Origin of the sequence: Rhizobium sp. B230/85, assembly GCF_019355735.1 — a bacterium.
Classification (GTDB): domain Bacteria; phylum Pseudomonadota; class Alphaproteobacteria; order Rhizobiales; family Rhizobiaceae; genus Rhizobium; species Rhizobium rhododendri.
On record NZ_CP072156.1, the window covers coordinates 346,029 to 403,699 of the forward strand.

General features: G+C 60.6%; 51 protein-coding genes (1 of these 51 only partly in view). 27 read left to right on the top strand and 24 right to left on the bottom strand.

Annotation, left to right across the window (positions count from 1 at the left end; all coding sequences use genetic code 11):
* Nucleotides 1-12: 12 nt before the first annotated feature.
* The 3 genes from J5289_RS01665 to J5289_RS01675 all read left to right on the top strand — a co-directional run bounded on the left by J5289_RS01665 (nt 13) and on the right by J5289_RS01675 (nt 3,098).
* Nucleotides 13-228: a CsbD family protein gene (locus J5289_RS01665; protein ID WP_209187656.1), complete on the top strand. Its 216-nt coding sequence runs from the start codon at nt 13-15 to the stop codon at nt 226-228.
* Nucleotides 229-1,060: 832 nt separating this feature from the next.
* Complete coding sequence (locus J5289_RS01670; RefSeq protein WP_111222096.1) at nt 1,061-2,095, top strand: aspartate-semialdehyde dehydrogenase; 1,035 nt, start codon at nt 1,061-1,063, stop codon at nt 2,093-2,095.
* 184 nt (nt 2,096-2,279) lie between these two features.
* Nucleotides 2,280-3,098, top strand: coding sequence for a lytic transglycosylase domain-containing protein (locus J5289_RS01675; RefSeq protein WP_142824507.1), 819 nt, complete (start codon nt 2,280-2,282; stop codon nt 3,096-3,098).
* Between the two features lie 129 nt (nt 3,099-3,227).
* Here the strand turns inward: J5289_RS01675 and J5289_RS01680 are convergent, their stop codons facing one another.
* From J5289_RS01680 to J5289_RS01695, 4 genes are all read right to left on the bottom strand, one after another.
* Nucleotides 3,228-4,808, bottom strand: coding sequence for a diguanylate cyclase (locus tag J5289_RS01680; RefSeq protein WP_209187657.1), 1,581 nt, complete (start codon nt 4,806-4,808; stop codon nt 3,228-3,230).
* Between the two features lie 100 nt (nt 4,809-4,908).
* The gene (locus J5289_RS01685; RefSeq protein WP_142824505.1) at nt 4,909-5,550 is read right to left on the bottom strand and encodes a carbonic anhydrase; all 642 of its coding nucleotides are present in this window, start codon (nt 5,548-5,550) and stop codon (nt 4,909-4,911) included.
* A 68-nt stretch (nt 5,551-5,618) separates the two neighbouring features.
* On the bottom strand, nt 5,619-6,494 hold the full coding sequence (gene pdxY / locus J5289_RS01690) for a pyridoxal kinase PdxY (RefSeq protein ID WP_209185414.1): 876 nt from the start codon (nt 6,492-6,494) through the stop codon (nt 5,619-5,621).
* 156 nt (nt 6,495-6,650) lie between these two features.
* Nucleotides 6,651-6,971, bottom strand: coding sequence for a low molecular weight protein tyrosine phosphatase family protein (locus J5289_RS01695; RefSeq protein WP_209185415.1), 321 nt, complete (start codon nt 6,969-6,971; stop codon nt 6,651-6,653).
* A 155-nt stretch (nt 6,972-7,126) separates the two neighbouring features.
* Between J5289_RS01695 and J5289_RS01700 the strand changes: the two genes are divergently transcribed.
* On the top strand, nt 7,127-11,905 hold the full coding sequence (locus J5289_RS01700) for an NAD-glutamate dehydrogenase (protein ID WP_209185480.1): 4,779 nt from the start codon (nt 7,127-7,129) through the stop codon (nt 11,903-11,905).
* Nucleotides 11,906-12,143: 238 nt separating this feature from the next.
* On the top strand, nt 12,144-13,532 hold the full coding sequence (locus J5289_RS01705; RefSeq protein WP_257623383.1) for an MFS transporter: 1,389 nt from the start codon (nt 12,144-12,146) through the stop codon (nt 13,530-13,532).
* A 75-nt stretch (nt 13,533-13,607) separates the two neighbouring features.
* Here the strand turns inward: J5289_RS01705 and purH are convergent, their stop codons facing one another.
* The 4 genes from purH to htpX form a co-directional block, all read right to left on the bottom strand.
* Nucleotides 13,608-15,224, bottom strand: coding sequence for a bifunctional phosphoribosylaminoimidazolecarboxamide formyltransferase/IMP cyclohydrolase (gene purH / locus J5289_RS01710; RefSeq protein ID WP_209207481.1), 1,617 nt, complete (start codon nt 15,222-15,224; stop codon nt 13,608-13,610).
* 101 nt (nt 15,225-15,325) lie between these two features.
* Entirely contained in the window at nt 15,326-16,984 is a 1,659-nt protein-coding gene (locus J5289_RS01715) for a heparinase II/III family protein (protein WP_247749260.1), read from the bottom strand.
* Nucleotides 16,985-17,125: 141 nt separating this feature from the next.
* Entirely contained in the window at nt 17,126-18,547 is a 1,422-nt protein-coding gene (locus J5289_RS01720) for an RsmB/NOP family class I SAM-dependent RNA methyltransferase (protein ID WP_209185417.1), read from the bottom strand.
* On the bottom strand, nt 18,544-19,527 hold the full coding sequence (gene htpX, locus J5289_RS01725; protein WP_142824500.1) for a zinc metalloprotease HtpX: 984 nt from the start codon (nt 19,525-19,527) through the stop codon (nt 18,544-18,546). Before htpX ends, J5289_RS01720 begins: the two co-directional genes overlap by 4 nt.
* Nucleotides 19,528-19,630: 103 nt before the next feature.
* Here htpX and J5289_RS01730 point away from each other — a divergent pair, with 103 nt between their 5' ends.
* From J5289_RS01730 to J5289_RS01745, 4 genes are all read left to right on the top strand, one after another.
* On the top strand, nt 19,631-19,858 hold the full coding sequence (locus tag J5289_RS01730) for a DUF1674 domain-containing protein (protein ID WP_209185419.1): 228 nt from the start codon (nt 19,631-19,633) through the stop codon (nt 19,856-19,858).
* A 125-nt stretch (nt 19,859-19,983) separates the two neighbouring features.
* Nucleotides 19,984-20,367 (top strand): thermonuclease family protein, encoded by a 384-nt coding sequence (locus J5289_RS01735; RefSeq protein ID WP_257623382.1) that lies wholly within the window; start codon nt 19,984-19,986, stop codon nt 20,365-20,367.
* 877 nt (nt 20,368-21,244) lie between these two features.
* Entirely contained in the window at nt 21,245-21,685 is a 441-nt protein-coding gene (locus tag J5289_RS01740; RefSeq protein WP_209185421.1) for a hypothetical protein, read from the top strand.
* Between the two features lie 154 nt (nt 21,686-21,839).
* Nucleotides 21,840-23,726 (top strand): MFS transporter, encoded by a 1,887-nt coding sequence (locus J5289_RS01745; RefSeq protein ID WP_209185422.1) that lies wholly within the window; start codon nt 21,840-21,842, stop codon nt 23,724-23,726.
* A 39-nt stretch (nt 23,727-23,765) separates the two neighbouring features.
* Here the strand turns inward: J5289_RS01745 and J5289_RS01750 are convergent, their stop codons facing one another.
* The 5 genes from J5289_RS01750 to J5289_RS01770 form a co-directional block, all read right to left on the bottom strand.
* Complete coding sequence (locus tag J5289_RS01750; protein ID WP_209185423.1) at nt 23,766-24,572, bottom strand: phosphatase PAP2 family protein; 807 nt, start codon at nt 24,570-24,572, stop codon at nt 23,766-23,768.
* Between the two features lie 87 nt (nt 24,573-24,659).
* Complete coding sequence (leuB, locus tag J5289_RS01755) at nt 24,660-25,772, bottom strand: 3-isopropylmalate dehydrogenase (RefSeq protein ID WP_209185424.1); 1,113 nt, start codon at nt 25,770-25,772, stop codon at nt 24,660-24,662.
* 177 nt (nt 25,773-25,949) lie between these two features.
* Complete coding sequence (locus tag J5289_RS01760) at nt 25,950-26,765, bottom strand: sugar phosphate isomerase/epimerase (protein ID WP_209185425.1); 816 nt, start codon at nt 26,763-26,765, stop codon at nt 25,950-25,952.
* A gap of 153 nt (nt 26,766-26,918) precedes the next feature.
* A complete protein-coding gene (locus J5289_RS01765; protein WP_111222112.1) occupies nt 26,919-27,734 on the bottom strand; it encodes a sugar phosphate isomerase/epimerase in 816 nt (271 codons plus the stop codon).
* A 174-nt stretch (nt 27,735-27,908) separates the two neighbouring features.
* Nucleotides 27,909-28,568, bottom strand: coding sequence for a YggS family pyridoxal phosphate-dependent enzyme (locus tag J5289_RS01770; RefSeq protein ID WP_142828737.1), 660 nt, complete (start codon nt 28,566-28,568; stop codon nt 27,909-27,911).
* A 195-nt stretch (nt 28,569-28,763) separates the two neighbouring features.
* Between J5289_RS01770 and leuS the strand changes: the two genes are divergently transcribed.
* From leuS to holA, 3 genes are read left to right on the top strand one after another with little or no spacing between them, the layout of a single operon-like run.
* The gene (leuS, locus tag J5289_RS01775; protein WP_209187659.1) at nt 28,764-31,394 is read left to right on the top strand and encodes a leucine--tRNA ligase; all 2,631 of its coding nucleotides are present in this window, start codon (nt 28,764-28,766) and stop codon (nt 31,392-31,394) included.
* Nucleotides 31,384-31,923, top strand: a complete 540-nt coding sequence (locus J5289_RS01780) for an LPS assembly lipoprotein LptE (RefSeq protein WP_142828733.1) — start codon at nt 31,384-31,386, stop codon at nt 31,921-31,923. The genes leuS and J5289_RS01780 overlap by 11 nt, the downstream gene beginning before the upstream one ends.
* Nucleotides 31,924-31,944: 21 nt before the next feature.
* Nucleotides 31,945-32,982 carry a DNA polymerase III subunit delta gene (holA, locus tag J5289_RS01785; RefSeq protein WP_209185428.1) on the top strand — a complete coding sequence of 346 codons (1,038 nt, stop codon included), beginning with the start codon at nt 31,945-31,947 and terminating at the stop codon, nt 32,980-32,982.
* Between the two features lies 1 nt (nt 32,983).
* Here the strand turns inward: holA and J5289_RS01790 are convergent, their stop codons facing one another.
* From J5289_RS01790 to hemE, 8 genes are all read right to left on the bottom strand, one after another.
* Nucleotides 32,984-33,868 (bottom strand): ParB/RepB/Spo0J family partition protein, encoded by an 885-nt coding sequence (locus J5289_RS01790; RefSeq protein ID WP_142828729.1) that lies wholly within the window; start codon nt 33,866-33,868, stop codon nt 32,984-32,986.
* A 36-nt stretch (nt 33,869-33,904) separates the two neighbouring features.
* Nucleotides 33,905-34,702: a ParA family protein gene (locus tag J5289_RS01795; protein WP_111222118.1), complete on the bottom strand. Its 798-nt coding sequence runs from the start codon at nt 34,700-34,702 to the stop codon at nt 33,905-33,907.
* Between the two features lie 18 nt (nt 34,703-34,720).
* Nucleotides 34,721-35,338: a 16S rRNA (guanine(527)-N(7))-methyltransferase RsmG gene (rsmG, locus tag J5289_RS01800; protein WP_209185429.1), complete on the bottom strand. Its 618-nt coding sequence runs from the start codon at nt 35,336-35,338 to the stop codon at nt 34,721-34,723.
* Between the two features lie 25 nt (nt 35,339-35,363).
* On the bottom strand, nt 35,364-37,241 hold the full coding sequence (mnmG, locus tag J5289_RS01805; protein ID WP_209207480.1) for a tRNA uridine-5-carboxymethylaminomethyl(34) synthesis enzyme MnmG: 1,878 nt from the start codon (nt 37,239-37,241) through the stop codon (nt 35,364-35,366).
* 101 nt (nt 37,242-37,342) lie between these two features.
* Nucleotides 37,343-38,662, bottom strand: a complete 1,320-nt coding sequence (gene mnmE / locus J5289_RS01810; protein WP_209185483.1) for a tRNA uridine-5-carboxymethylaminomethyl(34) synthesis GTPase MnmE — start codon at nt 38,660-38,662, stop codon at nt 37,343-37,345.
* An 82-nt stretch (nt 38,663-38,744) separates the two neighbouring features.
* Nucleotides 38,745-40,010: a transcription termination factor Rho gene (rho, locus tag J5289_RS01815; RefSeq protein WP_111222121.1), complete on the bottom strand. Its 1,266-nt coding sequence runs from the start codon at nt 40,008-40,010 to the stop codon at nt 38,745-38,747.
* A gap of 185 nt (nt 40,011-40,195) precedes the next feature.
* Nucleotides 40,196-40,741 carry a protoporphyrinogen oxidase HemJ gene (hemJ, locus tag J5289_RS01820; protein ID WP_247750754.1) on the bottom strand — a complete coding sequence of 182 codons (546 nt, stop codon included), beginning with the start codon at nt 40,739-40,741 and terminating at the stop codon, nt 40,196-40,198.
* Nucleotides 40,738-41,748 (bottom strand): uroporphyrinogen decarboxylase, encoded by a 1,011-nt coding sequence (gene hemE / locus J5289_RS01825; protein ID WP_374108249.1) that lies wholly within the window; start codon nt 41,746-41,748, stop codon nt 40,738-40,740. Before hemE ends, hemJ begins: the two co-directional genes overlap by 4 nt.
* Nucleotides 41,749-42,173: 425 nt before the next feature.
* On the opposite strand from hemE, the gene J5289_RS01830 reads away from it, so the two are divergent.
* Genes J5289_RS01830 through dnaQ form a run of 5 tightly spaced genes read left to right on the top strand, consistent with a single transcriptional unit; the run spans nt 42,174 to nt 45,798 of the window.
* Complete coding sequence (locus J5289_RS01830; RefSeq protein ID WP_142828717.1) at nt 42,174-42,995, top strand: pyruvate, water dikinase regulatory protein; 822 nt, start codon at nt 42,174-42,176, stop codon at nt 42,993-42,995.
* A 33-nt stretch (nt 42,996-43,028) separates the two neighbouring features.
* Entirely contained in the window at nt 43,029-43,628 is a 600-nt protein-coding gene (locus tag J5289_RS01835) for a Maf-like protein (RefSeq protein WP_209185432.1), read from the top strand.
* Nucleotides 43,621-44,484: a shikimate dehydrogenase gene (locus J5289_RS01840; RefSeq protein ID WP_209207479.1), complete on the top strand. Its 864-nt coding sequence runs from the start codon at nt 43,621-43,623 to the stop codon at nt 44,482-44,484. The genes J5289_RS01835 and J5289_RS01840 overlap by 8 nt, the downstream gene beginning before the upstream one ends.
* Nucleotides 44,481-45,083: a dephospho-CoA kinase gene (gene coaE, locus J5289_RS01845; protein ID WP_209185434.1), complete on the top strand. Its 603-nt coding sequence runs from the start codon at nt 44,481-44,483 to the stop codon at nt 45,081-45,083. Before J5289_RS01840 ends, coaE begins: the two co-directional genes overlap by 4 nt.
* A 1-nt stretch (nt 45,084) precedes the next feature.
* Nucleotides 45,085-45,798 carry a DNA polymerase III subunit epsilon gene (dnaQ, locus tag J5289_RS01850; RefSeq protein WP_209185435.1) on the top strand — a complete coding sequence of 238 codons (714 nt, stop codon included), beginning with the start codon at nt 45,085-45,087 and terminating at the stop codon, nt 45,796-45,798.
* A 57-nt stretch (nt 45,799-45,855) separates the two neighbouring features.
* Here dnaQ and secB read toward each other — a convergent pair whose 3' ends face one another.
* Nucleotides 45,856-46,332, bottom strand: coding sequence for a protein-export chaperone SecB (secB, locus tag J5289_RS01855; RefSeq protein WP_111222128.1), 477 nt, complete (start codon nt 46,330-46,332; stop codon nt 45,856-45,858).
* Nucleotides 46,333-46,423: 91 nt separating this feature from the next.
* Complete coding sequence (locus tag J5289_RS01860; RefSeq protein WP_142828708.1) at nt 46,424-46,930, bottom strand: FxsA family protein; 507 nt, start codon at nt 46,928-46,930, stop codon at nt 46,424-46,426.
* Between the two features lie 140 nt (nt 46,931-47,070).
* Here J5289_RS01860 and J5289_RS01865 point away from each other — a divergent pair, with 140 nt between their 5' ends.
* The 5 genes from J5289_RS01865 (at nt 47,071) to gyrB (ending at nt 52,404) form a co-directional block, all read left to right on the top strand.
* Nucleotides 47,071-47,772, top strand: a complete 702-nt coding sequence (locus J5289_RS01865) for a Tim44/TimA family putative adaptor protein (RefSeq protein WP_209185436.1) — start codon at nt 47,071-47,073, stop codon at nt 47,770-47,772.
* Nucleotides 47,769-48,887: a murein transglycosylase A gene (locus J5289_RS01870; RefSeq protein ID WP_209207478.1), complete on the top strand. Its 1,119-nt coding sequence runs from the start codon at nt 47,769-47,771 to the stop codon at nt 48,885-48,887. The genes J5289_RS01865 and J5289_RS01870 overlap by 4 nt, the downstream gene beginning before the upstream one ends.
* Entirely contained in the window at nt 48,887-49,462 is a 576-nt protein-coding gene (locus tag J5289_RS01875; protein WP_142828703.1) for a Smr/MutS family protein, read from the top strand. Before J5289_RS01870 ends, J5289_RS01875 begins: the two co-directional genes overlap by 1 nt.
* Nucleotides 49,459-49,824, top strand: coding sequence for a helix-turn-helix domain-containing protein (locus J5289_RS01880; protein WP_142828701.1), 366 nt, complete (start codon nt 49,459-49,461; stop codon nt 49,822-49,824). The genes J5289_RS01875 and J5289_RS01880 overlap by 4 nt, the downstream gene beginning before the upstream one ends.
* Before the next feature lie 144 nt (nt 49,825-49,968).
* Nucleotides 49,969-52,404 carry a DNA topoisomerase (ATP-hydrolyzing) subunit B gene (gene gyrB, locus J5289_RS01885; RefSeq protein ID WP_142828699.1) on the top strand — a complete coding sequence of 812 codons (2,436 nt, stop codon included), beginning with the start codon at nt 49,969-49,971 and terminating at the stop codon, nt 52,402-52,404.
* 75 nt (nt 52,405-52,479) lie between these two features.
* Here the strand turns inward: gyrB and J5289_RS01890 are convergent, their stop codons facing one another.
* Entirely contained in the window at nt 52,480-53,079 is a 600-nt protein-coding gene (locus J5289_RS01890; RefSeq protein WP_142828697.1) for a nitroreductase family protein, read from the bottom strand.
* Nucleotides 53,080-53,287: 208 nt separating this feature from the next.
* On the opposite strand from J5289_RS01890, the gene J5289_RS01895 reads away from it, so the two are divergent.
* From J5289_RS01895 to J5289_RS01915, 5 genes are all read left to right on the top strand, one after another.
* On the top strand, nt 53,288-54,241 hold the full coding sequence (locus J5289_RS01895; protein WP_209185438.1) for a glutathione S-transferase family protein: 954 nt from the start codon (nt 53,288-53,290) through the stop codon (nt 54,239-54,241).
* Nucleotides 54,242-54,426: 185 nt separating this feature from the next.
* A complete protein-coding gene (locus J5289_RS01900) occupies nt 54,427-55,269 on the top strand; it encodes a fumarylacetoacetate hydrolase family protein (RefSeq protein ID WP_209185439.1) in 843 nt (280 codons plus the stop codon).
* A 176-nt stretch (nt 55,270-55,445) separates the two neighbouring features.
* Entirely contained in the window at nt 55,446-56,717 is a 1,272-nt protein-coding gene (locus J5289_RS01905) for a polyhydroxyalkanoate depolymerase (protein ID WP_209185485.1), read from the top strand.
* A 142-nt stretch (nt 56,718-56,859) separates the two neighbouring features.
* Complete coding sequence (locus J5289_RS01910; RefSeq protein WP_142828691.1) at nt 56,860-57,294, top strand: DUF2852 domain-containing protein; 435 nt, start codon at nt 56,860-56,862, stop codon at nt 57,292-57,294.
* Between the two features lie 76 nt (nt 57,295-57,370).
* On the top strand, nt 57,371-57,671 hold the 5' end (the start) of the coding sequence (locus J5289_RS01915; protein ID WP_209185440.1) for a M48 family metallopeptidase. Its footprint extends 461 nt past the window's final position; 301 of the gene's 762 nt are visible here — the first part of the coding sequence; the start codon lies at nt 57,371-57,373; its stop codon lies beyond the right edge, outside the window.

Below are 57,671 nucleotides of genomic sequence, written 5' to 3' on the forward strand. Positions count from 1 at the left end.
AGGAGAAGTCACATGGGTAGCACATCAGACAAGGCCTCGGGTCTCGCCAATGAAGCCGTCGGCAACGTCAAGCAGGGCGTTGGCAAGCTTGTCGGCAACGAAAAGCTTCAGGCTGAAGGTAAGCTTCAGGAAATCAAGGGCGAAGGCCAGCAGGCACTTGGCGACGCCAAGAACACCGTCAAGGACGGCGCTGCGGCAGCTTCGGACTACGCCAACAAGAAGCTCTGATCTTTTCCGAGACACCGCATTTGAAAGGACGGGGATCGCATCTCCGTCCTTTTTGCATTCGGGGCGGAAGTGGCATGACCGCCGATGCATGAACGAAGCAGGCTTCCTTTTACAAACCTGCATATATGTCAACCTTTGATGCAACCTTTTTTGCACTGGCGCATTGTATAGGCAGGAAAACAAGGAAGATCACAATGACCGATTATGATGTAAACCAGCTCAAGTCCTCTTGCTTCACAGCCATCGTATTCATGAGCGTTGCTGCTGTTGCTCTCGGCCTGATGTTCCACCTCGTCAACGCCTGATTACGGAAGTCGCTATACTCGGCGGCTGACAACGTTTACTTCGCCACCAATACTGGCGATTAGCATTCCATAGGTCGGCGCGGCTCACCGCTGCGATTTGACGATAGAAATGCAAGAAGACACACAATTACATTATTTATGCGACCCGCCGCGATAACGAGTGTGCAACTATTGCACTTCGATGCAGGAAATCCGTTGCGTCAGCATCTCATGCGGCTTGGTGGGCATTGACCCTGGTTCACGGCTGAACTCTTGACTCTTTCGCAAAACATTTTATTACCTGCGACGGAATAGGAAGACGGTCCATGGTTCGTTCAGAACAGATCCGCGACTGCGACCGCCTGGCAGCCCCTGCCGGGTCGCATAGCCGTTTTCCGACATATTCCAACACCAAGGCCAAAACCACGACGAAAACCGTCTGACGTTTCCTGGCCTGCCGCTCTCTCCCCGGCTCGGCTGGGGACAGGGAACCGCGGATCGCGGCTCCCCCTCACCGGATAGCGGAGAGATGAGAAAGAGAGCATAAAATGGGTTTCAAAGTCGCAATCGCAGGCGCTACCGGCAATGTCGGTCGTGAAATGCTCAACATCCTCTCCGAACGCGGCTTTCCCGCCGACGAAGTCGTGGCGCTGGCCTCGGCCCGCAGCCAGGGAACGGAAGTGTCGTTCGGCGACCGGACGCTGAAGGTCCAGAACCTCGAAAACTACAATTTTGCCGATACCGACATCTGCCTGATGTCGGCCGGCGGCGAAATCTCCAAGAAGTGGTCGCCGAAGATCGGTGCGCAGGGCTGCGTCGTCATCGATAACTCGTCGGCCTGGCGCTACGACCAGGACGTGCCGCTGATCGTGCCGGAAGTGAATGCCGACGCTATCGACATGTTCACCCGCCGCAACATCATTGCCAATCCGAATTGCTCGACGGCACAACTGGTCGTCGCCCTGAAGCCGCTGCATGATTTTGCCAAGATCAAGCGCATCGTCGTATCGACCTACCAGTCGGTATCGGGCGCCGGCAAGGATGGCATGGACGAACTGTTCAACCAGACACGCGCTGTCTTCGTTGCCGATCCGATGGCCAACAAGAAGTTTCCCAAGCGCATCGCCTTCAACGTCATCCCGCACATCGATGTGTTCATGGAAGACGGTTATACAAAGGAAGAGTGGAAGGTGCTGGCCGAAACCAAGAAGATCCTCGATCCGAAGATAAGGGTGACCTGCACAGCCGTGCGCGTTCCCGTATTCATCGGCCACTCGGAATCGGTCAATATCGAGTTCGAGAACGAGATCAGTGCCGACCAGGCCCGCGACATCCTGCGCGAAGCGCCCGGCTGCATCGTCATCGACAAGCACGAGGACGGCGGCTACATGACGCCATACGAATCGGCCGGCGAGGACGCGACCTATATCTCGCGCATCCGCGAGGACGCGACAGTCGAGAATGGCCTCAACATCTGGGTTGTCTCCGACAACCTTCGCAAGGGTGCCGCCCTGAACGCTATCCAGATCGCCGAGCTGCTGATCAATCGCGGGCTCATCAAGCCTCGCAAGCAGGCCGCCTGAGAGGACTACTTTTTATAAAGGTCTAGCCTATATAACCCTGCGGTTCGCATGCGAACGGCGGGGTTTTTCACGGATACCGGAGGTCGGGCGGCAGCGTCCACGCCCGAGGGATGGTTTTGGACGGATCAAAAGGACATCGGACGTTGGCGGGGCCGACGCGGATGTCGAAACACAGGGACGAGGAATGCGCATGAAGAAGTCTGGTTGGGCGGCGCTCGCAGCCGTGCTCATGATAACGGCGCCGGTGGCAGCCGAGGCTGCGCAGTGCGGCAACACGGCAGCCGGATTTCCGGCCTGGGTCGGTGAGTTCAAGCAGGAAGCGGCAGCCAAGGGCATCAGCCCCCAGGTTCTCGACCGCGCCTTTGCCGATGTCCACTACAACCAGCCGACGATCCGTGCCGACCGTGGCCAGAAGAGCTTCAAGCTGTCGTTCGAAGAGTTCATGAAGAAGCGCGGCGGCCAGACGGTCATCAATCGTGGCCGCGGCATGAAGCAGGCGAACGCCGCATTGTTTGCCAACATCGAGCGCAAATACGGGGTGCCGGCCGGCCCCCTGATCGCAATCTGGGGCATGGAAACTGGCTTTGGCAGCTATATGGGCAATGAGCACACGATGTCCGCCGTCTCGACGCTGTCCTACGATTGCCGCCGCAGCGACTATTTCACCGATCAGCTTTATGCAGCGCTGAAACTGGTTGGCGAAGGCTATCTCAGCCCGTCGGCACGTGGCGCAGCCCATGGCGAAATCGGCCAGACGCAATTCCTGCCACGCAATGTCGTCAATTTCGGCGTTGACGGCGACGGCAACGGCCGGATCGACATGGTCGGCTCGAAAGCCGATGCACTCGCATCGACTGCCAACTTCCTGCGCGGCCACGGCTGGCGTCCAGGCGAAGGCTACCAGCCAGGCGAACCGAATTTCAATGCCATTGCCGGCTGGAATGCTGCCGTCGTCTATCAGCAGTCGATCGCCTATATCGGCAAGCAGATCGACGGAAAGTAAGTTTCACATTTCGTGTGAATGGTGGGCTCCGGGAAACCGGGGCCCTTTTTCGTTTCGTTTCCGCGCTTTACGGAAATGCAGGGTGTTCCGTCGCTTTGACGGAGTTCGACAAACATGCGCGCGACGGCGTTAGGCCGGGCTGCTGCGGCGTCTCTCGACGATGCCTGAGGTGGCGACGTAGTTCCGGCCGCTGGCCTTGGCTGCGTAGAGCGCCATGTCGGCTTTCTTGATCAGGTCCTCGAAATGATCGCCGTGCGCCGAATAGGTCCGGGCAGCGCAGCCAAAGCTGGCGGTGACATCGACGACGCCGCCGTCGGGCAGCGGGATGCGGGCGTCCTGCACCGCGCGCCGCACCCGCTCGGCAACCGATGCAGCTTCATCCTTGCTGGTGTCGGGCAGCAGGGCTAGAAACTCTTCGCCGCCGTGGCGCACCAGCAGGTCGACGCCGCGAAAATTACGCTTGGCGATGGCCGCTACCTGCCGCAGCACATCGTCTCCCACATCGTGGCCATGCTGGTCGTTGATCTTCTTGAAATGATCGAGATCGAAAAGCACGACAGCAACCGGTCGGGCGCGATCCTTGCCAAGCAAGGCCTCTGCAGCAGCCTCGAAACCACGGCGATTGTAGAGACCTGTCAGCAGGTCCGTCTGCGAGGCGCTGCGCAGTTCGGTCACCAGTTCCTCACGCTCGCGGGTCAGCCGGTCGAGGAGGCGCATCCCCTTGACCGCGAGACCCCCGACGATGGCCGCCAACAGCGACAGGATGATCGCCAGACCTACCACTGCCAGCAGATGATAGTGGGCCCGCCGCGATAGTTCGTCGCCGGTATCCTGGAGATTTTGCGTCACGGAGAGGATGTTCTGCCGCAGGAACGCCAGCCGTCCCTCCTCGGCCACCGTCCAGAGGTTGCGCAGCTCCGGCGTCGGTCGCAGGACGCCGGAGAGGATCGCCTGCGAATAAACATCGGCGCGCTTTTCGCCCGGCTGGTTGAGGAAGTCGATGATGCCGCGAATGACCGGCGAAGAGGTGTGAAAGCGCAACCGGTCCGTACCCAGGCGCCGTGTTACGTCGCCTTGCAGCAGCTGCTCGCGCGACATGGCGGAAAAACCGATCTGCTCGAGGTAATGGCTGCCGATATTGTTGACCACGAGCTCGCCGTGATAGGTCAGAAGGATGCTCATCAGCTCATTCGACTTGCGCAGCAGCAACGGATCGTGAATCAGGGCCGAGAGGCTGTCGCCAAGGCCCAGCTGGCGAAGTGCTGCCTGCCGGTAGATATAGCCGACATTGGCCTGGCGGCCGTAGCGCCCGTCGTCGATAGCCGACCGGAGGCCGACGATCCGGCTGTAACCGAAGCGCAGCCGTGACAGCTGGCCATTGATGCCGCCGGAAAATTTGTCCGCTGACGGCAGTCGCGCAAAGAAGTGCCTGCGAGCGCTATCGACGGCGTCCCTGGTGCTTCGCATTGCTGCAGCGGTATCGGGGTTACGATCGAGCAGGTAGGCCTGCGTTGCCACCATTTCGGCCGGAATTTCCGTCGAGGCAATGGCGCCGCCGTGCGCCAGCATTTCGGCTATCAGCCGGTCTGCCTCCAGCGTCCGGTACTGCTCGAAGGACGACGCGATCAGCAGAAGTCCGGCCGCCATCATGAACGCAAACGGCAGTAGGATCGCAGCAAGGACTGTTTTCTTGATGGTCTGGAATTGCATGGATGCGCCTTTACGGGTCCATCCATTTCCTGCCAGCGGATGCACTCATAGCGATATTAACAGATATCGCTTGAAAAGTGACCACGTAAATAGGGGGGTATCAAGCGCCGGGACGGATGAAGTCGCCGGTTTCGCCGTCCATGACCCACAATTCACCCGTCGAGATGTCGAACCATGCGCCGTGAAGCTGCAACTGGCCCTCTTTTTCGAGTTCGCGGATATCCGGGAAGCTGCGCAGATTAGCGATCGAATTGCGAATGGAAACGCGCTCGAGTGCCGTCTGGCGCTCGCCCTGGGTCATCATGTCGTTGTTCTGGATCTGCTCGGCCGCAGTGGAAACCAGCGACATCCAGCGACCGATGAAGTCGCCGGGAGACAGCGGCTCGGAGCTCGGGTCGAGGGCAGCGCGGATACCGCCGCAGCGACCGTGGCCCATGACGACGATGTTCTTGATCTTCAGCGCCTGTACGGCAAACTCGAGTGCTGCCGATGTCGCATGGAAATTGCCATCCGGCTCATAGGGCGGCACGATGTTGGCGACGTTGCGGATGACGAACATCTCGCCGGGACCGGCATCGAAAATTGTTTCCGGGGCTGCCCGCGAATCGGAACAGGCAATCACCATTGTCGAGGGGCTTTGGCCCTGCTCCGCAAGGCTGCGATAGCGCTCGCGCTCGTCAACGTAGCGCCCGCCCATGAAGCTGTTGTAGCCGTCGATCAGGAAAGAAGGAAAAGTGTGCATGCATCCCGATTAGCGCGGCGAGACGCCGAGATCAACAGTCGAGATGTTAAAAATTTGTGTCGCCGCCGCTAGCGCTTGCGACGGTGGGCCGGATGCATGAGGTGGCGCATCTGCACCATGGCCATCGGTGTCGACAGGCTGGCCGCGTCGGCCGCCAGCGTCAGTTCGTCACTGCCGCGCTTCACGGCACGCGCGAGCACCTCGTAGACGCTGGCTGTTGCCAGCTGGAGCGCCCGCTCCTCGTCCATGCCAGACATCAGACGCGACAGGAACAGCGCCGCCAGCAGGTCTCCAAGACCGTTCGGGGCGTTGTCGATTGCCCGGTGTTCGGCCAGCAGCGCGTTGCGGCCGCTCAGATAGAGATTACCGGTGCCGCCGGCCATCATCGGCACCGCCGAAGTCACCAGCATGCGCGACGGCCCAAGCGCCAGGGCCGCTTCCATCACGGCATTGTTGTCGTCAAGCGGCGCGCCGGAAAGCCAGGCAAGCTCGTAGCGGTTCGGCGTTGCCAGCGAGGCGAGGGGCAAGAGATGGTCTCGGATGGCTTCCGCCGTCGGCTGCGGCACATAGAGCCCGCCGAGATCGCCGATGACGGGATCGCAGGCATAGAACAGGTCCGGCATCTTTTCGCGCATTGCCGCAATCAGCCGGGCGACCGAATGTGCCTGGGCGGCATTGGCGAAGTAGCCGGACAGCACGGCCTTGATCTCCGGAAGCCAGGGTGCCGCCAGCAGGTCGTCGATAGCGAGGTCGAAATCAGCTTCGGGAAATGTCAGCCGCGTCGATCTGCCGTGGCCGGGATGCCAGGGCAAAACAATGGTCGGCAGCGCCCAGACGGGATGCCCCAGCGTCTCCAGCGCAAAGACGGCAGCACGATTACCCACCGAGCCCCGCACCACGTGGCTGGAAATGACAAGGACCGCGCCCTCTGCTGTGTCCGACATGGTGATGACTTTCAGTGATGCTGGCCGTGTTTACGGAATGTTTGATGAGGCGTTCGCGGTTGCCTGTCAACGAAGATCGACGTTGCCTGGCAGACCGCACCAAAATCACGGTCGCGCCGGCCACTTGGGAGGTCCGGGCCTGCGCCGCCTGGAACGTTACAAGTAGCGCGGCACCCTGGCCTCCAAAAGTGCGATGAGCCTTTGGTCCATGAAGGTGTAGTCGTCCGGAATGTCGAGGCAGATGATCCGCTTGCCTTTCAGCACCGATCGGTATCGGCGCTGTATCTTGGATCGATGGATTTTCTCCATCGCGAAGATGATGTCTGCCCATTCGACCAACTCCGTCGACAGAGGATTTTCGGCATCGTTGTTTGTGCCAGCCGACATAACCTCGATGTCACGCCTGGCGGCAAACACCTGCTCGGCCGTCGGACTGCGAAGCTTGTTTTGACTGCAGACGAAGAGGATGTTTCGCATGTCGAGATCTCTGTGCAATTAAATCGAACGCGGTGACCGAAGCGCCGGTGAAGTCAAAACGCGGTTCGATCTTACTACCCCGTCATAATCTTTTGCGGTTGCATCTCTATCGCTTCTGAAGTCTGCTTGGGAGCAGGATGCGTCGGGAGAGTGCAATCATGGCCAGAATGAACCCCAAGCGGGAAAAGCTGATCGAGGCGGCGGTCAAGGCGGCCGAAGCGTCGGGCAAGACCTACCTCGATCCGAAAATCCTGTTCGGGCAGGCCAGCAATGACGACATGGCCCGCTACAGCGCCGAAATGCTGGCACTGACCGCCATTCACACCGCAGACGAACTCGGCCGCTGGTCCGGCGAGGCCCGTATCAGCGTTGCGCCGATAGAGGGAGTCGTACCCGGGGGCGTTGCTGTCTCGGTGCTGTCGATCACCGACCGCAACATGCCGTTTCTCTACGAATCGGTGATGGGCGAAGTCACCAGCACCTACCGCGACGTGGCGATGGCCGTGCACCCGATCCTGTCGCTGCAGCCGGACGGCACGCCCGCTCTAAAGGCGGCGCAGGCCGGCGATCCCGGCCAGCGCGTCAGCCATATCCAGCTACACTTGGCGCCGTTGACGGCGGAGCAGGCAGATGCCCTCATCGTCCGCGTCAGGACGGTGCTGGAGCAGACACATCTCTCGGTGGGCGACTGGCAGCCGATGCTGGCGCGGCTCGACACTGTCATCGACGAACTCAGCGCACATGTCGCTGGGCGCCGTGCGGCAGAGCGAGACGAGGCACTGGCCTTCCTGTCCTGGCTTCGGGACGACAATTTCACCTTCCTCGGCATGCGTGACTACGTCTATTCCGGCAAGGGCAAGCAAGCGACCGTCGAGCGGGACCGTGGCACGGGCCTCGGCATTCTCGCCAATCCGGACGTCCGCGTGCTGCGCCAGGGGAGCGATGCCGTGACCACGACGCCAGAAATCCTGGCGTTCCTCGATGGCCCGGATTTCCTCATCGTCACCAAGGCCAACGTCAAGTCGCTGGTACATCGCCGCGCCTACATGGATTATGTCGGCGTCAAACGTTTCGACGAGAAGGGCAATGTCGTCGGCGAACTGCGCATCGTCGGGTTGTTCACCTCGATTGCCTACACCGCCGAACTGTCGGACATTCCGCTGCTGCGGGCCAAGGCCCAGAAGGTCACGGACCATTTCGGCTTCGATCCGACCAGCCACTCCGGCCGCATGCTGCAGAACACGCTGGAATCCTATCCCCGCGACGATCTCTTCCAGATCGACACGAGCCTGCTCGCCACCTTCTGCGAGCAGATCAACGACCTCGCCGACCGGCCTCGGGTGAGGGTCCTGCCGCGCATCGACCATTTCGACCGCTTCGTGTCCGTCATCGTCTATGTGCCGCGTGAAGAGTACGATTCGGTCGTGCGCGAAAAGATCGGCGCCTATCTGCGGACTGTCTATGACGGCCGCGTTTCGGCCTATTATCCGGCCTTTCCGGAAGGCGGCGTGGCGCGCGTGCATTTCATCATCGGCCGCACCATCGGTCGCACGCCGCATATCGCGCAAGCCGTGCTGGAAGATGCCGTCCGGGCCATCGCTGCCCGCTGGATCGACCGGCTGGAGGCGCTGGCCGGCCCGGCCGCGCCCGACCTCACCGTCAGCCAGGCGTTCCAGGAGGCTTTTTCCCCGGAAGAGACCGTGGCCGACCTGCCGGCCATCATGGCCTGCGCCGGCGATGCGCCGATCCGCATCGGCTTCTACAGGCGCTCCTTCGGCGACACCGACGTGCTGTCGTTAAAAATCTTCCACGGCGAGGGCAACCTTGCCCTGTCGCGTCGCGTACCGCTGCTTGAAAACCTGGGCTTCAATGTGCTCAGCGAACGCACCTTCGACATCCACGTCGAGGGGTCCGGGATCAGCGGCGATGTGGTGTTGCACGACATGGAGCTGGAGGCGCGCGACGGCGTCGCCTTCGATCTCAAGCGCCATGGCGCAGCCCTCGAGGAGGCCTTTCTCGCGGCTTTCGAAGGCAGCATCGACAATGATGTTTTCAACCGGCTTATCGTCTCGGCCGACCTCACCGCGCGGACCGCCAATATCCTGCGCGCCTACGCCCGCTATCTGCGCCAAGCCGGCATCGCCTATTCGCAAGACTATATCGCCACGACACTCGACAAATATCCGGCCATTGCTGCCAGCATCGTCCGCCTGTTCCACGATTCGCTAAACCCGGCGCTGGAGGAAAAGCCGCGCCTGAAACGGCTAGCAACCCTGCATGCGGCGATCGAAACCGACCTCGCCTCCGTGCCGAGCCTCGATGACGACCGCATTTTGCGGCGCTATGTCAACGCCGTCGATGCGACGCTGCGCACCAACTATTTCCAGCGCAATGCCGACGGTTCGCCAAAGGCGATGTTCGCGATCAAGCTTGACCCGAAGCAGCTCGACGGATTGCCGGAACCCCGGCCGTTCCGCGAGATCTTCGTCTACGGCGTCGAGGTGGAGGGCGTGCATCTGCGCTTCGGCAAGGTGGCCCGCGGCGGCCTGCGCTGGTCCGACCGGGCGGAAGACTACCGCACCGAGGTGCTCGGGCTCGTCAAGGCGCAGCAGGTGAAGAACGCCGTTATCGTGCCGGTCGGTGCCAAGGGCGGCTTCTATCCGAAACAACTGCCGGCCGGCGGCAACCGCGATGCCATCTTCAATGCCGGCCGGGAGGCCTACAAGACCTACATCCGTACGCTGCTTTCGATCACCGACAATATCTCCGGCGCCGATATCATTCCGCCTCCGGATACATTGCGGCTGGACGGCGACGATCCCTATTTCGTCGTTGCAGCCGACAAGGGAACCGCGACATTCTCCGATACCGCCAACGGTCTGGCGCAGGAGGCCGGTTTCTGGCTCGACGACGCCTTTGCCTCGGGCGGATCAGCCGGCTACGACCACAAGAAGATGGGGATCACCGCGCGCGGCGCCTGGGAGACCGTCAAGCGGCATTTCCGCGAACTCGATATCGACATCCAGACGACGCCGTTCAGCGTCGTCGGCGTCGGCGACATGTCGGGCGACGTGTTCGGCAACGGCATGCTGCTGTCGCCGAAAATCCGGCTGATCGCCGCCTTCGACCACCGCGATATCGTCATCGACCCCGATCCCGACATGGCCGCGACGCTCGCCGAGCGCCAGCGCCTGTTCGACCTGCCGCGCTCCAGCTGGCAGGATTTCGACAAGAGCCTGCTGTCTGCGGGCGGCATGATCATTCCGCGTTCGGCGAAGTCTGTGACGCTCACCAGGGAAGCCGCGGCTGCCATCGGGCTCGACAGGACGGTTGCCACGCCGTTCGAAATCATTACCGCCATCCTCAAATGCCAGGCCGACCTGCTATGGTTCGGCGGTATCGGCACCTATGTGAAATCGCCGACCGAAACCGACGCCGATGTCGGCGACCGTGCCAACGATCCGATCCGCATCAATGCCGACGAGGTCCGCGCGCGGGTGATCGGCGAGGGCGCCAATCTCGGCGTCACGCAAAAGGGCCGCATTGCCTATTGCCTGAAGGGCGGCCGATGCAATTCCGACGCCATCGACAATTCTGCGGGCGTCAACACGTCCGACGTAGAGGTCAACATCAAAATCGCCCTTGCCTCCGCCATGCAGGACGGTCGCCTGACACGCGCCAGGCGTGACCAACTCCTCGCATCGATGACCTCAGAGGTCGCAGCCCTAGTGTTGCGTAACAACTATCTGCAATCGCTGGCTATTTCGCTGACGGAGCGTAAGGGAACCGGCAACGGCCTGGAGCTCGGCCGCTTCATCAGCGTGCTTGAATCCGCCCGCAAGCTCAGCCGCAAGGTCGAGACGCTGCCGGATGAGGCGACCTTCGCCGAGCGCTACGCCAACGACCGGCCTCTCACCCGACCGGAAATCGGCGTGCTGCTCTCTTACGCCAAGATCGTGCTGTTCGATGCACTGCTCGAGAGCGCCCTGCCGGACGATCCCTATTTTGCCGCAACGCTGACCGGCTATTTCCCGCAGAAAATGCATCGCGGCCATGCAGCCGATATCGCCGGACACCGGCTTCGGCGCGAGATTGTCGCTACCAGTCTTGCCAACGAGGCGATCAATCGCGGCGGTCCGGCTTTTGTCGTGTCGATGATGGATGCAACGGCGGCCGCCGCTTCCGAGGTCGTCAAGGCAGCCGTGCTCGCCCGCGACGGGTTCGATCTCGACCGGCTGTGGGATGGCGTCGACGGGCTCGACGGCAAGATCGGCGGCGAAGTGCAGAACCGGCTCTACGGCGACATCGGGCAGATCTACACCGTACTGACCCGGCTGCTGTTGAAGACAAGCATGGTCAAGTCAGAGATCGGCGAGACCGTTGGCCGGCTGCAGGCGGCAGCGAAAAAGCTGCGGCCCTTACTGTCGAGCCGGATCCCGGCCGAATTTGCCGCCGAGATCGATGCCCGGCGCAACGATTACGCAGCGGCCGGCGTGCCCGAAGGCCTTGCCGGCGAGATTGCCGCACTCGGTACGTTCCTGCTGGTACCCGATGTCATGCAAATTGCCGAACAGACGGGCGAGGCGCTAGCGCGCGCCGCAGAAACCTACTTCGAGGTGTCGCAGACCTTCCGGGTCAGCCGCCTGCTGGTTTCCGGCAGCCGCATTGTCACCGGCGATCACTACGAAAACCTGGCGCTCGCCCGCAGCCTCGACCGCATCGCCACGGCGCGTCGCGACATCGTCATCTCGGCGCTCAATGCCCACCCCCAGGACCGCCAGCCGCTTGCCGCCTGGCACGCCAGCGACCGCATCCGCATCAACCGCATCGCCGAGGAACTGGCGGGCCTTAGCGAAGGCGGCGAGGCAAATCTCGCCCGCATCACCGTCGCCGCCGGCCTGCTCGGCGACCTCGCCCACGATTTGCCGAGGTGATTGCCACGACTTCCCTCATCTCTGTGCTCGTCACAGAGATCCAGTCACGGCGCGGCTGCGCCGTGCGATGACCTTGGCGGCAAGGGAAGTTTGCCCAATGCGCCCATGAATTCGGAGGCGTCGGATTACTCAAACGAGCACGTTTGCGAGCGCCTAAACCGGCCTCAGGTTGCTTGCGCGGGGCCTTTCGGGATGACAAGGTCCGGCGGGAGGCTGGCGGAATAGCAGGGAACAGACTGTGGCGATTGCAGAGCGTGACGATGCCCAGGCGGCGAAAGTTCCGGCGCGCGGTATCTGGGGGTGGATGCTGTTCGACTGGGCGGCGCAGCCTTTTTTCACGGTGGTCATCACCTTCATCTTCGGCCCGTATTTCGTCGCGCGACTGACGACCGATCCGGTCGGCGCCCAGGCGATGTGGAGCAACATGGCCACGATCAGCTCGATCGTCATTGCCGTGCTCTCGCCCATTCTCGGATCGATTGCCGACCAGTCCGGCGCCCGCAAACCATGGATCGCCTTTTTTGCGGTCATCCAGATTATCAGCATGTTCTGCCTGTGGTGGGCAGCACCTGGCTCGCCGATCATCTATCCGTTCATCTTCATCATCCTCGCCTCCATTGCAGCCGAGTTCTCCATCGTCTTCAACGATTCGATGATGCCGCGACTTGTCAGCAAGGACGATGTCGGAAAACTGTCGAACACCGCCTGGGGTCTCGGCTATCTCGGCGGCATGATCGTGCTGATCACAGTCGTCGCACTACTCGCGGGTAATCCGGAGACAGGGCGCACCATCCTCGGGCTGAAGCCGCTGTTCGGCCTCGACGCCGTGCTCGGCCAGGATGCGCGCATCACCGGCCCGATTGCGGCCGTGTGGTACCTGATCTTCATCCTGCCGATGTTCCTGTTCACGCCCGATGCGCCGCGCGGGCTTCCGATGCGCTCCGCCGTCGGACTGGGGATAGGCGAACTGGCAAGGACGCTGAAGTCGCTACGCCATCGGCCGGGCATCAGCCGCTTCCTGATCGCGCGCATGATATACCAGGATGGCGTCAACGGCGTCGTTATCCTCGGCGGGACCTTTGCCGCCGGCATGTTCGGGTGGCCGACCATCGAAATCGGCATTTTCGGCATCATCCTCAACGTCGTCGCCATCTTCGGATGCCTTGTGGCCGGCCGGCTCGATGCGCGGCTGGGGTCGAAGACCATGGTCGTCATCGGGCTGGTCATGCTGCTGATCGCCACTATCGGCTTCATCTCCACCGGCCCCGGCTTTACGCTGTTCGGCCTGCTCAAGCTGTCGACAGTCGATTCGGGCGGGCTGTTCGGCACAGCGGCGGAAAAGGCCTACGTGATGTACGGGCTGCTGATCGGGCTCGCCTTCGGCCCGGTGCAGGCCTCGTCTCGCTCCTACCTGGCGCGCAGTGTCAGCCTCGAGGAATCCGGCCGCTATTTCGGCATCTACGCGCTGTCAGGTCGCGCCACCAGTTTCATGGCGACCCTGATGTTTTCCATCGTCACCAGCTTTTCCGGCTCGGCCCGGCTCGGCATGGCGACGCTGATCCTTTTTCTGGCCGGCGGTCTGCTGTTGCTGCTACCCACCCCATATCCAGCCGACGCACGGGAATAAGAAATCCCGGCGCAGCGAAAGCTGGCCGGGATATACAATTTTGCAGATCGGATATCCGCTACCTGCAGATATCGCTCAATGGCGGAAATGGCGGACGCCGGTGAACACCATCGCGACATCATGAGCGTCGGCAGCAGCGATGACCTCGGCATCCCGCATGGAACCGCCCGGCTGGATGACGGCGGTGGCGCCGGCGGAGATTGCCGACAGCAGGCCGTCTGCGAACGGCAGGAAAGCTTCGGAGGCGACGGCGGAACCACGTGTCATCGGCTCCGCGAGACCCAGTGCCCTTGCCGCGTCCTCGGCCTTGATGCCGGCGATGCGCGCCGAATCGACGCGGCTCATCTGGCCGGCACCGATGCCGGCGGTCTGGCCGTTCTTGGCATAGACGACGGCATTCGACTTGACGTGCTTGGCGACCCGGAAGGCAAAGCGCATGTCTTCGAGTTCCTGCGCAGTCGGCGCCCGCTTGGTCACCACCTTCAGTTCGAGATCGTCGACCATGACGTTGTCGCGGCTCTGCACCAGCAGCCCGCCCGAGACGGTCTTGGCGGTGATGCCACGGGCGCGGGGATCCGGCAGGGCGCCGACCGACAGCAGACGCAGGTTCGGCTTGGCGGCGATGATCGCCCTCGCCTCGTCGCTGACTGCGGGGGCGATGATCACTTCGGTAAAGAGTTTGACGATCTCATGCGCGGTCTCGGCATCGAGAAGGCCGTTGAGCGCGATGATGCCGCCGAACGCCGATGTGCTGTCGCAGGCGAGCGCCCGGCGATAGGCTTCGGCCAGCGTCGGCCCGGTGGCCACCCCGCAAGGATTGGCATGCTTGATGATGGCGCAGGCAGGTCCCTGTTCGGGCGGAAACTCCGCAACAAGCTCGTAGGCGGCATCGGTATCGTTGATGTTATTGTAGGAGAGCTGCTTGCCCTGCAACAGCATCGCGGTCGCAACGCCCGGGCGGTTGTCGCCGGTGACGTAGAAGCCGGCCGTCTGGTGTGGATTTTCACCGTAGCGCATTTCCTCGCGCAGCACGCCGCCGATCGTCCGGTGGTGCGGCGTGGCGATGTCGAGGGCGTCAGCGAACCAGTTGGCAATCATCGTGTCGTAAGCGGCCGTGCGGGCATAGGCCTTGGCGGCCATCTGCTGGCGGAAGGCATAATGGGTATGCCCGGCGTCGGTGGCAAGCTGTTCGAGCAATGCCGGATAGTCGGCCGGGTCGGTGACGATGGTGACATAGGCGTGGTTCTTGGCCGATGCGCGGATCATGGCGGGGCCGCCGATATCGATGTTTTCCACGGTCGTCGGATAGTCGCCGCCGGCAGCGCGGACCTCCTCGAATGGATAGAGGTTGACGATCACCAGATCGATCGCCTCGATGCCGTGCTCCTTCATGGCAGCCTGGTGCTCGGCATCGTCGCGGATGGCGAGCAACCCGCCATGCACGCGCGGATGCAGCGTCTTGACGCGGCCATCCATGATTTCCGGAAATTCTGTGATTTCGGAGACGTCGATGACGGCAATCCCAGCATTGGCGATCGCCTTGTGGGTGCCGCCAGTCGACAGCAGGCGGACGCCCTTGTCGTGCAGCGCCTGGGCCAGCTCGACGATGCCCGCCTTGTCGGAGACCGACAGCAGCGCGGTCTTGACCTTCACCTTGTCGGGAGCTGGAATATTCTTGGAAACAACGGCCATGACGTTCTCCGGTCCTGTCTTCGCAACGCGTCCGGCTGGGGACGCTCGGGATGATGGCGTCGCGTTAGCACAGGCGGCCGGACGATTAAACCGTCGCCGTCTCAGCGGCGGGATAAAAACCAGCGGATCTCGGTTTTTTCCGCGAGCGAAAACGCGATCTCAAGCAGTTCCGAGGCGCGTACGCCGGAGGAATCGGCGAAAAAGACGTCCTCTCCGATCAGCACTTCGTTGCCGGGCGAGGAGAATGTCCAGCTTTCGCCGTCCGGTGCCGTCAGGGTCACCTGATCCGGCTGCGTTTGGCCGATAGTGATCGACGGGTGGATGTGGAAGCGGGCCGAAGCGTGGTGCTCGGCGCCGGCTTTCTTCCTGGATGCCTTTTTCGTGTCCGGCGCAAAGAAACGGTCGTGCCCGGTGATGATGGTGCCGGCATGGTTTAGCGCCACTTCGCGCTCGTGCATCAGCCCGAATGCGGCAAGATAGCCGTCATGGGCCGCCTTGACGCTATCGCGGCCATCGCCGGTGTCGAGCCGCTCGACCGAGACTTCGCTGACGCCGCCGGTCATGACGGGGCCGAGCACCTTCGAGCGGGAAAACGTCAACGACGATGTGTCGTCCAGCGTCACGGTCGAATGCGCCGCAGTCGCGCGCGCCATCTGGACATATCGGGGCCCGGCAAATTTCGGTGAACCGGCATTGATGATAATCCGGTGCCGCCCGGACGACATCTCGAACGACAGGCAGCCGGCATGGGCAGTGCGCGACAGGTCGACCGAGAGGGGACCGCCGGTATCCATGATCACCAGCGTCTGGCCGGCGGACAGCCGCTGGTAGTGGGCATGGGGCAGCGCCTTGAACGTCTGTCCCGATGTCTCGTCGTAGCGCAGCACCGACATCAGCTCGTTGGCAAAGGTCGAGGTGGCGCCGTTGAACAGCGCGAGATCGCCGTCCTGGTGGCGAAAGAAGCGCAGCGCCGGATACATGCGGTCGATGCCGGCGATCAGTCGCGCGGGGGCGTCATGGCCGAGATTGATGTAGGTCTGGCGCAGCGGCAGGAGGTCCAGCAGCAGTTCCAGCGCAGCGCGCGGATTGCGCGAGATGTGGGAACCGTCGGCGAGGATCTGCCGCTCGATCTCCCGATCCAGCGCCTGGCCCGCCCGCTTGATAGTCGCAGCCCGCGCCGGCATCGTCACGGACGACATGGCAAGCGCAATGCGGACGCGGAAGCGCACCTCGCCATCTGGCGCAGTCGCTGCCACATGGCGGAGATAGCGCACGTGGTGGGTGAGCGAACGCATGAACCGGCGGTAGAAGCTGCTGTCGGTGCCCTGCAGCACCACAGGAGAGTGGGACAGCCAGGCAATCAGCCGCTGGGCGGCGATATCCGGATCCCAGGCAATACCTTCGGTCTTGCGGCCGTGAAGGCCGATCCACTCGTTGACCATTGCGCGGGCCAGTGTGCTGCCCTGGCCGCTCTTGTCGGCGCGCATATGGCGCAGCCAGCTGAAACAGTGCAGCCGGGCGGCAAAGGTTTCGGACGGCAATTCCTGCGAGAACGGCGAGCGACCGTTGGTTTCCAACACGCGTCCGGCCAGCGGAATCCGGCCGTCGATCATTTCTTCCGCCACAAAGGCATCGATGCTGCGCAAGTCGGTCGGCGCGACGATCAGCCGTTCCGGCACACGCACGGTGTGCCGGGTGAGGCGCAGGCGTGTCAACGCTGCGCGACGCGATATTCGCCGCCATGCCTCTCGCGCGTACAAATTCACAAAACGCCCGCCAAAACCTCTAAATTATAGATAACGATTGTCCGCCTCCAGCGTTAAGAGAGCGTTAGCAGGCGCCCTTGCTATCCGGGTAATGATCCAGATTGAAGCAGATAGGGCGCAAAACCCGCATGGCCATCAGCTGCGGCGGCGAAGAACGCTGGCGAAAAATCCATCCAGTCCCGGAAGAAAGCCCTCAGGCAGGGCCAGCATCGCCGGTGTCGTGCGGAAATCGCCATCGGGTGAAATCGCTGTCTCCAGGCCGGGCCAATCCGCAGGCTGGATGGCGATGCGCTCGACATCCGGGCTATCGGCGAGAATGCGGGCGATAATGTCCTCGCCTTCGGACGGATCGAGCGAGCAATTGGAAAACACCACCGTGCCACCGGGTTTCACCAGGGTCAGCGCATGGCGCAGCAGGCGCTCCTGAAGCGCTGCCAGTTTGGCGATATCGTCCCGGCCCTTGGTCCAAAGTACGTCCGGATGACGGCGCGTGGTGCCGGTCGAGGAACACGGCGCGTCGAGAAGTGCCGCATCGAAAAGATCGTCGGGCGCAAATTTCGCCATGTCGGCGACCAGCGTTTCCGCTTCGAGGCCGAGGCGGGCAAGGTTTGCCGACAGGCGCCGCAGCCGGCTCTCCGACTGGTCGAGCGCCGTGACCTTGCCGCCAGCCATGACCAGCTGCGCCGTCTTGCCACCCGGTGCGGCGCAGAGATCGACGACGCGCTTGCCGGCAAGCGAGCCAAACAGCTTTGCCGGAATGCTGGCTGCCGCGTCCTGAACCCACCATTCGCCATCGGCAAAGCCTTCAAGACCCGGAATAGTCCCGTCGAAAGCGGCGAGCCGGACGCTGCCGGTCGGAAGAACCATGCCGTTCAGCCGCTCGGCCCATCCCTCCGGGTCGGATTTGACCGTCAGGTCGATCGCAGCCGGTTGCAACTGCGTGTCCGAAATCGCCAGCGCCTCAGCGCGGCCGTAGGCCTGCTCCAGCCGCGACAGAAACCAGGCGGGCATGGCCGGTATCGATGCCGTGCGGGCGAGAATATCGTCTTTCTCGCGCCCCGTGCGCCTGAGCACGGCATTGACCAGCTTGGCAAAGCGGCGGTTGCGCGGGTCCTGGTTCGCCTGCTCGACCGCAAGGTCCACGGCGGAATGATCGGGAATATCGAGATAGAGCATCTGCGCGGCAGCGACGACCAGCACGTGATGCAGGGCGCGGGCCCCCTCCGGCAGAGGCGCGTCGATCAGCGACGCGATGGCGGCCTCGATGCGCGGCAGGTGGCGAAGAGCCGAGTTCAGGATGGCGCGCACCAGGGCGCGGTCATTATCCTCGAGCACGCGATAGGCCGGATTACCGTGGTCGCCATCGAGCATGCCGTCGAGCGGTGTCTTGCGATCGACGACGGCAGCGAGAATCTTCGAGGCTGCAGCCCGTGCTGCAAGACCCGGTTTCACCGGACCGCTATCGGCAGGCCGGCGAGTACGACGTTCGCCTTCATTGGTGTTGGCTTGCGGGCGGGGAGGCCGGCGGCCAGCGGATTTACTGTCGTCTGACGTCAAGACCAGGGTCCTTTGGGTGGTTGTGGACCACCGCGACTGGACCCCGTATCCGGCACCGAGCGCGATTTGCGCACCGCATTAGCAGGCCGGACCGGCTGCGTCGAGCCGTGCCCATGCAGTGGATTGCCATTGGAGGGCATATCCATGGACATCGCCTGCAGCGCGGCAATGCGGCTTTCGGTGTTCGGATGGGTAGAAAACAGATTGTCCATCGGCCGCCCGGAGAGCGGGTTGATGATGAACATATGTGCCGTTGCCGGATGACGCTCGGCATCCTCGTTGGGAACATGGGCCGCAGCACCGGCGATCTTGCCAAGCGCCGAGGCAAGCCACAGGGGATTGCCGCAGATTTCCGCGCCGCGCCGGTCTGCGGCATATTCGCGCGTCCGGCTGATTGCCATTTGCACCAGCATGGCCGCCAGCGGCGCGACGATCATGGCGACAAGGGCACCGATACCACCGAGCGGACTATTGCTGTCGCGCCGGCCGCCGAAAAAGAAAGCGAAATTGCCGAGCATCGAGATGGCGCCGGCGAGCGTCGCTGTTATCGTCATGGTCAGCGTATCGCGGTTCTGGACGTGCGCCAGTTCATGCGCCATGACGCCGGCCACTTCTTGCGGCGTGAGCGCGTTCAGCAGGCCGGTAGAGGCGGCGACGGCGGCATTCTCGGGATTGCGGCCGGTGGCGAAGGCATTCGGCTGCGGGCTGTCGTAGAGATAGACGCGCGGCATGGGCAGGCCGGCATTGGCGGCGAGATCGCGGATCATGCCGAAAAACTCCGGCGCGCTGCGCTCGTCGACAGCCTGGGCATTATAGGTCGACAGCACCATGTTGCCTGAATTCCAGTAGGAAAAGAAATTCATGCCGGCCGCAACGACGAAGGCGACCATCATGCCCGACCGACCGCCGATCAGAAAGCCGACGCCCATGAACAGCGCCGTCATGAAGGCCAGAAGCATCGCCGTTCGCATCATGTTCATCGTCGTCTCCGCCAATTGACCCGTGTCGCGCTTTTCATTCCGGCAGCGACGCCCTATAATCTGGCTATTCGCCCGCCCAATTCAATATTTGCTGGAGAGCCTCATGCAGGCAGCCGATAACGACAACAGCGAAACCGTCGAGACTTCCGACGAAGTCGCTACACCGCGCAAGCCGCTCTCTCCGGCAGCCAAGCGCGCCCTCGCCGAAGCAGAAGAACGTCGCCGGCTGCAGGCGCAGACCGAACTTCCGCCCGAAATCGGCGGTCGCGGCGGCGCAGAGCCCTCCCGGTTCGGCGACTGGGAGATCAATGGCCGGGCCATAGACTTCTAATCGGTAAATATTCCTATTGACTTCCCCATGATTCAGGAAATAATTCCTCAATCATGGTTCGATCCTGTTTGACTCTGTTGGTCTGTCTCACCCTCTCGCTACCCTCTAGCGCGACGGCCAACACGGTGCATGAGACAATTGCCGGTCCCGTCTCCGCCGAGATCCTGCAGGTCATCGATGGCGACACAATTCTGGTCGATGCATCGCCCTGGCCGCAGCAGACGATCGAGGTCTATGTCAGGCTGCGCGGCATCGATGCGCCGGAACTGCATTCGACATGCGCTTCGGTGCGCGAGGAGGCTGAGCGGGCGCAGGCTGCGCTGGAGGAAATATTGCCGGCCACAGGCGAGATCCAACTGACGCGAATTTCCGGCGACAAATATTTCGGCCGCATCCTCGCCGACGTCACCACCGCCGACGGGCGCAACCCGGCCGACACGCTTCTCTCATCCGGCCACGCCATCCCCTACCACGGCGGCCACAAACCCACCGAGCGATGCCAGCAGTAGACTCCAGGCGGCAAGTCTTTCAGTCCACCCACGCCTGATGGCACGCTGAGCAGGATATTGAAAACTCAAGTCTTTCGAGGTGTCCAACTCCGTGAAGATGGATCAATTGCTGCCACGTATTTTAAGGTCCAACTCGCCTGGGATGCCCCCCAAACCCTCATTCCTGTGCCCGTCACAGGAATCCAGTCACGGCGCGTCTGCGACGTGGGAGGACTCTCTGTTGGTAGAGAAGTGTTTATCGCCCAAAGACTTGGGCGGCTGGATTCCTGTGACAGGCACAGGAATGAGGGACGTCGGGGTGGCTTTTTTGGTTTTGTGATCTTTCTGACCACACACACACACTCTCTCCTCTCTAGCACTCTCTCCTCTCGCTTTACTCCATCGCCCCTGCGCGCAGCACCTCATGGGGATAAACCGTTGGGATTTCCGTTTGGAAACAATGCCGGCATCATAATTTCATCCCCGTCCTTTCATCCCGATCTATAATTACCCCGTTCCGCCATTGGATACACCGGTCTGCGTTGCCGGCGAGGTGGGGTCGGGTCTTGGAGGGGTTGCTGTCTACGCAGGCACGTCTTCAAGGGTCCGCAGAAAGTGGATCCCTTCGGGCCCCTAGGCTCGGCGTGCCTGTGTGGCATAACTCCGGCAGCTTTTCCCCTCAAAGGGACCGGGTCGGAAACAGAGGATCCGGAGTTGCGGATAAAAACTGTCGAACGGGGCACATCGCGTGTCACTTCACTAAAAAATCATCAGGCACACGATGTGCCCCGGCCATCAGAATTTCATGACACGGACCGAACAGGCCGCGTGAACGGGGAGGCGTGTGCGCGACGGACGCCGGATGGGAATACGGGAACACCAAAACATGGAGATCTGCATGTCGACGCCCACCATAGACCACCGTGCCGTCTTTCTCCAGCAACGCGCCGTCAGGCACGAGTTGCTCAGCCGCAGTGCTGCATCCTATTTCTGCAATCGGGCCTCCCCCTGCGTCGTCCACCTTTGCCGCCTCAGGAAATGCCACCGGGACCGCGTTTGCAGCGGGCCGATGCGAACGTCAGCCGTCCTCCTCGACAGACTGAACGAACTCCACAGACTTGGCCTGCCCAGCAGCGCCTGCACCGTTCTCCCCGCCTGTCTTTCAGCTGCCGACAAGGACCTTCTGCAGATATTCGAAGAGTGGCGCGACTGGTGGACGCCAAGGCTCAAGAACTTGCCCGAGATGACTTGGCCGCAACTCTCAAAAGTCCTGCGCTACTCCATGAGGCGGGATTGCGACGAGGGCGATCTGTCCGAAGATGGCGACAACGATCTGTAACATCGCCGACACAGGCGGCAACGGCAGGCTGCAATGGCGTGTTTCACTACGGAGTTTTTTCTGGCACACTCTAAAGATGCGCGTCGTGTTGGAGGACGTCCCGAGATCCGGGAGGCGTGCATGACAGTCAGCATCCCGTGGGAGGAAAGAATTTATGGCTAACGTCGCAATGACCGGTCGGCCGAAGGCGGCCGCCATGACTGCCGAGGAACGGAAGGTTATCTTCGCCTCGTCGCTTGGCACCGTGTTCGAATGGTACGACTTCTACCTCTACGGCTCTCTTGTCGTCTATATTGGCGCGAGCTTCTTCGGCCAGTATCCGGAAACAACCCGCAACATCTTCGCACTGCTGGCCTTTGCCGCCGGCTTCCTGGTGCGCCCCTTCGGCGCGCTGGTGTTCGGCCGGCTCGGCGATCTCGTCGGCCGCAAATATACCTTCCTCATCACCATCCTGATCATGGGCCTGTCGACCTTCTTGGTCGGCCTCTTGCCCGGGGCGGCCTCGATCGGAATTCTGGCACCGATCATCCTGATTGCGCTCCGCCTGCTGCAGGGCCTGGCGCTCGGCGGCGAATATGGCGGCGCTGCTACCTATGTTGCCGAACATGCTCCGCCCGGACGTCGCGGCTTCTACACCGCCTGGATCCAGACGACCGCAACGCTCGGCCTGTTCCTGTCGCTGATCGTAATCCTGTCCGTCCAGGCCTTCCTCGGCAAGGAAGCCTTTGCCGCCTGGGGATGGCGCGTGCCGTTCCTGGTCTCCTTCGTGCTGCTCGGCGTATCCGTCTGGATCCGCCTCAAAATGAACGAATCGCCGGCCTTCCAGAAGATGAAGGCCGAAGGGAAGGGCTCCAAGGCGCCATTGACGGAGGCTTTCGGCACCTGGAAAAACGCCAGGATCGCCTTGATCGCGCTGTTCGGCGCAACCATGGGGCAGGCTGTCGTCTGGTATTGCGGCCAGTTCTACGCGCTGTTCTTCCTGCAGAATGTACTCAAGGTCGAGTTCCAAGCTGCCAATATCATGGTCGCAGTGGCGCTGTTCATCGGCACGGGCTTCTTCCTGCTGTTCGGCTGGCTGTCGGATCGCATCGGCCGCAAGCCGATCATCATGGCCGGGCTACTGCTGGCGATGCTGACCTATTTCCCGCTGTTCAAGGCAATGACCTGGACGGCCAACCCGGCGCTTGCACAAGCCCAGTCGACCGTACGGGCAACCGTTACCGCCGACCCGGCCGATTGCCGCTTCCAGTTCAACCCGACCGGCGTGGCGAAGTTCACCAGTTCCTGCGATGTGGCAACGGCGTTCCTCACCAAGAACTCCGTGCCCTACGATGTCGTCGCAGCCCCTCCGGGCACGCCAGCAACCGTGACGATCGGCAGCCAGACAGTGCCTAGCTATGATGTCGTTACCGCCGGCGACAAGGCCAAGGGCCTGAATGCGGCATTCGAGAAAGGCATCAACACCGCCCTGCACGATGGCGGCTATCCTCTCGTCCGTGGCGCGGCAAAAGTACCGGACAGCAAGCTCGACGCTTTCATCGCCGCCAACCCGGAGGTCGGCATCGATGCTGCAGCAGTACGTGCGGGCGACAAGACGGTCGTGCCGGCGGACAAGCTGGTGGCCGACAAGATGCTCACCAAGGAAGAGGCCGCCGGCGTGACCGAGATGCCGGTCTACACCATCGCCAAGGCAGGCGCCTTCGCCATGGTCGCCGACCCCGCAGCGGTTAACTGGCTCGGAACTATCCTCGTCCTGACGGTGCTGGTGATCTATGTCACCATGGTCTACGGCCCGATAGCCGCCCTGCTGGTTGAGCTTTTCCCGACCCGCATCCGCTACACCGGTATGTCGCTGCCCTATCACATCGGCAACGGCTGGTTCGGCGGCCTGCTGCCGGCCATGGCCTTCGCGATGAGTGCGGCCAAGGGCGATATCTACTATGGCCTCTGGTACCCGATCGTCTTTGCCGGGATCACGCTGGTCATCGGCATAATCTTCCTGCCGGAAACCAAGGACCGCGATATCAACACGATGGATTGAACCGGATCGCAATCCGGCCGGCGTCGGTGGCGTCGGCCGCTATCCGTCGGCAAGCGGCCGACGCCGCATCAAGCGCCGCACACGCGGCACCGGAAAGCCGTTCGGCGAAAGCGCGAACAGCAGGCCGAAGCGAGAAAACATCACCGCCGTCGCAAAGGCGAACCAGGCGCCCAAGGCCAGCCCCGCCGCCACGTCGCTCGGATAGTGCACGCCGAGAATGACCCGCGTCGCCCCGATCCACAGCGCAACCCCCACAAAGACCAGCCTGAACCGTGGAAACAAAAGGGCGAGGGCAACGCAGAACGCACCGATCTGGGTGGAGTGGGCGGAAGGGAAGCTTTGGAACAGGAAATGACCGTCGAACGGCTTGAAGCCGAGAATGCCATACTGGTCGTAGATCAGCGGCCTCGCCCGGCCGATCACAGTCTTCAGCACGTGCACCACCGCGCTTGCCGAGAGTACCGAGATCAGGAGATAGGCTGCCATCCGCGAGAAATAGGCAACGCGGTACCGGCGCCGGAGGTCCGCCAGCCGCCGCGCCAGAAGCACGCCAACGACGAAAATGACGACGATGGCGCCGAGCATCCGCAACATCTGCCCGACATTGGTGATGTCGCCGGCAAAGGCCACCAGTGCCGCCGGCAGATCCCGTGCCGTCTTGCCGAGCGGCGCATCGAGCACAAAGAAGGCAAGGGCGACGATATTGATGACGCTGAGCGTATAGCCGAGCCAGGGGAGGGAGCGATGCTGCGCGCGACGGGCAGCATAGCGAGTCGCCAGCAGACGCCACACTCCGCGACGGGTTTTGTCAGGCAGGGAAGGGGCATTCTCGGTGTCGTGTTGCATCGACCAGACATAGGCATGCCGGAGGGCAGATCAAGGCGATCGCCGCGCCCGGAATTACCGGACGCGGCAAAAATGTTTCACGTGAAATCAGGCACTCAGCGTCTTGAACTCGGCAAGGATCGCATCGCCCATCTCGACAGTGCCGACCGGGGTCATGCCGTCCGAGACGATGTCGCCGGTACGGATGCCGCGCTCAAGCACGTTGGCGATCGATTTCTCAAGCGCATCGGCCTCGGAAATCATCGCAAACGAGTAGCGCATGCACATGGCGAAGGACGCGATCATGGCGATCGGGTTGGCAACGCCCTTGCCAGCGATATCGGGCGCCGAACCGTGGACCGGCTCATAGAGTGCCTTGCGCTTGCCGGTCTTGCCATCGGGCGCACCGAGCGACGCAGACGGCAGCATGCCAAGCGAGCCGGTCAGCATGGCGGCCACGTCGGACAGCATGTCGCCGAACAGGTTGTCGGTGACGATGACATCGAACTGTTTCGGCGCCCGGACCAGCTGCATGCCGCCGGCATCGGCGAGCATATGCTCGAGCTTGACGTCGGAATATTTTTCCTTGTGGGTCGCCGTCACAACCTGGTTCCACAGCACGCCGGACTTCATGACGTTGCGCTTTTCCATCGAGCAGACGCGATTGTTGCGGGTACGGGCCATCTCGAAGGCAACGCCGGCAATACGCTCGATCTCGTAGGTATCGTAGATCTGCGTATCGATACCGCGCTTCTGGCCGTTGCCGAGATCGATGATCTCCTTGGGCTCGCCGAAATAGACGCCACCGGTCAGTTCGCGGATGATCAGGATGTCGAGGCCTTCGACCAGCTCCGGCTTCAGCGACGAGGCGGAGGAGAGTGCCGGATAGCAGATCGCCGGGCGCAGGTTGGCGAACAGCTGCAGGTCTTTGCGCAGCCGCAGCAGGCCGGCCTCGGGACGCGCTTCATAGGGAACGTCGTCCCACTTCGGACCGCCGACCGCGCCGAATAGCACGGCATCGGCCGCCATCGCCTTGGCCATGTCGCCTTCGGAGATCGCCACGCCATGCGCATCGTAGGCACAGCCGCCGACGAGGCCTTCCTCGGTGACGAAACCGGCCTGGTGGGCCTCGTTGAGATAGGCAATGATCTTGCGGACCTCGGCCATGGCTTCCGGTCCGATGCCGTCACCCGGCAGCAGGAAGAGATTGCGCACTGTCATGAAAAGCCCTCTGCTTTGACAATCGGTTGCGGGTTCTTAGACCCGCAGACCCCGCTTTTCAAGCGAGGTAGGGGCCGAAACGGTACGCTTCATGCCACCGTTTCGGCATCTCGTCATGTTTCGCAACAACGCTGCGACCGGCGGCATTTCCGCCTGGGTCGCAGCGGCAGGGTATTTTTACTGGGCGAGACCGAGTTGCTCGAGATGCGTCGCAGAAGCGCGGATATTCGTCTTGTCGCGCAACTCGATGATCAGGCGCGGGTTGCTGGTCAGCTTGGCGAGCGCCGCAAACACCGAATGCCAGCGGATGATGCCCTCGCCGAGACCCCAATGGCGGTCGGCATAGCCATCGACGTCCTGCAGATGCACATGCTTCAGCTGGTTGCCGGCCGCGTGGATGAAATAGTCGACCGGCGGTGCACCGTAGCTCCCATGCGCACACTCGGCATGGCCAGTGTCGATGGACACGGCGACGGCTGGCGAATTGAAGCTTTCGGCAAGGGCGACACGGGTCTGCGGATCGATGTCGTCGCAATTCTCGATAACGAATGTCAGTCCGATGTCTTCGGCCCGCTTGACGGCGGCGGCCATCGTCAGATGGGCATATTCGGTCATCCGCTCCCGCTCGCCTGGGAAGTGAGGGAAATTATTGTGGTGCCAGGCGGTGTAGGGGCTGTGAATGACCATATGGGTCGCACTGAGCGCAGTCGCCACATCGAGCGCCTGGCTCAGCCGTTTGGCAACCACGGCACGGATCTCCTCGTCTTGCGACGAGATGGTGAAGCCGAAGAACGGCCCGTGGATGCCGACCCGGCCTGTATGGCCGTCGAGCAGCCGCTTGGCGCGCTCGACCAGCGGCCTCCAGTCGCCGCCGAGCACCCTGGCGTCGACGAAATTTTGCAGTTCGAGGTCGCGCTGCTTGTCGAGCATCCAGTCGCGGTGGATTTCGAGGTCGTCCAGCGAGAGGGCGGCACCGAGAACGGGAAGGGTCATGGAAGTCTCCTGTTTGAATCCGTGGCGCGAACGATCAGATTGCGGATGGTCACAATGGACCACGCTGTCGTCGGCCGTATTGACAATGCGGGCAATCGGCCGCCCCGCTTTCGGGGCGGGTTGGCTTTTTCAAGGCAACGGGGCAGGCCGGATTTACTGGGCCAGACCGAGCGATTCGAGATAGGCGGCCGAGGCCGGAATCTTCGACTTGTCCTTGATCTCGATGATCAGACGCGGGTTGCTGGTAAGCTTGGCAAGGGCGGCAAAGACGGAATGCCAGCGGATAGTGCCTTCGCCGAGCGACCAGTGGCGGTCGGCATAACCATCGGCATCCTGAAGATGGACATGCTGCAGGCGGTTGCCGGCGGCATGGACGTAATAATCGACCGGAGGACCGCCCGTCGAGCCGTGGGCGTAATGGGCATGGCCGGTATCGATCGACACGGCGACCGCCGGCGAGGCGAAGCTGTCGACCAGCACGTTGCGGATTTCAGGATCGATATCCTCGATGTTCTCCATCACCATGGTGAGGCCGATATCCTCGGCCCGCTTGACGGCATCGCCCATGGTCTTTTGGGTGTACTCAATAATGCTTTCGCGCGCCCCCGGATTGTTGTCGAGATTGTTGTAGTTCCAGGTCGTGTACGGGCTGTGGACAACCATGTGGGTTGCGCCGATCGCCGCAGAGACATCGAGCGCCTGCCGCATGCGCTCTGCGACCACGGCACGTACGCCAGGGTCCTTGGAGGCAATCGTAAAGCCCCAGAACGGCCCGTGTATGCCGACGCGGCCGGTGTGGCCATCCAGCAGCGTCTTGGTGCGCTCGACGAGCGGCTTCCAGTCACCGCCGAGCACTTCAGCGTCGACAAAGCTTTGCAATTCGAGGTCACGCTGCTTTTCGAGGAGCCAGTGTCGGTGGATTTCGAGTTCTTCCAGCGTCATGGCGGCGCCGAGGATGGGAAGGGTCATGGAGGTCTCCGGTTCCAGTCATGTGCGCTGCCGCATGATTGGCAACGCGGCCCCTCTCATGATCCTCATTCTTGTCAGCCATATTACAATTTGCGGGCAGGCTTCGATACGCTATCCGCGGCCAAGGCCGCAAATCGCTGTGCATCAACGCCTGCAGAAAAATTTGACGCGGACCTAACGGGCCCCGAAAATTGCCGAACCGACCCGCACACTGGTGGCACCGAAGGCGACGGCGACCTCGTAGTCGCCGGACATGCCCATAGAAAGCTTCTCGACCCCGCAGGCTGCGGCGAGCTTCGCCAGGAGGGCGAAGTGCGGACCGGGATTTTCATCCGCCGGCGGAATGCACATCAGCCCCTCGACCGTAAGCCCCAGTTCGTCGCGGCAGAGGGACACGAAGGCGCCGGTGTCGTCAGGACTGATCCCCGCCTTTTGCGGCTCAAGCCCGGTGTTGACCTGCACGTAGAAACGCGTCGACTTGCCCTGCTGCTTCATTTCGGCGGCCAGCGCACGGGCAATCTTCTCGCGGTCGACGGTCTCGATGACGTCGAAAAGCGCCACAGCATCGGCCGCCTTGTTCGATTGCAGCGGGCCGATCAGATGCAGCTCGATGTCGGGTGTCTCTGCCTTCATCGCCGGCCACTTGCCCTGGCTTTCCTGCACCCGGTTTTCGCCGAATAGCCGCTGACCGGCGGCGATAACAGGACGGATGACGTCGGCATCGAAGGTCTTGGAGACCACAACCAGCTGCGCCGAACCCTCAGGCCTGCCGGCCTTTTGCTCGGCCTTTGCGATCCTGTTGCGCACATCGTCCAATCGCTCTTGAAGTTCCATCGCTCGACCTCGACATAGGAGTGGAATTGCCCGTCCTGAGTAGACAGCCCGCCCGCCCTTGCCAAGAGCAACCCCTTGAAATTCGGCGCTCTCGAACGCCGGATGACGATGCTGTTGGCCACCAAACTTGACGCTTGGTTGGTTTCATGATGAAGGTCACGCCAACTCCCCATTACATCCGGAAATACAGGTCACATGGCTACCGAACGTTATAATCCGCGCGACTCCGAGCCCCGCTGGCAGCAAAAGTGGAATGACGCCAACGTCTTCCTCACTGACAACAACGATCCGCGCGAAAAGTACTACGTCCTCGAGATGTTCCCCTATCCATCGGGCCGTATCCATATGGGCCACGTGCGCAACTATGCGATGGGCGACGTGGTGGCCCGCTACAAGCGTGCGCGTGGCTATAACGTTCTGCATCCCATGGGCTGGGACGCCTTCGGCATGCCGGCCGAAAATGCTGCCCGCGACAACAAAGTGCATCCGAAGGAGTGGACCTACCAGAACATCGCCTCGATGAAGGCGCAGCTGAAGGCCATGGGGCTGTCGCTGGACTGGAGCCGCGAATTCGCCACCTGCGATGTCGAATACTATCACCGCCAGCAGATGCTGTTCCTCGACATGATGGAAAAGGAGCTAGTCTACCGCAAGAAGTCGAAGGTCAACTGGGACCCGGTCGATAACACCGTGCTGGCCAACGAGCAGGTGATCGACGGCCGCGGATGGCGCTCGGGCGCGCTGGTCGAACAGCGCGAGCTGACGCAATGGTTCTTCAAGATCACCGACTTCAGCCAAGACCTGCTGGACGCGCTCGACACGCTGGATCACTGGCCGGAAAAGGTCCGGTTGATGCAGAAAAACTGGATCGGGCGCTCGGAAGGCCTGACCATCCGCTGGGAGATCGTGCCCGGCGAGGTGCCAACGGAAGAGCGGGAGATCGCCGTCTACACGACACGCCCGGATACCCTGTTCGGCGCCTCGTTCCTCGCAATCGCTGCCGACCATCCGCTGGCGAAGGAAGCCGCAAGCCGGGACGCCGCCGTCGAAGCATTCTGCGAAGAGTGCCGCCGCGCCGGCACCTCCGTTGCAGCACTCGAGACGGCCGAGAAAAAGGGCATGGATACCGGCATTCGAGTCCGGCATCCGCTCGATCCGAGCTGGGAACTGCCGGTCTACATCGCCAATTTCGTGTTAATGGACTATGGCACGGGCGCCATCTTCGGTTGCCCCTCGGGCGATCAGCGCGACCTCGATTTTGCCCGTAAGTATGATTTGCCGGCCATCCCGGTCGTCATGCCGGCAGATGGCGACGCCAAGAGCTTCACCGTCGGCGACGTTGCCTATGACGGCGACGGCGTCATGATCAACTCGCAGTTTCTCGACGGCATGACCACGACCGAAGCTTTCGACGTCGTGGCAAAACGTCTGTCGACGACGAATATCGGCAATGCGCCACAGGCCGAGCGCAAGGTCAATTTCCGCCTCCGCGACTGGGGCATTTCGCGCCAGCGCTATTGGGGTTGCCCCATCCCGGTCATCCATTGCGACGATTGCGGTGTCGTTCCGGTGCCGAAACAAGACCTGCCGGTCAAGCTGCCTGACGACGTTACCTTCGATCTGCCTGGCAACCCGCTGGATCGCCATCCGACCTGGCGGCATGTCGCATGTCCACAGTGCGGCAAGTATGCCCGGCGCGAAACCGACACCATGGACACCTTCGTTGATTCCAGCTGGTATTTCACGCGCTTCACGGCACCTTGGGAAAACGAGCCGACAGACAAGGCTGCCGCCAACCATTGGCTGCCGGTCGATCAGTATATTGGCGGCGTCGAGCACGCGATCCTGCACCTGCTCTATTCGCGCTTCTTCACGCGTGCCATGCAGAAGACCGGCCATGTCGACGTCAAGGAGCCCTTCAAGGGTCTGTTTACACAAGGCATGGTCGTCCACGAGACCTACAGCCGCGGCGAGGGGGCAGCGCGCGAGTGGGTGCCACCGGTGGATCTGCGCTTCGAGGAGATCGACGGCAAGCGGCGCGCCCTGTTGTTGTCCTCTGGCGAAGAGGTGACGATCGGCGCCATCGAGAAGATGTCCAAGTCGAAGAAAAACGTCGTCGATCCCGATGATATCATCGCCTCATACGGAGCCGACACGGCGCGTTTCTTCGTACTCTCGGACTCGCCGCCGGACCGCGACGTCATATGGTCGGAAGCCGGTGTCGAGGGCGCCCATCGCTTTACCCAGCGCGTCTGGCGCCTGGTGTCGGAGGCCGCTGACCGGCTGAAGTCGGTCGAGCCAAAGGCGGCTCATTCCGGCGATGGACTGGCCGTATCTCAGATAGCCCATAAAACGCTGAAAGCTGTCGGTGCCGATTATGACAAGCTCGCCTTCAACAAGGCCGTGGCGCGTATCTACGAATTCGTCAACTCCCTTGCAGCGCCGCTGGCAAAGGTTGCGGCCGGAGAGGGCGACGAAACCTTCTGCAGCGCCGTTCGCGATGCCGTCGAGATCCTGATCGCCATCGTCGCGCCCATCACGCCGCACCTGTCGGAGGAGTGCGCGACCGCCATCGGATGCCCGACCATGGTGGCGACGTCGCCATGGCCCTACTTCGACGCCGTTCTCGTCGTTGAAAACGAGGTGATGATGCCGGTACAGATCAACGGCAAGAAGCGCGCCGAATTGACAATCGCCCGCGATGCGGATCAAAGTGCCGTCGAGGCCGCCGCCCTTGCCTTGGGCGCGGTGCAAAGCGCGTTGAATGGTCAGGCGCCGAAAAAGATCATCGTCGTTCCACAGAGGATCGTAAACATTGTCGTCTGATTTCATGTCCAAGCTCGCCAGGATCGCCTGCGCGGTCACCGTCATTGCGGTCCCGGCCTTGCTGTCCTCCTGCCAGGTTCGGCCTCTCTACGCCGAAAGCACGGGTGCGACGGCTAAGTTGGCGACCGTCGGCTTCACCGATGCCGTCGCAGCCGATGCTGCCCAGCGCCGCGTTGGCCAGGAGGTCAGGAACCAGCTGATCTTCATCGCCAGCCATGGCGCCGGCGAGCCTGCCAACCCGCAATACATGGTCAGCCTGAACGTCAGCTCCGGCACAGGCGGCGTTCTCTACCTTGCCTCGTCCGATACATCGCAGGCCGGCCGCACGACCGTGACTGCCTCCTATGTCATCAAGCGCATCAGCGACGGCAAGGTCATCAAGGCCGGCAACCGCTCGATGGTGGCGCTGGTGGATTTCCCGACGCAGGAATTTGCCAAACAGCGCGCCATCCGCGATGCGGAAGACCGTGCGGCGCGTGAAGTCGCACAGTTCGTCGGTGCCGACATCGCGGCTGCATTGAGCAATTGATCCAGCCATAAGGACGGCCGCATGACGGAGATAAAATCCCACGAATTCGAGGGATTTTTGCAGACGGCCGCCCGTAAGCATCGGCTGTTTGTCATCTATGGCCCTGACCGGGGTCTCGTCTCCGAGCGAGCGAAGCAAATCGCCGAAAAGACGGGGGTCGATCTGTCTGACCCGTTTTCGCTGGTCAAGCTGGATGTCGGCGACCTCCACAACGACCCAGGTCGTCTGATCGACGAGACCAACGCCATCGGCTTGTTCGGCGGTGCCCGCCTTGTCTGGATACGCGGCGCGGCAAATGAAAAATCGGTCGTCGACGGGCTTCAGGCGATCGCTTCCAATCCACCCGACACGGCCTTCCTGATCGTCGAGGCCGGCGATCTGAAAAAGACCGCGGCTCTGCGCAAGCTTGCCGATGGCAACCGCACAATAATGGCTATTCCCTGCTACGCAGATGACGCCCGGGCCTTGAACACGCTTGTCGATCAAGAACTGGCGCACGAAAACCTGCGAATCACGCCCGCTGCCCGCCACATGCTGCTGGAACTGCTTGGTGGAGACCGGATTGCCTCACGAAACGAGGTCCGCAAGCTCGCCCTCTATTGCCGTGGCCTTGGCACGATCGACGAACAGCATGTCGTCGACATCATCGGCGATGCCAGCGCAGTCTCGGCTGACGACGCGGTCGATGCCATCCTCAAGGGCGACTCCGCCGGATTTCTCCACGCAACCCAGAAGATAATCGCCTCGAAGACGTCGATTTTTCTCGTGCTGCAGGGTTGCCTGCGGCAATTTCAGCTGCTGGATTTCATGAGGGCTGAAATGGATGAAAAACGCCTTCCGGCAGCGCAGGTGCTGCAGACGCACGGGCGGCATCTGCATTTCCGGCGCAAACCAACGATCGAACAGGCATTGCGCGTCTGGACGTCGGACGCGATCGGACGCGAAATGAACAGGCTGCAGGCCGCAATTTTCCAGACACGCCAGCGCCAAAGCCTCGAGGACAGCATCGCGATGCAGACATTGCTGGCCACGACGCTGCAATCTGCCCGCAAGGCTTGAATTAACGGCGCTCCAGGAGCCTGCAGATTTCTTCCAGCTGTTCCAGTGACTTGTAGGAAATCCGCACCTGTCCGCCGCTCCCCTTGTGGGCAATCGTCACATCGAGCCCAAGCGTATCGGTGAGCGTCCGCTCCAGCGCGAGGGTATCCGAATCCTTGTCGTCCTTGCGGGCGCCGGCTGGTCGGGGGTCGTTCTGGGCCTTGATGTCATTCTGGGCGAGGCGCTCCGCATCACGAACCGACATGCCCTTGGCAACGATAGTGCGTGCAAGACCGGCGGCATCTGACGTCGACACCAAGGCGCGCGCATGACCCGCCGACAGCGCGCCGCTCGACAGCATGTCCCTGACAGGCTCCGGCAATTTCAGAAGCCGCAGCGAGTTGGCGACGTGACTGCGGCTTTTACCGATAATTTCGCCGAGATCGTTCTGCGTATAACCGTGCTCGGCAATCAGCTGGTCGTAGCCGAGCGCCTCTTCGAGAGGGTTAAGATCGGCCCGCTGGACGTTTTCGACAATGGCGATTTCCAGTGCGGTCTTGTCGTCGACATCGCGGACGATCACCGGGATCTCGATCAGGCCCGAAAGCTGAGCCGCACGCCAACGACGTTCGCCCGCAATGATCTCGTACCTGCCACTAGAGACGGTGCGAACGACGACCGGCTGCACGATGCCGTGCTGGCGTATGGAGGAGGCAAGGTCCTGCAGGTCCGCCTCGTTGAATGTCCGGCGCGGGTTCTTTGGATTACGGCTGATAAACTCGATCGGCACAAGACGATCCGGATTGATGGTCGGCTTTGCGTCGCCCACGGGCGCCGACTGATCCATCTCACCGATGAGGGCTGCCAGACCGCGCCCCAGGCGGCGCTTCGATTGATCATCATTCATAGGTAAATACGCTCGCTTATTCTACTGGACGAAACCTTATGCCGCGATCTTGCGCTGCCGCTCCCGCTGGATCACCTCCGAAGCCAGCTGCAGATAAGCCTGGCTGCCGGCGCATTTCAAATCATAAAGAATGGCAGGCTTGCCATAGGAGGGGGCCTCCGAGACCCGGACATTGCGCGGAATCAACGTGTGATAGACCTTGTCGCCAAGATGCGTCCTGACGTCGTTGACGACCTGCTGCGCCAGATTATTACGGGCGTCGAACATGGTTAACACAATGCCCTGGATATCCAACGTGGGATTGACCGTGCGCCTCACCTGGTCGACAGTCTCGAGTAGCTGGCTCAATCCCTCGAGAGCAAAGAATTCGCACTGCAACGGAACCAGCACGGAATCTGCCGCTGCCATGGCGTTCATTGTCAACAAATTGAACGACGGCGGGCAATCGATTAGAATGTAGGAAAACTGCTTGGCATCTGGCTGCGAAAGCGCCCGCTTGAGGCGGAAAACACGATCGGCTTGCTGCGCAATCTCCATCTCCACGCCGAGCAGATCCATCGTCGACGGAACGATATAGAGATCCGGCACCACTGTCTGCACCGCGGCTTCCACAACGGTATGGGAGCCAATCAACAGATCGTAGGAGGACACCTCGCGGCGGCGGCGGTCGATACCAAGACCCGTGCTCGCGTTACCCTGCGGATCCAGATCGATAATCAGGACGCGCTCACCAATCGCAGCGAGAGCGGTGGCAAGATTGATCGCTGTGGTCGTCTTGCCGACCCCGCCCTTTTGATTGGCGACGGTGATGATACGATTTCGCTGAGCTGACATGGCCGCACCTGGGTTCGATTAAGCTCGGCGTCTGAGGTTCGAAATTTCCAGGATAACGGAATCTGCCTCAAGAACGCTCTCATGCTTTACCAGATCGAACTCCCAGCCACCATGGGCGGCGTCGATCTCCCGTTGGTAATCCCGGCCTTTATGAAGAAAAAGTTTAAGGGATTCGGTTTCCCCCGCCCAAGGCGATGCATATTCAAATAAAAGAGACAGATCTCCCAAAGCCCTTGCCGAGATCGCATCGCATCTTGCAATCGTGTTCTGCGCTTCCTCGATACGCATGCAGTGGACGCTGCCTCGACCACCGCACTCACGCAGACAAGTCCGCAGGAAAGCGGCCTTCTTCTGGTTGCTTTCGATGAGATCGACATGTCCGTCACCGAGCTCTGCCAGGAATATCGATGTAATTATTCCCGGAAAGCCCCCGCCACTGCCTAGGTCAAGCCAATGAATCGGCTTCGGATAGAGCTGAAATATCTGTGCGCTATCGGCAATGTGGCGCTGCCAAAGCTCGTTGCGTGTCGATGGCGCTACCAAATTGATTGTCTTCGCCCACTTCTCGAAAAGCGCACTGAAGATGATCAGCCGCTCAGATGTTTCACGTGAAACACGTAAACCGTTCAATTCCATATGAGGACTCTCCAGCCTTGTAAGATCACGCCACTCTGGTCGATGTCGCTGTGGCATACTTCCTCAAAGCAGCAATGAGCAACAAGAGCGCTGCCGGCGTCATGCCGTCGACTTTGGCAGCTTGCGCAAGATTGGCTGGGACAGCCTGTTTTAATTTATGCGTCAATTCATTCGACAGACCGGAAAGCAATGAAAAATCAAAACCAGATGGAATAACCATGGCTTCTTCACGTCGTACCTTTTCTATATCGGACGCTTGTCGCTCCATATACACCGAGTATTTCGCTTCGATCGCAAGCGCCTCAGCGACAGGCGATTCGAGCGCTGCAAGCTCGGGCCAGATGCGCTGCAGCGATGAGCGATCGTGATCCTGGTGTGACAACAGCTCGTAAGCCGAGCGACGTTGTCCATCCTGATTGAGATGAATACTAAAAGCCACAGCAGCGTTCGGGGTAACAGTGAGCTCCTGAAGCAGCTTCCGTCCAGCTTCCAGACGCCCAAGGTAGCTCGTAAAGCGTGCTGATCTCTCGGCACCTACGCAACCGATTGCCATGGCAGTCGGTGTCAACCGCACGTCGGCATTGTCTGCTCGTAGCGAAAGTCTATATTCTGCGCGGGACGTGAACATCCTGTATGGCTCAGCAACACCGCGTGACGTCAGATCATCGATCATCACGCCAATATACGACTGCGTACGACTGAAATGGACCGCATCCATTCCCGCAGAAAGACGCGCCGCGTTAAGACCAGCTACCAAACCTTGCGCCGCCGCTTCTTCATAACCGGTTGTCCCGTTGATTTGACCAGCGAGAAAAAGTCCCGGTAGCTTGCGCAGCTCCAGCGAAGCACTCAGTTCGCGTGGATCGACATGATCGTATTCAATTGCATAACCCGGCTGTAGAATTGAAACTCGTTCCAGACCCGGAATGGTCCTGATAAAGGCTTGCTGCACTGACTCAGGTAAACTTGTGGAAATACCATTTGGGTAAATGGTATCGTCGTCCAAGCCCTCGGGCTCAAGAAAGATCTGGTGACCGTCGCGTTCGCCGAACTTGACAATCTTATCTTCGATGGACGGACAATAGCGCGGACCTATTCCTTCGATCTGACCCGAATACATGGCAGACTGCTGGAGATTATCCAGAACGATCTTGTGCGTGGCGGCCGTTGTCCGCGTCACACCGCAATCGACTTGTCTGTTGACGATCGTGTCCGTCATGAACGAGAAGGGCACCGGATCTTCATCCGCCCCTTGCCTGCCAACTGCTGTCCAATCGATCGTCTTGCCATCGAGCCTGGCTGGGGTACCAGTCTTCAACCTAGCCAACGAAATGCCAAGCCGCTCCAGCGTGCCCGACAGTCCAACCGAGGGCTCCTCGCCCATACGTCCTGCCGCGATCTTCTGGCCGCCGATATGGATTAATCCTCGAAGGAACGTACCTGTCGTGACCACAACGCTGCCGCAGTGAAGTTCAGTACCGTCACGCAGGGAGATTCCGGTAACCCGCCCATCGCGCTGAAGGATATCGAAAACGTCACCCTCAACAACGTCCAAGTTTTCCAGCGATGCGATCTCAGCCTGCATGGCGAGGCGATAAAGCTTGCGGTCTGCCTGGGTGCGAGGACCGCGTACCGCTGGTCCCTTCTTGCGATTGAGCATTCGGAACTGTATTCCGGCAGCATCTGCAACACGGCCCATCAGTCCATCAAACGCATCGATCTCGCGAACGAGATGCCCTTTACCAAGCCCACCGATGGCAGGATTACAGGACATGACGCCGATGGTGTCCCGGCGATGCGTCACAAGCGCGGTGCGTGCACCAAGGCGGGCGGCCGCAGCTGCGGCTTCGCTACCTGCGTGACCGCCACCCACTACAATTACATCATAACGCGTCGTTTGCATCGTAATCTCCAGCTTAGGCTGTTTTCCGGACTAACGACCGGGAGTCAAGAAGTTTCACGTGAAACACGTTTCCAACGCAGTCACCGAATGTTTCACGTGAATCATTTGCCCACGCAGAACTCAGAGAAAATTACACCGAGCAAATCCTCCACATCCACATGCCCGGTTATCCGCCCCAATGAGCGAGCAGCAGCGCGCAAATGCTCGGCTCTGATATCGAGTCCGTCAGACGAATTTAACGCGCAACTGATGTCTGAAATTGTTTGTTCCAGCAGCACACGATGTCTCCGCCTCGCGGGAACTGCCATCGAAAGACCGGTGGAGCGCTTTCCAAGTTCTGCCGAAAGGCGCTCTTTTAATTCCAACAGTCCAGTCCCATTTTGAACAGAAATACAAATATCGAATTGCTCAGACGGCCCGTGGATATCCGCTTTAGTCCCTACCTGGATGACGTCTGAGTGAACCACAATCTCTGTTTCAGGACTGCCTATCTCCCTGAGCATGAGAACGAGGTCTGCCGCCTCAACTGTCTGAAGCGCACGCCTCACACCTTCTGCTTCTACAATATCTTCCGTCTCGCGAAAGCCGGCGGTATCGAACAAGCGGACCCGAAAGCCGTCTATATCAAGATTAACCTCAAGGACATCGCGCGTCGTGCCGGCGATCTCTGTGACGATAGCAATATCTCGACCGGCCAACGCATTCAGCAAGGTGGACTTACCGCTATTGGGCGGTCCAGCTATCGCAACTCGGAACCCATCGCGGACGATTTCTCCGAACTTTGCACCAGCCAAATGCTCTAAAATCGCATCACGGATAAAGAGCATATCAGCCCAAACCTGGTCTGAAACGGATCCGGGCACGTCACCTTCATCCGAGAAATCGAGCTCGGCCTCAATGAAAGCCCTGCCCCGCGTTATGCGGTTCGCCCAGGCGGCATACAGTTCGGAACGTCCGCCGTTACTCTGTTCTATCGCCAGCCGCCGCTGCATTTCGGTTTCGGCCGCCAAGAGATCTGCGAGACCCTCCGCCTCCAGCAGATCCATCCGTCCATTTTCGAACGCTCGTCGTGAAAATTCGCCATTCTCCGCCAGTCTGCATCCGGAAATAGCTGAGAGCTCGTCTAATATCGCAGCCGCAACTGCAAGGCCCCCATGCACTTGAAATTCCGCACAATCTTCTCCGGTGAACGAATTCGGACCAGGGAAAAGCAGAACAATCCCCTTGTCGATCACCAAACCGTTTCGAGACCGAATCGTTCTCAGTGAGGCAGTGCGAGGCGCAGGCAGTTGCCCTGCAATCTGCGAAGCCACCGCAAATGCGCCACTACCACTGACGCGGATGACGGCGACGCCGGCGGGCAAGCCGCCGCTAGACAACGCATAGATCGTATCTGCAAATTGTGACACGTTGCACCGCATTTGGTACGGAACCGAATCGATCCACCCAGCATAAAGGCCGCACATGGCGGCCCTTAAGTAGCAAACGTTCGGCCAACTGAAATCAGGTATTCATCGAGTCGAAGAAATCCGGATTGTTCTTCGTCTGCTTCAGCTTGTCGATAAGGAATTCGATCGCATCCGTCGTACCCATCGGGGCGAGGATACGGCGAAGAACAAAGATCTTCTGCAGATCCTGACGCGGAACGAGCAGGTCTTCCTTACGCGTACCGGACTTAAGGATATCCATCGCCGGGAAGATGCGCTTGTCGGCGACCTTGCGGTCGAGCACGATTTCCGAGTTGCCAGTACCCTTGAATTCTTCGAAAATGACTTCGTCCATGCGGCTGCCAGTATCGATCAGGGCTGTCGCAATAATCGTCAGCGATCCGCCTTCCTCGATATTTCGCGCAGCACCGAAGAAGCGCTTCGGACGCTGCAGCGCGTTGGCGTCGACACCACCCGTCAGGACCTTGCCAGACGATGGCACGACGGTGTTGTAGGCGCGACCGAGACGGGTAATCGAATCGAGCAGGATGACGACGTCACGACCGTGCTCGACGAGACGCTTCGCCTTCTCGATCACCATTTCAGCGACCTGTACGTGGCGAACCGCGGGCTCGTCAAACGTTGATGACACGACTTCACCGCGCACAGAGCGCTGCATGTCCGTCACTTCTTCAGGCCGTTCGTCAATGAGAAGGACAATCAGATAGCATTCGGGATGATTGGCGGTGATCGAGTGCGCAATGTTCTGGAGCAGGACGGTTTTACCGGTGCGCGGCGGGGCAACGATGAGGCCGCGCTGGCCCTTGCCGATCGGCGCCACGAGATCGATGACGCGGGCAGATAGATCCTTGGTCGTCGGCACGTCCAGTTCCATACGGAAGCGGTCGTTCGGATAAAGCGGCGTCAGGTTGTCGAAGTGAACCTTGTGGCGGATTTTCTCAGGATCGTCGAAGTTTATCGTGTTGACCTTGAGGAGAGCAAAATAGCGCTCGCCTTCCTTAGGTCCACGGATCGGGCCTTCGACGGTGTCGCCGGTCTTCAGCGAGAACCGGCGGATCTGCGAGGGCGAAATGTAGATATCGTCGGGCCCGGGCAGATAGTTCGCATTGGCAGAGCGCAGGAATCCAAATCCGTCCTGGAGGACTTCAACCACGCCTTCGCCAATAATTTCCACGTCCTGGCTGGCCAGCACCTTCAGGATGGCAAACATCAATTCCTGTTTGCGCAGCGTGCTGGCGCTTTCGACCTCGAGCGATTCGGCGAAAGCCAGCAAATCGGTCGGGGATTTGCTTTTCAGTTCTTGCAGCTTCATTTCAGCCATGAAGGGACCATTACTCTATTTTTAGAAAGGGAAAGGCGACGTTTTCGTATTCGGGACCGCGAAGGGGACTCGCGGGCGACAGGATGAATACATGCCACGAAGATGAGATGCGCGAAAATAGCGACTTCCGCAGGAAGCCGCAAGGGGCATGTCGCCGATGGCGAAAATTTAAAATGACGCCTTTTCTAGGCGAAAGGTTTGACCACGACGAGGATGACGATGGCAATCATCAGCAACGTCGGCGCCTCGTTAGCAAAACGCCAATAGCGGGCGGAGCGGGTGTTCTGGTCTTTTGCGAAGGCTTTCACGGCACGACTGAAATACACATGGACACCAGTCAGAAGCACGACAAGACCAATCTTTGCATGCAGCCAACCACCCTGGAACGCAAACCCCGACCAGGCAAGGTATAGCCCGAAGATCCAGGTCAGCATCATTGCAGGATTCATGATCACCTTGAGCAGCCGCTGCTCCATGACCTTGAAGGTTTCCGACTGGGCAGAGCCCGGCGCCGCGTCGGTGTGATAGATGAACAGCCGAGGCATGTAGAGCAGCCCGGCCATCCAGGAGATAACTGCGATGACATGCAACGCCTTGATCCACAGATAGAGATTGTCCGGGTTCCAGTAAAACAACGCCACGGCGAGCAGCACGAAAACGAGGATTGCGGTCAGCGCGCGGCTATGTGCCGTCCGTCCCGTCTTTTGATCCGTCTGCTTGTCGATCGTCAAAACTTGAAACTCCGCACCCTGTCAACGAGCACAGCAACATTTTCAGGATCTGCCTGGGGCGTGATTCCATGGCCGAGGTTGAATATGAGGGGTCCGTTGCCAAGCCGCTCCAGTATCCGGTCTATCCCATCTGTCAGCGCATCGCCGCCGGCCACCAGGCGCATAGGGTCAAGGTTACCCTGGATAGGCCCGTCCCGCTGCAGTTCGGCCGCGAAGGAGAGGGGAACGGACCAGTCCAGGCCAATGGCATCGGCGCCGGTCTTGCGGCGATAATCCTTCAGCATGTAGCCTGCATTTTTGGCAAAAGCGATGATCCGCGCCTCAGGACGGCGCGCCTTTACCGAAGCGATAATCCGCGCCACGGGAGCCACGGCAAATGCCTCGAATTCCGCTTCCCCGAGGACGCCCGCCCAGGAATCGAAAATCTGCACCGCGTCGGCACCGGCATCGATTTGCGCCACGAGATAATCGGCAGAGAGCTCGGCGAGCATTGCCAGCAGGTGTTCGAAAGCTTTGCGATGGCGATAGCCGAACAAACGGGCCGGCGCCTGATCAGGTGTCCCGTGCCCGGCGATCATGTACGTCGCCACCGTCCACGGCGCCCCGCAGAAACCGAGTAGCGTCGTTTCGCCCGGCAGTTCTGCCCGCAGCCGCCGCACAGTTTCAAACACAGGCTTCAGGTGCTCGAGCACATCCTTCGGTTCAAGAGCCAGAATGCCGGCCTCGTCGATCGGATCCATCTGCGGTCCGTGGCCTTCCGTAAACCTTACATTCCGCTGCAAGGCGTCAGGGATGACGAGGATATCCGAAAACAATATCGCAGCATCGAAGCCATAGCGCCTTATCGGCTGCAGCGTCACCTCAACTGCGTGATCCGGCGAGTAACAGAGGTCCAGAAAGCTCCCCGCCTGAGCCCTCGTTGCCTTATATTCGGGAAGATATCGACCTGCCTGTCGCATCAGCCATATCGGAGGGGGTGTCAGCGTTTCTCCCGCCAACACTCTCATAATTGCCCTGCGTTCTGCCGTCAAATGCCTCTTCCCTCTAAAAATTATAAAGATCTTCTTAAGGTTTCTATTTCTAAGAGTCGGTGACTATCAAGGATTATCACTTATCCAAGCGAAGTCCCCGTGACTGCCATATCCCGGAATAGTCGGGACGAAAATTGCGGCATCTTGACGAGATATGGGGACAGAATGAATTTCATCAATCATCCCTGGCATTTAGCGTGACCGTAGATTTGCGTATCCTGTGGACAAGGTTAGGATGACAATCGGTCGAAGCTTCTTTATCCCCAGTCTTCACAGCCTCTCTTTTCATCAAGCCGCAAAATCGCAATTGTGGACAACTTGGCAGTTATCCCAGCCCCTCTGCCATGACGATGCCCAATTATATTTTCCTCCCCAGTTATCAACAGACGACGGAAAACAACGTGGAGAACAGAATAAATTTCTTTCATCTGCACCTGATATCTGACTCAACCGGAGAGACTCTCATTTCCGCCGGAAGGGCGGCGTCGGTCCAATTCCAGGCGAGCCAGCCAATCGAGCATGTCTATCCGCTGATCCGCAATCGCCGGCAGCTGCTGCCGGTGCTCGAGGCGATCGATGCTTCTCCGGGTATCGTGCTCTATACTATCGTCGATCACGAACTTGCCGATCTCATCGACGAGCGCTGCAAGGCGATGGGTGTCCCGTGTGTCGCTGTGCTCGAACCGGTACTCAACGTCTTCCAGACCTATCTCGGCGCCGTTTCCCGACGCAGGGTGGGCGCCCAGCATGTGATGAATGCGGATTACTTCGCCCGCATCGAAGCTTTGAATTTCACCATGGATCATGATGACGGCCAGATGCCGGATGATTATAATGATGCCGACGTCGTCATCGTCGGCATCAGTCGAACGTCGAAAACTCCGACCAGCATCTATCTCGCCAATCGCGGCATCAAGACCGCCAATATTCCGATCGTCTACGGCGTACCGCTGCCGCCGAGCCTGGCTGCCGCAACCAAGCCTCTCATCGTCGGCTTGATCGCCACCACCGACCGCATTTCGCAGGTTCGCGAAAATCGCATCCTCGGCACCACGCCCGGCTTCGATCGCGGTCATTATACCGATCGCGCCACGATCTCCGAGGAATTGAAATACGCCCGTGCGCTTTGCGCCAGGCACGGCTGGCCTGTCATCGACGTGACCCGGCGCTCGATCGAAGAAACGGCTGCCGCCATCGTTGCCCTCAAACCGAAGCTGCGCTAAGCGCAAGTCTGCCGAATAGCGCAGGGACACTCCATGACATCGCCACTCATCCTCGCGTCCTCCAGCCCCTTTCGTCGCATGCTGATGGAAAATGCCGGTCTGCGGTTCGAATCCATCGCTGCCAGCATCGACGAACGTGCCCTTGAGGCACCGCTTGAAAAAGCCGGCGCCGGCCCGGACGCCATTGCGCTGGTTCTCGCCAAGGCCAAGGCTGTCGCTGTCAGCGAAAGCCACCATGGTTCGCTGGTCATCGGTTCGGACCAGACGATGTCACTCGGCTCTCGCGTGTTTCACAAGCCGAAGGATAGTGCCGAGGCAGAGGCCCATTTGCTGGCCCTCTCGGGAAAAACCCACCGGTTAAACAGTGCCGTCGCGATCGCAAGGGATGGCGACATCCTCTGGGAGCACCTGTCCCATGCCGAATTGACAATGCGGACGCTCACACCCGCTTTTATCCATCGGCATATCGGCAGGGTCGGCGACAAGGCGCTCGGTAGCGTCGGGGCCTATCAGCTGGAAGGCGAGGGGATACAGTTGTTCTCGCGGATAGACGGCGACTACTTTACGATCCTCGGCCTTCCCATGCTGCCGCTGCTCGCCGAATTGCGGGCCCTGGAGGCAATCGATGGATGATTCACGTGAAACAATCGGCCGGCGTGCCTTCGTCACAGGCTATCCCGTCAGCCATTCCCGCTCGCCGCTCATCCATGGACACTGGCTTAAAACACTGGGCATCGCCGGCAACTATCAGGCTCACGCCGTGTCCCCGGCAGATTTTCCCGGCTTCATCGCATCGCTGAAGGATGGCACCGCTGGCTTTGTCGGTGGCAACGTCACGATCCCGCACAAGGAGCAGGCATTCGCGCTGGCTGATCGGCCGGACGAATTGGCGCAAGAGCTCGGCGCCGCCAACACGCTGTGGCTGGAAAACGGCCAGCTCATGGCCACCAATACCGATGGCCACGGCTTCGTCGCCAATCTCGATGCCCGCCACCCCGGGTGGGACAAGGTGGAAACCGCCGTCGTTCACGGCGCCGGTGGCGCAAGCCGCGCCATCATCCAGGCGGTCCGCAACCGTGGCATCGGTACGATCCATGTGGTCAACCGCACCCTGGATCGCGCCCGCGAACTTGCCGACAGGTTCGGTCCCAGCGTCCATGCCCATCCGGAAAAGGCTTTGCGCGAGGTCATGCAGTCGGCGGGCTTGTTCATCAATACCACCTCCCTTGGCATGGATGGAGGAGGCCCGGTGCCAGCAATCGATTTCACGACGATGGCGAGGGACGCCGTTGCCACAGATATCGTCTACGTGCCGCTGAAGACGGAAATTCTTGTCCAAGCCGAACGGCAGGGAATCGCCACGGTCGATGGTCTCGGCATGCTGCTACACCAGGCGGTGCCGGGATTTGAAAAGTGGTTTGGCCAGCGCCCTGAGGTTGATGACCGTCTGCGGCAGTTGGTTATCGCAGACATGGAAGCGCACAAATGATCCGGCTTGGCCTGACGGGCTCGATCGGCATGGGCAAGACGACAACGGCCAGGCTGTTTGCCGATGCCGGCATTCCGGTCAACGATGCCGACAAGGCGGTGCACGAACTGTACGCGGGCGAGGCGGCACCTTTGATCGAGGGAGCTTTTCCGGGAACCGTTGCAGGCGGTATCGTTGACCGGCAGTTGTTGTCTAGGCAGCTGGCGGCCAACCCGGCTGGCTTCAAGACACTCGAAGCCATAGTCCATCCGCTGGTGCGCCGCCGCGAACTGGCATTCCTGGGTGAGCAGGCCCTGGCCGGCGCCGATATCGTTGTGCTCGACATTCCCCTGTTGTTCGAAACGGCAAGCGCGGATCGCGTCGATCGCATCGTCGTCGTTACTTGTGATCCACAGCTTCAGCGCCAAAGGGTTCTTGCGCGACCGGGCATGACGGAGGAGAAGTTCAATATGATTCTCTCTCGGCAGATGCCGGACGCCGACAAGCGCGCGAGGGCGGATTTCTTGATCGATACCGGAAACGGTATCGAGGCGGCCCGCAGCCAGGTCGCGGCGATCATTGCCGCCTTGAGGGCGGGCACGACGGACAGGGATTTGTGACATGCGCGAAATCATCTTCGATACGGAAACGACAGGCCTCGACAGCCGCACCGACCGCATCATCGAAATCGGTGGCGTCGAACTGTTCAACCATTTTCCGACGGGACGCACCTTTCACATGTACGTCAATCCGGCCGGCCAGAAAGTCCATCCGGACGCGCTGGCGGTGCACGGCATTACCGACGAGTTCCTCGCCGACAAGCCACCCTTTGCCGACGTCGCCGGACCGATGCTCGAATTCTTTGGCGACGCCAAGTGGATCGCCCACAATGCAAACTTCGACATGGGCTTTATCAACGCAGAGCTGGCGCGTCTCGGTATGCCGTCGATCCTGCCTGAGATGGTTATCGACACCCTGTCTCTTGCCCGTCGCAAAAACCCGATGGGTCCGAATTCTCTCGATGCCCTCTGCCGCCGTTATGGCATCGACAATACCCACCGCACCAAGCACGGCGCGCTGCTCGACTCGGAATTGCTGGCCGAAGTCTATATCGAGATGATCGGTGGCCGGCAGACTGCCCTGGGTCTCAGCTCCGATAAAGGCGGCCAGAGCGGTTCAGATAACCGGATGGAAAATGACGACGTGGTTGTCGCGGTGCTTGCGAGACCATCTCCGCTGCCGGACAGGGTAAGCGATCTGGAGCGCGAAGCACATCGGGCGCTGCTCGCCAAGCTCGGAGAAAAGAGCATTTGGCTGAAATACGGTTCTGCCTGATAGATATAAAAAATGCCCGGACAAGCCGGGCACATGTCTCATGATATCGATCGAGGATCAGTTCGGAACGGAGCTGACCTGCGCACGTGTCTGTTCTTCGGCAACGCGCTGGGTGAACATCGTCGCGAAATCGATCGGGTCGATGATAAGCGGCGGGAAGCCGCCGTTGCGGGTGACGTCGGCAATGATCTGGCGCGCGAACGGGAACAGCAGGCGTGGGCATTCGATGAACAGCAGTGGCAGCATATGCTCCTGCGGAAAGCCAACGACCCGGAAAACGCCGCCATAAACCAGCTCGGTGTGGAATACGGTCTTGCCATCATCCTTGGCATCGGCATTCAGCGTCAGCACGACGTCGAAATCGGTGTCAGAGAGCGGGTTGGCATTGACGTTGACGTTGATATTGATTTCCGGCGGCTTGTCGCGGGACTGCAGCGAGCGCGGCGCACCGGGATTTTCGAAGGACAGATCCTTCGTGTACTGGGCAAGAACGGATAGGCTGGGGGCGGTCTCGCCGTTGATTTCGTCGGCCATGGCACTTCCTCGCGGCTCAAAATGGTGTCGCCATCTAACATTTCATGCCGGGGCTTACAACCCTTCGGCAGCCGGCCCAAAACAGGTGCGCTCAGTCCTTCAGACGCTTGTGATCGGACCACGGAGAGCCTGGATTCGGGCCGCGCCGAAAATCATCTGCGTCGAGATCGACCACGGGCCCCGAGCTGTTCGGCTTTTCCGGCGCGCCGCGCGAGCGATTGAACGCCGGCGAAGACCCCAGGATGACGATGCGGCGGCTGAGAAACTTCCAAGCGAGATCGCGCACGCCAGGAATGAAGAGAAGCAGGCCGAGGATGTCCGTGAAAAAGCCGGGTACCAGCAGCAGGAACGCAGCCACCACCACCATCGCACCATGCACGAGATCGCGGGCAGGCGCTGCGCCGTCGCGGCTTGCCATCGAGAGCCGCCTCAGGATGCTCAATCCTTGGGACCGGAGCAGGAAAGCGCCGACAACAACACTGAGGACGACGAGGCCGAGCGTGGCCCAGATACCGATCGCCTTGCCGACCACGACGAAGCCGGCGATCTCCACCAGGGGGAGCAGCAGGACGAAGGCAGGCAGAAGCGAAAGGCGCATGGTCTCTTCCTCGAATGAGTAACTCGGCTGCCGTTCAGCATAGCAGATCACAAAGATGAGGACCTGCTATTTGAATGATGGCATTATGCTGACTATATGGGTGTTGAAACTTCGAATGTGAACAGTGGTGCCGGAGCGATATGGGTTCGAATGACTTTGTGACGATTTTCTTTCTGGTCGCAGCGGTGCTGATCTTCCTTCAGTTGCGCAGCGTGCTTGGTCGCCGCACGGGCACCGAGAAGCCGCCGCGTGATCTGTACACTCCGCGCGATGCTGTCAAAGGTCCCGATGCACCGGATACCGGCAAAGTCGTTACCCTGCCGCGTCGCGACGCCGTCGATGACGAAAATCGCTTTGCAGCCGTCGACGCCTTCGCCAAGCCTGAAACGCCGCTGAACGCGCAGCTGCGCGAAGTGGTGAAGATCGACCCGTCCTTCGATCCGAAGGAGTTCGTCAAGGGCGCCCGCATGGCCTACGAGATGATCGTCATGGCTTTTGCCGATGGCGACCGGAAGGCGCTGAAGGGTCTGCTGTCCAATGAGGTCTACGAGGGCTTCGACGCAGCGATCGCCGATCGAGAAGCACGCGGTGAGAGGGTCAAGTCCAGCTTCGTCGGCATCGACCGGAGCGATATCGTGAGTGCCGAGGTCAAGGAGACCGATGCATTGGTCACCATTCGCATCGTCAGCCAGATGATATCGGCGACATACGACAAGGCCGACGTGCTGGTCGATGGCGATGCAGAGCAGGTGTCGGAAGTCAGCGACCTCTGGACATTCGCACGCGACACGCGCTCGCGCGATCCGAACTGGAAACTTGTGGCGACCGAATCCGAACAATGAGTGTCCGATCCGACGATTTTTTGCTGGAGCCGACAACCTTTGACGATCTGAAAGGCTGGGGGGATGACGATCCCTCCGGCCTTTTCGATGCCATGCGGGCCTGTTATCGGCACGTCACTGAGACAAAGTCCTACCGAGCCGGGTCGCTCGGGCTGACGACGGCGGACCTGCTGCCGCTGCTGGAAGCGGCAAATGACATCGAGCCAGCCGACGCAGCAGAGGCCAGGGCTTTTTTCGAAGCCAATTGCCAGCCGTTTTTCATACGCCGAAGCGGAGACCGGAGCGGGTTCGTCACGGCATTCTTCGAGCCGGAGATAGAAGTGTCCGCAACACCGGATGCCGTCTATTGCTATCCCTTCTACCGCCGCCCGGACGATTTGGTCGATCTCGACGACAGCAACCGACCGGCCGGGCTGGACGCGTCCTACATGTTCGCGCGTCTGAGGTATGGCGAGATCGATGCCTATCCGGACCGCGGCGAGATCACCTCTGGCTATCTTGCGGGCAAAGGCCTTGAGATAGCCTGGGCCAAATCCAGCGTCGATGTGTTCTTCGTGCATGTCCAGGGTGCCGCGCGGCTGCGCTATCCGGATGGAACGCTCTGCCGTATCACTTATGCCGCCAAGGCCGGCCATCCGTTCTCGGCTGTCGGTCGGCTGCTGATCGACCGTGGCGAACTGGACCGCGCGACGATCTCGATGCAGACGATCCGGGACTGGCTCTACGCCCATCCGGGAGAAGTCGACGAGGTTCTCTCACACAATCGCTCCTACATTTTCTTCCGCGAGGCCGATGTCGCCGATCCGCAGGCCGGGCCAATCGCAGCGGCCAAGGTGCCGCTGGTGGCGGGCCGGGCGCTCGCCGTTGACAGGCTGATCCATACCTTCGGCTTCCCCTTCTTCATCCGCTCGGAAAGCCTCACCCACCTGGACAACGGCGGACCGTTCCAGCGGCTGATGCTGGCGCTCGACACCGGTTCGGCAATTGTCGGCCCCGCACGTGGCGACATCTTCACCGGCTCGGGCTATGAAGCCGGAGAACTGGCGGGCACCGTCCGTCATGACGCCGATTTCTACATTCTCGTGCCCAAGGCGGCTGCCGCGAGGTTCAGCTGATGGCGAAGGACCGCAAGCTCAGCCCGGAGGAACGCATTCTCTGGAGCAAGGTCGCCAAGAGTACCCGGCCGCTGCCGCAGCATATGGCCGAGATGCAGGCGCTCGATATCTTTCTGACCGAGCAGCAGGCCGCCGAAGCGCAGCGCGATGTATCATCACCTCCGCCTCCGAAGATGCCGATTTCGCAACAACCCCTGCCGATGCCGCAAAAGCCGCAGCCGTCCGCCAGCAAGCACCATCCGCTCGAGCGGCCGGTGAAGCGCAAGATCGCCAAGGGCCGGCTTCCGCTGGAAGCAAGGATCGACCTGCACGGCCTCTACCAGGACGAGGCGCATGATCTGCTGCTCGATTTCCTGGTTCGGGCCCATATGCGCGGTCTGCGCCATGTGCTGGTCATAACAGGCAAGGGAAGCTCGATGGGCAGCGAAGGCGCTCTGAAGCGGGCAGCACCCTTGTGGTTCTCCAAGCCCGACTTCCGCTATCTCATCTCGTCCTATGAAACGGCGGCCCAGCATCACGGCGGCGAAGGCGCCCTCTATATCCGCCTGGCAAGGCGTCCGGGAGATGCGCCATGACGCCATTCGGCGAAGCGGTGCGCAAGCTCCGCGAACGCAAGGGCGTGACGCAGAAGGAAATGGCGGCCGCGCTCGACGTGACGCCCGCCTACCTCTCGGCGCTGGAACACGGCAAACGGGGTCTCCCGACCTTCGTCATGCTGCAAAGGATTGCCGGCTATTTCAATATCATCTGGGACGAGGCCGAGGAGCTGTTCATGCTGGCGCGCGGTTCCGACCCGCGTGTCGTGATCGACACGGCGGGGATGGCGCCGCAATATACGGCGCTCGCCAATCGCCTTGCCGGACAATTTCGCTTTCTCGACCAGGATGCTGTAGAAGCACTGGAGGCCATCCTCGAAAAGGCTCGGAAAACTGGCTGAAATCAGCCTTAATCCCCTGCTTTATAGGTCTTTTCGGGGCCATGTATTTGGCATTGACTATGAAATACCCCTATAGTTCGGGGAGGAAAAACGATGATTCGCAAGGATCGTCGCGACCTGCGATAACACGAAAGACTTCAAGCCATGACCGATATTCCCGCGACCGAAAATGCCGCCAATCCTGAATATGGCGCTGACTCCATCAAGGTCCTGAAGGGCCTCGATGCCGTGCGCAAGCGGCCCGGCATGTATATCGGCGACACGGATGACGGCTCCGGCCTGCATCACATGGTCTACGAAGTTGTCGACAACGCCATCGACGAAGCGCTCGGTGGTCACGCCGACCTGGTAACCGTAACGCTCAACCCCGACGGCTCGGTGACGGTGACCGACAATGGTCGTGGTATCCCGACGGATATCCACACCGGCGAGGGCATATCCGCTGCCGAAGTGATCATGACCCAGCTGCACGCCGGCGGCAAATTCGACCAGAACTCCTACAAGGTGTCCGGCGGTCTGCATGGCGTCGGCGTCTCCGTCGTCAACGCGCTGTCGGTCTGGCTCAAGTTGCGCATCAAGCGCCAGGGCAAGATCCACGAGATCAGCTTCACCCACGGCGTCGCCGACGCACCTCTGGTGACGCTTGGCGACAGCGGCGGCGAAACCGGGACGGAAGTCACCTTCCAGCCCAGCACCGAAACCTTCACGATGATCGAGTTCGACTTCGCGACGCTCGAGCACCGGCTGCGCGAACTCGCCTTCCTCAATTCCGGCGTCCGCATCCTGCTCACCGACAAACGTCATTCAGACGTCAAACAGGTGGAAATGCTTTATGACGGCGGCCTCGAAGCCTTCGTCGTCTATCTCGATCGCGCCAAGAAGCCGCTGGTCGACAAGCCCGTTGCCATCCGTGGCGAAAAGGACGGCATCGTCGTCGAAGTGGCGATGTGGTGGAACGACAGCTACCACGAGAACGTACTCTGCTTCACCAACAACATCCCGCAGCGCGACGGCGGCACCCATATGGCCGGTTTCCGTGGCGCCCTGACCCGTCAGATCACCTCCTACGGCGAGACCTCCGGCATCAGCAAGCGCGAGAAGGTGACCCTGACGGCAGACGACTGCCGCGAAGGCCTGACAGCCGTGCTCTCGGTTAAGGTCCCGGATCCGAAGTTCTCCTCCCAGACCAAGGACAAGCTGGTTTCCTCGGAAGTTCGCCCGGTCGTCGAAAGCCTGGTCAACGAGGCGCTCGGTACCTGGCTCGAAGAACATCCGACCGAGGCCAAGATCCTGATTGGCAAGGTCGCGGAAGCCGCCATGGCCCGCGAAGCCGCCAAGAAGGCCCGCGAACTCACGCGCCGCAAGGGCGCCCTCGACATCGCCTCGCTGCCGGGCAAGCTCGCCGACTGCTCAGAGCGTGACCCTACCAAGTCCGAAGTCTTCCTCGTTGAAGGGGATTCCGCCGGCGGCTCGGCCAAGCAGGGTCGTTCGCGCGAAAACCAGGCGATCCTGCCGCTGCGAGGCAAGATCCTCAATGTCGAGCGTGCACGCTTCGACAAGATGCTCGGCAGCCAGGAAATCGGTACGCTGATCATCGCGCTCGGCACCGGCATCGGCAAGGACGAGTTCAACGCCGACAAGCTGCGCTACCACAAGATCATCATCATGACGGACGCCGACGTCGACGGCGCCCATATTCGCACGCTGCTGCTGACCTTCTTCTTCCGCCAGATGCCGGAGCTGATCGAGCGCGGCCACATCTACATCGCCCAGCCGCCGCTCTACAAAGTGTCGCGCGGCAAATCGATCCAGTATCTGAAGGACGAGAAGGCGCTGGAAGAATATCTGATCGGCCAGGGCCTCGACGACGCCAGCCTGCGGCTCGGCAGCGGCGAAGTCCGCTCCGGCCAGGATCTGCGCGAAGTCATTCAGGACGCGCTGCGTCTGAGAGCCCTGCTCGAAAACCTGCATTCCCGTTATAACCGCGCCGTCGTAGAGCAGGCGGCAATTGCCGGCGCGCTCAATGCAGACGTGGTCAGCGATCCCGCCCGGGCCGCGACGATCGTTGCCGAAGTTGCCCGTCGTCTGGACATTATTGCCGAAGAAACGGAACGTGGCTGGATCGGCGACATGACCGACGAGGGCGGCTTGCGTCTGGAACGCACCGTGCGCGGGGTCAAGGAAGTCATCACCCTCGACATGGCGCTGATCGGCTCGTCCGATGCCCGCCATATCGACCAGCTCGGCCCACGCCTGAAGGAAATCTACGACGTGCCGCCGAAATTGGTGCGGAGAGACGGCGAAACGGAAATCTCGGGCGCCCGTGCGCTGCTGGAAGCCGTCTTTGCCAGCGGCCGCAAGGGTCTGTCGATGCAACGCTACAAGGGCCTCGGTGAAATGAATGCCGAGCAGCTCTGGGAAACGACGCTCGATCCGAACGTGCGCTCGCTGCTGCAGGTTCGCGTCAACGACGCCGTCGATGCCGACAGCCTGTTTGCCCGGCTTATGGGCGATGAAGTCGAGCCGCGCCGCGAGTTCATCCAGGACAATGCGCTCAACGTCGCCAACCTCGACATCTAATCTACCAGCGACCAGACATGGAAAAGCCCGCGCCGCAAATCTGCAGCGCGGGCTTCGTTTTGTCGGGATCAGGGATTACTTGGCGATGAACTTGCCGTTGAAGGCGACCTCGGCCAGCGGCTTGCGCGGGCTCGGGACTTCGCGTTCGCGCAGGCCTTCAGGCAGCTGGTTCTTGTCGCCGATCTTGCCGATGGCGACGGCGCATTCGACGCGGAAACCGTCCGGAATGCCGAGTACGCCCGGTACCTTGTCGAAGTGAACGCCGGTCATGCCGTGCGCTTCATAGCCGGAGAGATGGGCCTGCAGGGCAATGTAGCCCGATGCGGTGCCGGCGTCGAAGGAGTGGCTGTAGATCGGCTTCTGGTCGTCGGCACCGAGTTCGCCGGAATGCGTGCGGGAAACGATGAACAGCAGCGCGGATGCAGACTTAACCCAGCTCTGGTTGAAGTCGATCAGCAGGCTGAGGAACGTGTCCCACTGCTCCGAGCCGCGCAGCGCGTAGACGAAACGCCAGGGCTGGTGGTTGTAGGAGGAGGCTGCCCAGTGGCCGGCTTCGAGGATCGTCAGCAGATCTGCTTCCGGCATGGTCTCGTTGTTGAATGCACGGGGCGACCAGCGATCCAGGAAAAGGGCGTCGATCGGATGGTTGGATTCGCGGCTGTTGCTGCTTGTCATGGTTTTTCTCTCTGAAACGGTCTGCGCTGGGAGCAGCGCTTGTGTTTGGATGGAGTGCCCGACGATGTATAGCGTGCCGCCCGCCATAGTCCAGATCGCCAGCGCTTCTGCGGATGGCGCAAGGGTGACGGTCTGTTTCAACAATGTGTGATGTGGCCTTCGCAGGGACCGGGTAGAACAGCAATTCTCGCACGCGAAGGAGAAGAACATGCTGGTCGACGGAAAGTGGACGGAAGATTGGCAGCCGGTGCAGGCAAAGGACGAAAAGGGTGGCTTTGTCCGCCAGACGTCCAGCTTTCGAAACTGGGTGACGCCGGATGGCAGCGCCGGCCCGACCGGTACCGGTGGGTTTGCTGCCGAACCGGGCCGCTATCACCTTTATGTTGCGCTGATCTGCCCCTGGGCATCTCGGACGCTGATTGGCCGGGCGATGAAGAGCCTGGAAGCTGCCATCGATATCTCCATCGTCGAACCTGCCCTCACAAAGCAGGGCTGGCAATTCGGCGACTATCCCGGCGCGACCGAGGACAGCGTCAACGGTGCCCGCTATATCCACGAACTCTATACCATGGCTGATCCGCATTTTACCGGAAGGGCGACAGTTCCCGTCCTCTGGGATACCCGGATGAACACCATCGTCAACAATGAATCGTCCGACATCCTGCGGATGATGAATGACGGCTTTGGCGGTCTCGCAACCCTCTCGACCGATCTTTATCCGAATGACCGGCGCGAAGAGATCGACGCCTTCAATGCGCGGATCTACCCGTCGCTCAACAACGGCGTCTATCGGACCGGCTTTGCGACGACGCAGCTCGCCTACGAGGAAGGTTTCCGGGATGTCTTCGACTGTCTGGATTGGGCCGAACTCCAGTTAGAAGGCAAGCGCTTCCTCTTTGCCGATCACCCGACTGAAGCAGATATCCGTCTGTTCGTGACGCTGGTGCGCTTCGATGTCGCCTATCACGGCATTTTCAAATGCAATCTCAGGCGCCTCTCCGATTACTCAAATCTCAGCGCTTTCTGCCGCAGCATGCTCGATTGGCCCGGCATCGCGGAAACGGTAAGTTTCGACCACATCAAGCGTGGATATTACTCGATAGAGACGCTCAATCCATCCGGCATCGTTCCGGTTGGCCCCGCGCTCAAAGAGCTGTTCTGATTGCCAAGCCATCGGATATTACACTTAGGCAAGTGATATATCCTTTCCCATCGCGTCGCTTTGCCGGTTGCCTTCACGGGCTGTCGGCGTAAAGTTCGACACGCAATCCACGGGTGACACAGGTGAATGTTTCGTTCATATATGGCGAAACGCGCTTCTGAAGACATGGCAGGAAGGACAATACGATGAAACTGATGCGAGTCGGCGAGCCCGGCAAGGAAAAGCCGGCCCTCCTGGACAAGGAAGGCAAGATCCGCGATCTGTCGGCGCATGTTGCCGATATCGGCGGAGAGGCGATCCATCCGGATAGCCTGGCAAAGCTTGCCCAGATCGATCCCGCCACATTACCGGAACTGGCAGCAGGCCGTATCGGCGCTTGCGTCGCGGGTACCGGCAAGTTCATCTGCATCGGTCTCAATTTTTCGGACCACGCCGCAGAGACCGGCGCAACTGTGCCGCCTGAGCCGATCATATTCATGAAGGCCACTTCCGCCATCGCTGGTCCGAATGACACGGTTCTCATTCCGCGCGGCTCTGAAAAAACAGACTGGGAAGTCGAACTCGGCGTCGTCATCGGCAAGACGGCTAAGTATGTCAGCGAAGCCGACGCACTCGATTATGTCGCCGGCTACTGCGTTTCGCATGACGTCTCGGAGCGCGCTTTCCAGACGGAGCGCTCCGGCCAGTGGACCAAGGGAAAGTCCTGCGACACATTCGGCCCGATCGGCCCCTGGCTGGTCACGAAGGATGAAGTTGCCGATCCGCAAAATCTCGGCATGTGGCTGAAAGTCAACGGCAAAACTATGCAGGATGGATCGACCAAGACGATGGTCTACGGCGTCGCACACCTGGTTTCCTACCTCAGCCAGTTCATGTCGCTGCAGCCGGGCGACGTCATCTCGACCGGTACGCCCCCAGGCGTCGGAATGGGAATGAAGCCGCCGACTTACCTGAAGGCCGGCGACGTGGTCGAACTAGGCATCGAAGGTCTCGGCGACCAGCGCCAGACGTTCGCCGCGGACGTTTAAGTTCAACGACCACAAACCACACCATGCCGGAGATCAATTCTCCGGCATTTTAATTTATAGGCACTCAACTGTGTCTAACTTTGGCAGAATGTGATAGGGACCTCGATAATACTGCCGCTGATCCGCACGAAGGACCAGCCATTCTTTCGGCCGCAGTCGAAAAGGTAATGTCGGTCATGTACTATCATCTCTACGAACTAAACCATGCGGTCATGGCGCCCTTCCGGGCTGCTGCCGGCATGATGCGCCAGGCTTACGATAATCCGCTCAATCCCATGGCCGAAACCGCGTTCGGCAGGACGATATCTGCCAGTCTCGAGGTCTTCGAGCGCAGCACGCGGCGTTACGGAAAGCCCGAGTTCGGGCTGGCGCAGACAGTCATCGACGACAAGCCCGTGGTCGTCACCGAGGCTGTCGTCTGGCAGAAGCCGTTCTGTCGTTTGCTCCATTTCGAAAGGGACCTGCCAGTCCCCCGTCCGTCCGATCCGCGGATCCTGATCGTGGCGCCGATGTCCGGCCATTACGCGACGTTGCTGCGCGGTACGGTGGAGGCGCTGTTGCCCGGCGCCGATGTCTATATCACCGACTGGACCGATGCCCGAATGATACCCGTCGAAGAGGGCGACTTCGATCTCGACAACTACATCGACTATATCGTCGCCATGCTGCATCACCTCGGACAGGATACCCATGTCGTGGCCGTTTGTCAGCCATCCGTGCCGGTGCTCGCTGCAGCCGCCCTCATGGAAGAGGCTGGCGATCCGCTGTCGCCCGCGTCCATGACGCTGATGGGCGGTCCGATCGATACGCGCATCAATCCGACCGGTGTCAACAAGCTCGCCATGGACAAGCCCATCGAGTGGTTTGCCGATAATGTGGTGATGAACGTTCCGTGGCCGCTGCCGGGCTTTGGGCGGTCGGTGTATCCGGGCTTCCTGCAGCTTTCCGGCTTCATGTCGATGAACCTCGACCGGCACGTCATTGCCCAGAAGGATTTCTTCATGCACCTCGTCAAGAACGACGGGGAGCCCGAAAAGCATCGCGAGTTTTATGACGAGTATCTGGCGGTCATGGACTTGACCTCGCAGTTCTACCTGCAGACGGTCGAGCAGGTGTTCATGAAACACGCCTTGCCGAAGGGCGAGTTGCACCATCGTGGTCACCGCGTCGATCCATCTGCGATCCGCAAGGTGGCGCTCTTGACGGTCGAGGGCGAAAACGACGACATCTCCGGCGTCGGCCAGACCCAGGCAGCGCAGACAATCTGCAGCAACATCCCCGACGCGATGCGCATGCACTATTTGCAGCCAGATGTCGGTCACTACGGTGTCTTCAATGGCTCTCGCTTCCGCCGCGAAATAGCGCCGCGCATCCTGGCTTTTGCCAAGGCGCACTCGAGAACTGCCGATGTCCCGAAGCGGAAGGCCAAGGGCTCAAAAACGGCCTAGGCGCGAAAAACGGGATTTTCGATCCGGAATGATGAGTATTTGCGATTTTAAAGCACTTCCTTATTGAAGCCGGAGCCCGTTATTACCACATCGATTTGAGCGGCTCCGGCATTCAGCCGGCCGCCTTGCGAGGTATTTCACGATGAATCAGTCAGCATTGATTCGGCCGGAGTGGACCCCGGCGACCATCGCGCTCATGGTCCTGGGCTTCGTGGTTTTCTGGCCGCTCGGTCTTGCTATGCTCGCATACATCCTCTTCGGCGATCGCCTGAGAGGCTTCAAACGGGACGTCAACCAGGCAGCCGATGGCATGTTCAGCGGTTTCCGCCGCAACGGCCGTCGTTACCGTCAGCAGTTCAACAGCGAGAACGTCGCTTTTGACGACTGGCGCCAGGCAGAACTCGACCGCCTGGACCAGGAGCGCCGCAGGCTCGACGAGACCCGCGCCGACTTCGACAACTACGTGCGGGAATTGCGCCGCGCCAAAGACCAGGAAGAGTTCGACCGCTTCATGCGTGACCGCACAGCGGCGCGACGCACGGATCAGGGCTCCGGCCAGGAGTTCCGAACCTCCTGACGCATTCGACAGCCGGCATCGCGAGATGCCGGTTTTTCTTTGCAAGACGCTGCAGCGAATCATATAAACCGGATCGATGTTTCCGCTTCTTTCAAAAGTCCGCAAGACTGCCCGGCCGCCGCCTGCTCCGGAGACGAGGACGCTCGACCTTGCAGGAAGGCAGATGCCGCTGACGATCCGCAAGCACGAGCGCGCTACCCGTATTACACTGCGCATCGAGCCGGGTGGCCGCGCCTTGAAGATGACCGTGCCGCATGGCGTGCCGCCGCGCGAGATCAACGCCTTTCTCGACCGCCACCAGGGCTGGCTCATCACCAAGTTGTCGAAGTTCGAGCCTGATGCGAAGCTGCGCGATGGCAGCGAGATCCTGATCCGTG

Excerpts from the sequence above, each read along its gene's own strand:
- J5289_RS01665 (WP_209187656.1), top strand. The coding sequence starts at position 13 with ATGGGTAGCACATCAGACAAGGCCTCGGGTCTCGCCAATGAAGCCGTC.
- J5289_RS01670 (WP_111222096.1), top strand. The coding sequence starts at position 1,061 with ATGGGTTTCAAAGTCGCAATCGCAGGCGCTACCGGCAATGTCGGTCGT.
- J5289_RS01675 (WP_142824507.1), top strand. The coding sequence starts at position 2,280 with ATGCGCATGAAGAAGTCTGGTTGGGCGGCGCTCGCAGCCGTGCTCATG.
- J5289_RS01680 (WP_209187657.1), bottom strand. The coding sequence starts at position 4,808 with ATGCAATTCCAGACCATCAAGAAAACAGTCCTTGCTGCGATCCTACTG.
- J5289_RS01685 (WP_142824505.1), bottom strand. The coding sequence starts at position 5,550 with ATGCACACTTTTCCTTCTTTCCTGATCGACGGCTACAACAGCTTCATG.
- pdxY (WP_209185414.1), bottom strand. The coding sequence starts at position 6,494 with ATGTCGGACACAGCAGAGGGCGCGGTCCTTGTCATTTCCAGCCACGTG.
- J5289_RS01695 (WP_209185415.1), bottom strand. The coding sequence starts at position 6,971 with ATGCGAAACATCCTCTTCGTCTGCAGTCAAAACAAGCTTCGCAGTCCG.
- purH (WP_209207481.1), bottom strand. The coding sequence starts at position 15,224 with ATGGCCGTTGTTTCCAAGAATATTCCAGCTCCCGACAAGGTGAAGGTC.
- htpX (WP_142824500.1), bottom strand. The coding sequence starts at position 19,527 with ATGAACATGATGCGAACGGCGATGCTTCTGGCCTTCATGACGGCGCTG.
- J5289_RS01730 (WP_209185419.1), top strand. The coding sequence starts at position 19,631 with ATGCAGGCAGCCGATAACGACAACAGCGAAACCGTCGAGACTTCCGAC.
- J5289_RS01740 (WP_209185421.1), top strand. The coding sequence starts at position 21,245 with ATGTCGACGCCCACCATAGACCACCGTGCCGTCTTTCTCCAGCAACGC.
- J5289_RS01745 (WP_209185422.1), top strand. The coding sequence starts at position 21,840 with ATGGCTAACGTCGCAATGACCGGTCGGCCGAAGGCGGCCGCCATGACT.
- J5289_RS01750 (WP_209185423.1), bottom strand. The coding sequence starts at position 24,572 with ATGCAACACGACACCGAGAATGCCCCTTCCCTGCCTGACAAAACCCGT.
- leuB (WP_209185424.1), bottom strand. The coding sequence starts at position 25,772 with ATGACAGTGCGCAATCTCTTCCTGCTGCCGGGTGACGGCATCGGACCG.
- J5289_RS01760 (WP_209185425.1), bottom strand. The coding sequence starts at position 26,765 with ATGACCCTTCCCGTTCTCGGTGCCGCCCTCTCGCTGGACGACCTCGAA.
- J5289_RS01765 (WP_111222112.1), bottom strand. The coding sequence starts at position 27,734 with ATGACCCTTCCCATCCTCGGCGCCGCCATGACGCTGGAAGAACTCGAA.
- J5289_RS01770 (WP_142828737.1), bottom strand. The coding sequence starts at position 28,568 with ATGGAACTTCAAGAGCGATTGGACGATGTGCGCAACAGGATCGCAAAG.
- leuS (WP_209187659.1), top strand. The coding sequence starts at position 28,764 with ATGGCTACCGAACGTTATAATCCGCGCGACTCCGAGCCCCGCTGGCAG.
- holA (WP_209185428.1), top strand. The coding sequence starts at position 31,945 with ATGACGGAGATAAAATCCCACGAATTCGAGGGATTTTTGCAGACGGCC.
- J5289_RS01790 (WP_142828729.1), bottom strand. The coding sequence starts at position 33,868 with ATGAATGATGATCAATCGAAGCGCCGCCTGGGGCGCGGTCTGGCAGCC.
- J5289_RS01795 (WP_111222118.1), bottom strand. The coding sequence starts at position 34,702 with ATGTCAGCTCAGCGAAATCGTATCATCACCGTCGCCAATCAAAAGGGC.
- rsmG (WP_209185429.1), bottom strand. The coding sequence starts at position 35,338 with ATGGAATTGAACGGTTTACGTGTTTCACGTGAAACATCTGAGCGGCTG.
- mnmG (WP_209207480.1), bottom strand. The coding sequence starts at position 37,241 with ATGCAAACGACGCGTTATGATGTAATTGTAGTGGGTGGCGGTCACGCA.
- mnmE (WP_209185483.1), bottom strand. The coding sequence starts at position 38,662 with ATGCGGTGCAACGTGTCACAATTTGCAGATACGATCTATGCGTTGTCT.
- rho (WP_111222121.1), bottom strand. The coding sequence starts at position 40,010 with ATGGCTGAAATGAAGCTGCAAGAACTGAAAAGCAAATCCCCGACCGAT.
- hemE (WP_374108249.1), bottom strand. The coding sequence starts at position 41,748 with ATGAGAGTGTTGGCGGGAGAAACGCTGACACCCCCTCCGATATGGCTG.
- J5289_RS01835 (WP_209185432.1), top strand. The coding sequence starts at position 43,029 with ATGACATCGCCACTCATCCTCGCGTCCTCCAGCCCCTTTCGTCGCATG.
- J5289_RS01840 (WP_209207479.1), top strand. The coding sequence starts at position 43,621 with ATGGATGATTCACGTGAAACAATCGGCCGGCGTGCCTTCGTCACAGGC.
- coaE (WP_209185434.1), top strand. The coding sequence starts at position 44,481 with ATGATCCGGCTTGGCCTGACGGGCTCGATCGGCATGGGCAAGACGACA.
- dnaQ (WP_209185435.1), top strand. The coding sequence starts at position 45,085 with ATGCGCGAAATCATCTTCGATACGGAAACGACAGGCCTCGACAGCCGC.
- secB (WP_111222128.1), bottom strand. The coding sequence starts at position 46,332 with ATGGCCGACGAAATCAACGGCGAGACCGCCCCCAGCCTATCCGTTCTT.
- J5289_RS01860 (WP_142828708.1), bottom strand. The coding sequence starts at position 46,930 with ATGCGCCTTTCGCTTCTGCCTGCCTTCGTCCTGCTGCTCCCCCTGGTG.
- J5289_RS01865 (WP_209185436.1), top strand. The coding sequence starts at position 47,071 with ATGGGTTCGAATGACTTTGTGACGATTTTCTTTCTGGTCGCAGCGGTG.
- J5289_RS01870 (WP_209207478.1), top strand. The coding sequence starts at position 47,769 with ATGAGTGTCCGATCCGACGATTTTTTGCTGGAGCCGACAACCTTTGAC.
- J5289_RS01875 (WP_142828703.1), top strand. The coding sequence starts at position 48,887 with ATGGCGAAGGACCGCAAGCTCAGCCCGGAGGAACGCATTCTCTGGAGC.
- J5289_RS01880 (WP_142828701.1), top strand. The coding sequence starts at position 49,459 with ATGACGCCATTCGGCGAAGCGGTGCGCAAGCTCCGCGAACGCAAGGGC.
- gyrB (WP_142828699.1), top strand. The coding sequence starts at position 49,969 with ATGACCGATATTCCCGCGACCGAAAATGCCGCCAATCCTGAATATGGC.
- J5289_RS01890 (WP_142828697.1), bottom strand. The coding sequence starts at position 53,079 with ATGACAAGCAGCAACAGCCGCGAATCCAACCATCCGATCGACGCCCTT.
- J5289_RS01895 (WP_209185438.1), top strand. The coding sequence starts at position 53,288 with ATGCTGGTCGACGGAAAGTGGACGGAAGATTGGCAGCCGGTGCAGGCA.
- J5289_RS01900 (WP_209185439.1), top strand. The coding sequence starts at position 54,427 with ATGAAACTGATGCGAGTCGGCGAGCCCGGCAAGGAAAAGCCGGCCCTC.
- J5289_RS01905 (WP_209185485.1), top strand. The coding sequence starts at position 55,446 with ATGTACTATCATCTCTACGAACTAAACCATGCGGTCATGGCGCCCTTC.
- J5289_RS01910 (WP_142828691.1), top strand. The coding sequence starts at position 56,860 with ATGAATCAGTCAGCATTGATTCGGCCGGAGTGGACCCCGGCGACCATC.